At 69.9% G+C, this 41,271-nt stretch carries 41 protein-coding genes and 1 tRNA gene; 26 read left to right on the forward strand and 16 right to left on the reverse strand.

Going from position 1 to position 41,271, the window contains the following annotated elements:
• Positions 1 to 104: 104 nt before the first annotated feature.
• Genes A5713_RS04215 through A5713_RS04235 form a run of 5 tightly spaced genes read right to left on the reverse strand, consistent with a single transcriptional unit; the run spans position 105 to position 5,858 of the window.
• Positions 105 to 1,121 carry an SDR family oxidoreductase gene (locus tag A5713_RS04215; protein ID WP_082972777.1) on the reverse strand — a complete coding sequence of 339 codons (1,017 nt, stop codon included), beginning with the start codon at positions 1,119 to 1,121 and terminating at the stop codon, positions 105 to 107.
• Between the two features lie 19 nt (positions 1,122 to 1,140).
• Positions 1,141 to 2,931, reverse strand: a complete 1,791-nt coding sequence (locus A5713_RS04220; protein ID WP_068092843.1) for a glycoside hydrolase family 15 protein — start codon at positions 2,929 to 2,931, stop codon at positions 1,141 to 1,143.
• Positions 2,924 to 4,627: a GMC family oxidoreductase gene (locus tag A5713_RS04225; protein ID WP_068092929.1), complete on the reverse strand. Its 1,704-nt coding sequence runs from the start codon at positions 4,625 to 4,627 to the stop codon at positions 2,924 to 2,926. The genes A5713_RS04220 and A5713_RS04225 overlap by 8 nt, the downstream gene beginning before the upstream one ends.
• Positions 4,627 to 5,373, reverse strand: a complete 747-nt coding sequence (locus A5713_RS04230) for a gluconate 2-dehydrogenase subunit 3 family protein (RefSeq protein WP_068092847.1) — start codon at positions 5,371 to 5,373, stop codon at positions 4,627 to 4,629. Before A5713_RS04230 ends, A5713_RS04225 begins: the two co-directional genes overlap by 1 nt.
• Positions 5,374 to 5,378: 5 nt before the next feature.
• Positions 5,379 to 5,858: a hypothetical protein gene (locus tag A5713_RS04235; protein WP_067927524.1), complete on the reverse strand. Its 480-nt coding sequence runs from the start codon at positions 5,856 to 5,858 to the stop codon at positions 5,379 to 5,381.
• 431 nt (positions 5,859 to 6,289) lie between these two features.
• Between A5713_RS04235 and A5713_RS04240 the strand changes: the two genes are divergently transcribed.
• Positions 6,290 to 7,729 (forward strand): HNH endonuclease signature motif containing protein, encoded by a 1,440-nt coding sequence (locus A5713_RS04240; protein ID WP_068092850.1) that lies wholly within the window; start codon positions 6,290 to 6,292, stop codon positions 7,727 to 7,729.
• Here the strand turns inward: A5713_RS04240 and A5713_RS04245 are convergent, their stop codons facing one another.
• The gene (locus tag A5713_RS04245; protein ID WP_068092933.1) at positions 7,730 to 8,416 is read right to left on the reverse strand and encodes an MspA family porin; all 687 of its coding nucleotides are present in this window, start codon (positions 8,414 to 8,416) and stop codon (positions 7,730 to 7,732) included. It lies immediately after the preceding gene.
• A gap of 210 nt (positions 8,417 to 8,626) precedes the next feature.
• Here A5713_RS04245 and A5713_RS04250 point away from each other — a divergent pair, with 210 nt between their 5' ends.
• From A5713_RS04250 to A5713_RS04260, 3 genes are all read left to right on the forward strand, one after another.
• The gene (locus tag A5713_RS04250) at positions 8,627 to 8,872 is read left to right on the forward strand and encodes a hypothetical protein (RefSeq protein ID WP_156751738.1); all 246 of its coding nucleotides are present in this window, start codon (positions 8,627 to 8,629) and stop codon (positions 8,870 to 8,872) included.
• 99 nt (positions 8,873 to 8,971) lie between these two features.
• A complete protein-coding gene (locus A5713_RS04255) occupies positions 8,972 to 11,959 on the forward strand; it encodes an acyl-CoA synthetase (RefSeq protein ID WP_068092857.1) in 2,988 nt (995 codons plus the stop codon).
• Positions 11,952 to 12,167 carry a Trm112 family protein gene (locus tag A5713_RS04260; protein ID WP_067927535.1) on the forward strand — a complete coding sequence of 72 codons (216 nt, stop codon included), beginning with the start codon at positions 11,952 to 11,954 and terminating at the stop codon, positions 12,165 to 12,167. Before A5713_RS04255 ends, A5713_RS04260 begins: the two co-directional genes overlap by 8 nt.
• Here A5713_RS04260 and A5713_RS04265 read toward each other — a convergent pair.
• The 4 genes from A5713_RS04265 to A5713_RS04280 are packed head-to-tail and all read right to left on the reverse strand — an operon-like array spanning position 12,133 to position 15,610.
• Complete coding sequence (locus A5713_RS04265) at positions 12,133 to 12,768, reverse strand: TetR/AcrR family transcriptional regulator (protein ID WP_068092936.1); 636 nt, start codon at positions 12,766 to 12,768, stop codon at positions 12,133 to 12,135. The two genes, A5713_RS04260 and A5713_RS04265, sit on opposite strands and share 35 nt — an antisense overlap.
• A gap of 16 nt (positions 12,769 to 12,784) precedes the next feature.
• On the reverse strand, positions 12,785 to 13,603 hold the full coding sequence (locus A5713_RS04270; protein ID WP_156751739.1) for an ABC transporter permease: 819 nt from the start codon (positions 13,601 to 13,603) through the stop codon (positions 12,785 to 12,787).
• Complete coding sequence (locus A5713_RS04275; protein ID WP_068092861.1) at positions 13,537 to 14,292, reverse strand: ABC transporter ATP-binding protein; 756 nt, start codon at positions 14,290 to 14,292, stop codon at positions 13,537 to 13,539. The genes A5713_RS04270 and A5713_RS04275 overlap by 67 nt, the downstream gene beginning before the upstream one ends.
• Positions 14,293 to 14,332: 40 nt before the next feature.
• Positions 14,333 to 15,610: an ammonium transporter gene (locus tag A5713_RS04280; RefSeq protein ID WP_068092864.1), complete on the reverse strand. Its 1,278-nt coding sequence runs from the start codon at positions 15,608 to 15,610 to the stop codon at positions 14,333 to 14,335.
• 71 nt (positions 15,611 to 15,681) lie between these two features.
• Here A5713_RS04280 and A5713_RS04285 point away from each other — a divergent pair, with 71 nt between their 5' ends.
• The gene (locus tag A5713_RS04285; RefSeq protein WP_068092866.1) at positions 15,682 to 16,293 is read left to right on the forward strand and encodes a DNA-3-methyladenine glycosylase; all 612 of its coding nucleotides are present in this window, start codon (positions 15,682 to 15,684) and stop codon (positions 16,291 to 16,293) included.
• Here the strand turns inward: A5713_RS04285 and A5713_RS04290 are convergent.
• The gene (locus A5713_RS04290) at positions 16,290 to 17,243 is read right to left on the reverse strand and encodes a bile acid:sodium symporter family protein (RefSeq protein WP_231980248.1); all 954 of its coding nucleotides are present in this window, start codon (positions 17,241 to 17,243) and stop codon (positions 16,290 to 16,292) included. The genes A5713_RS04285 and A5713_RS04290 overlap by 4 nt on opposite strands.
• A 52-nt stretch (positions 17,244 to 17,295) precedes the next feature.
• Between A5713_RS04290 and tyrS the strand changes: the two genes are divergently transcribed.
• Positions 17,296 to 18,567: a tyrosine--tRNA ligase gene (tyrS, locus tag A5713_RS04295; RefSeq protein ID WP_068092874.1), complete on the forward strand. Its 1,272-nt coding sequence runs from the start codon at positions 17,296 to 17,298 to the stop codon at positions 18,565 to 18,567.
• A 71-nt stretch (positions 18,568 to 18,638) separates the two neighbouring features.
• Here the strand turns inward: tyrS and A5713_RS04300 are convergent, their stop codons facing one another.
• Positions 18,639 to 19,049, reverse strand: coding sequence for a PaaI family thioesterase (locus A5713_RS04300; RefSeq protein ID WP_068092875.1), 411 nt, complete (start codon positions 19,047 to 19,049; stop codon positions 18,639 to 18,641).
• A 54-nt stretch (positions 19,050 to 19,103) separates the two neighbouring features.
• Positions 19,104 to 20,054 carry an LLM class flavin-dependent oxidoreductase gene (locus A5713_RS04305; RefSeq protein ID WP_082972778.1) on the reverse strand — a complete coding sequence of 317 codons (951 nt, stop codon included), beginning with the start codon at positions 20,052 to 20,054 and terminating at the stop codon, positions 19,104 to 19,106.
• A gap of 84 nt (positions 20,055 to 20,138) precedes the next feature.
• Between A5713_RS04305 and A5713_RS04310 the strand changes: the two genes are divergently transcribed.
• The 13 genes from A5713_RS04310 (at position 20,139) to xerD (ending at position 32,683) form a co-directional block, all read left to right on the forward strand.
• Positions 20,139 to 20,969, forward strand: coding sequence for a helix-turn-helix domain-containing protein (locus A5713_RS04310; RefSeq protein WP_068092881.1), 831 nt, complete (start codon positions 20,139 to 20,141; stop codon positions 20,967 to 20,969).
• A 75-nt stretch (positions 20,970 to 21,044) separates the two neighbouring features.
• Entirely contained in the window at positions 21,045 to 21,419 is a 375-nt protein-coding gene (locus A5713_RS04315) for a DUF732 domain-containing protein (protein ID WP_304442219.1), read from the forward strand.
• A gap of 28 nt (positions 21,420 to 21,447) precedes the next feature.
• Positions 21,448 to 22,230 carry a tetratricopeptide repeat protein gene (locus A5713_RS04320; protein ID WP_082972779.1) on the forward strand — a complete coding sequence of 261 codons (783 nt, stop codon included), beginning with the start codon at positions 21,448 to 21,450 and terminating at the stop codon, positions 22,228 to 22,230.
• A gap of 1 nt (position 22,231) precedes the next feature.
• Positions 22,232 to 23,233 (forward strand): HAD-IIA family hydrolase, encoded by a 1,002-nt coding sequence (locus tag A5713_RS04325; RefSeq protein WP_068092883.1) that lies wholly within the window; start codon positions 22,232 to 22,234, stop codon positions 23,231 to 23,233.
• 12 nt (positions 23,234 to 23,245) lie between these two features.
• Complete coding sequence (locus A5713_RS04330; protein WP_068092887.1) at positions 23,246 to 23,431, forward strand: hypothetical protein; 186 nt, start codon at positions 23,246 to 23,248, stop codon at positions 23,429 to 23,431.
• Positions 23,432 to 23,439: 8 nt separating this feature from the next.
• Positions 23,440 to 24,249 (forward strand): TlyA family RNA methyltransferase, encoded by an 810-nt coding sequence (locus A5713_RS04335; RefSeq protein ID WP_067925681.1) that lies wholly within the window; start codon positions 23,440 to 23,442, stop codon positions 24,247 to 24,249.
• Positions 24,246 to 25,169, forward strand: coding sequence for an NAD kinase (locus A5713_RS04340; protein ID WP_068092889.1), 924 nt, complete (start codon positions 24,246 to 24,248; stop codon positions 25,167 to 25,169). Before A5713_RS04335 ends, A5713_RS04340 begins: the two co-directional genes overlap by 4 nt.
• 7 nt (positions 25,170 to 25,176) lie before the next feature.
• Positions 25,177 to 26,934 carry a DNA repair protein RecN gene (gene recN / locus A5713_RS04345; protein WP_068092892.1) on the forward strand — a complete coding sequence of 586 codons (1,758 nt, stop codon included), beginning with the start codon at positions 25,177 to 25,179 and terminating at the stop codon, positions 26,932 to 26,934.
• 183 nt (positions 26,935 to 27,117) lie between these two features.
• Positions 27,118 to 28,299: a putative cytokinetic ring protein SteA gene (gene steA, locus A5713_RS04350; RefSeq protein ID WP_067924739.1), complete on the forward strand. Its 1,182-nt coding sequence runs from the start codon at positions 27,118 to 27,120 to the stop codon at positions 28,297 to 28,299.
• A gap of 8 nt (positions 28,300 to 28,307) precedes the next feature.
• The gene (locus A5713_RS04355; RefSeq protein WP_068092896.1) at positions 28,308 to 29,252 is read left to right on the forward strand and encodes a copper transporter; all 945 of its coding nucleotides are present in this window, start codon (positions 28,308 to 28,310) and stop codon (positions 29,250 to 29,252) included.
• A 122-nt stretch (positions 29,253 to 29,374) separates the two neighbouring features.
• Positions 29,375 to 31,126: a CTP synthase gene (locus A5713_RS04360; protein WP_068092897.1), complete on the forward strand. Its 1,752-nt coding sequence runs from the start codon at positions 29,375 to 29,377 to the stop codon at positions 31,124 to 31,126.
• Positions 31,119 to 31,742, forward strand: coding sequence for an NUDIX hydrolase (locus A5713_RS04365; RefSeq protein WP_068092899.1), 624 nt, complete (start codon positions 31,119 to 31,121; stop codon positions 31,740 to 31,742). Before A5713_RS04360 ends, A5713_RS04365 begins: the two co-directional genes overlap by 8 nt.
• Complete coding sequence (gene xerD / locus A5713_RS04370) at positions 31,739 to 32,683, forward strand: site-specific tyrosine recombinase XerD (RefSeq protein WP_067924727.1); 945 nt, start codon at positions 31,739 to 31,741, stop codon at positions 32,681 to 32,683. Before A5713_RS04365 ends, xerD begins: the two co-directional genes overlap by 4 nt.
• Positions 32,684 to 32,696: 13 nt before the next feature.
• Here xerD and A5713_RS04375 read toward each other — a convergent pair whose 3' ends face one another.
• The gene (locus tag A5713_RS04375; RefSeq protein ID WP_068092941.1) at positions 32,697 to 33,449 is read right to left on the reverse strand and encodes an O-methyltransferase; all 753 of its coding nucleotides are present in this window, start codon (positions 33,447 to 33,449) and stop codon (positions 32,697 to 32,699) included.
• A gap of 323 nt (positions 33,450 to 33,772) precedes the next feature.
• Here A5713_RS04375 and A5713_RS04380 point away from each other — a divergent pair, with 323 nt between their 5' ends.
• From A5713_RS04380 to der, 6 genes are read left to right on the forward strand one after another with little or no spacing between them, the layout of a single operon-like run.
• Positions 33,773 to 34,636 (forward strand): ParA family protein, encoded by an 864-nt coding sequence (locus A5713_RS04380; RefSeq protein ID WP_067924742.1) that lies wholly within the window; start codon positions 33,773 to 33,775, stop codon positions 34,634 to 34,636.
• Positions 34,633 to 35,448, forward strand: a complete 816-nt coding sequence (locus A5713_RS04385; RefSeq protein ID WP_068092901.1) for a segregation/condensation protein A — start codon at positions 34,633 to 34,635, stop codon at positions 35,446 to 35,448. The genes A5713_RS04380 and A5713_RS04385 overlap by 4 nt, the downstream gene beginning before the upstream one ends.
• Positions 35,448 to 36,143, forward strand: a complete 696-nt coding sequence (gene scpB, locus A5713_RS04390; protein WP_068092904.1) for an SMC-Scp complex subunit ScpB — start codon at positions 35,448 to 35,450, stop codon at positions 36,141 to 36,143. Before A5713_RS04385 ends, scpB begins: the two co-directional genes overlap by 1 nt.
• Entirely contained in the window at positions 36,143 to 36,886 is a 744-nt protein-coding gene (locus A5713_RS04395; RefSeq protein ID WP_068092906.1) for a pseudouridine synthase, read from the forward strand. The genes scpB and A5713_RS04395 overlap by 1 nt, the downstream gene beginning before the upstream one ends.
• Positions 36,883 to 37,563, forward strand: coding sequence for a (d)CMP kinase (gene cmk, locus A5713_RS04400; RefSeq protein WP_068092910.1), 681 nt, complete (start codon positions 36,883 to 36,885; stop codon positions 37,561 to 37,563). Before A5713_RS04395 ends, cmk begins: the two co-directional genes overlap by 4 nt.
• The gene (gene der, locus A5713_RS04405; protein WP_068092912.1) at positions 37,560 to 38,960 is read left to right on the forward strand and encodes a ribosome biogenesis GTPase Der; all 1,401 of its coding nucleotides are present in this window, start codon (positions 37,560 to 37,562) and stop codon (positions 38,958 to 38,960) included. Before cmk ends, der begins: the two co-directional genes overlap by 4 nt.
• A gap of 167 nt (positions 38,961 to 39,127) precedes the next feature.
• Here der and A5713_RS04410 read toward each other — a convergent pair whose 3' ends face one another.
• Positions 39,128 to 40,027 (reverse strand): sensor domain-containing protein, encoded by a 900-nt coding sequence (locus A5713_RS04410; RefSeq protein WP_156751740.1) that lies wholly within the window; start codon positions 40,025 to 40,027, stop codon positions 39,128 to 39,130.
• Between the two features lie 19 nt (positions 40,028 to 40,046).
• Positions 40,047 to 40,751 (reverse strand): sensor domain-containing protein, encoded by a 705-nt coding sequence (locus A5713_RS04415; protein ID WP_068092923.1) that lies wholly within the window; start codon positions 40,749 to 40,751, stop codon positions 40,047 to 40,049.
• A gap of 423 nt (positions 40,752 to 41,174) precedes the next feature.
• Between A5713_RS04415 and A5713_RS04420 the strand changes: the two genes are divergently transcribed.
• Positions 41,175 to 41,251, forward strand: a tRNA-Pro gene (locus A5713_RS04420).
• Positions 41,252 to 41,271: the final 20 nt, after the last annotated feature.

The following is a 41,271-nucleotide window of genomic DNA, read 5'->3' on the forward strand; positions in this document are numbered from 1 at the left end:
CACCAGCGTGGTCGACGACCAGGGCAGGGTGCCGTCGGCTTCCGGTGCGTCGGTAGGGATTTCGTAGGACTGGGCGGTGACGTCGTCGATGCGGGCGTCGACGCTCATCGGGCCCACCGGCGCGCGGCGAGCCACCCGCCCAGTCCCGCCGCGCCCAGCGCGCCGGCCCCGCTGATCATCGCGTGCTGCGACGCCCACAGTTGCGGGCTCAGCGTGTGCGATTTGTCGTCGAACCCGCCGTGGGCGCCGTGGTCGCTGCCCGGCTCCTCGTCGAGCGGCTGCCACAGGTTGTGCGGGCGCCCGGCGCGCACGGGCTCCTCGGTCTGCTGCGAGTCGTACCCGGTGCGGCCCAGGTAACGGTCCAGCAGCGGCGCCACGAATTTCTGCGCCAGCAGCGTCACCGCGGTACTGTCACCGACCCAATATTGTTTGCGCCCAGGGTGATCCGCGGCATACAGGACGCCGCGGGCGGCCACCTCGGGCTGGTAGATCGGCGGCACCGGTTGCGGATGGCGGGGCAGCCGGGACAGCACCCAGGAGAACTGCGGGGTGTTGACCGCGGGCATCTGGGCCACCGTGACCCGCACGTTCGAGCGCTCGTGCAGCAGCTCGCAGCGCAGCGATTCGGTGAACCCGTTGATGGCGTGCTTGGCGCCGCAGTACGCCGACTGCAGCGGGATGGATCGCTGGCTGAGCGCGGAACCGACCTGCACGATGGTGCCGCGGTCGCGGGGCCGCATCTTGGCCAGGGCCGCCATCGTGCCGTGCACGTACCCGAGGTAGGACACCTCGGTCACGCGTTTGAACTCCTCGGAGCTGATCTCGTGGAACGGCGCGAACACGGAGGTGAATGCGACGTTGACCCAGACGTCGATGGGTCCGAAGGCCGCCTCGGTCTCGTCGGCGGCGACGACGACGGCCGCGTGGTCGGCCACGTCGGTGGGGATGGTCAGCGCCTTGCCGCCCCCGGATTCGACGTCGCGGGCGGCGCCGTCCAGCCCGGCGGACCCGCGGGCGAGCAGGGCGACGTTCGCCCCGCGCTGCCCGAACAGTTTGGCGGTGGCCCGGCCGATGCCGGCGCTGGCCCCGGTGATCACGATCGTTTGTGTGGTCGGTGTCATCGCCTGATCTCCCTTCGTGTCAGTCATGGTGGGCGTCGTCGGCGAGGGTGGCCGTGCATTCGAGCATCAGCGCGTGCGCGAAGGCCTGGGGGAGGTTGCCGCGCAGCTGGCGCTGCCTGACGTCGTATTCCTCGCAGAACAATCCGGGGGGCCCGCAGGCGGCGCGGTTGCGTTCGAACCAGCGCATCGCGCAATGGGCATGGCCCATTTGGTGTTCGGCGAGCGCCATCATGAATCCGCAGAGCAGGAAGGCGCCCTCGGCGTCGCCGAGGTCGCGCTCGTCGTGCCGGAAGCGGTAGACGAACCCGTCGTGGCTGAGCTGCCTGCGGACGGCGTCGAGTGTGGCGCGGGTGCGCGGGTCGTCGACGGGCAGGGCCCCGCGCACGGGAGGCAGCAGCAGCGACGCGTCCACTCCGGGCAGCCGCGGGCTGCGTTGCCAGTAGCCGCCCTGCGGGTGCAGGCTGCCGGCGGCGGTGTCGGCCAGGATGGCGTCGGCCAGCGACGCGCTGGCAGCCACCTCGGTGCCGCCGCCCGCCACCTTGGCGATGGCGCGCAGCCCGGCGACACAGGCCAGCCTGGACTGCGTCCAGTGCTCGTTGTCGATCTCCCAGATCCCCGCGTCCGGCTCCCGCCAACGCTTTTCGATCGCGCCGATGGCGGCCTGCGCGGCGCGCCAGCCCTCGACATCGAGCCGGCCGGCGTGGCCCGCGCAGGCCAGCAGCTGCAGCGCCTCGCCGAAGACGTCGAGCTGGAATTGCTGGTTGACCCAGTTGCCCACCTTGTCGGTGCCGCCGGGGTAGCCGGGCAGGTCGAGGGTTTGCTCGCTGGGCACGCTGCCGCCCGTGACGGTGTAGGCCGGCTTGAGGTCGGGTCCGTGTTCCAGCAGCCGGCCGCCGACGAATTCGACCGCGCGGTCCAGCAATTCGGTCGCCCCGACGCTGGCGGCGGCGATGCCGGCGTACACCTGGTCCCGGATCCACGCGTAGCGGTAGTCGTAGTTCTGGTTGGTGTGTGCGCGCTCGGGCAGGCTCATCGTGGCGGCGGCGACCATGCCGCCGCCGCTGCTGGTCAGCCCGCGCAGCACCGCGTAGGAGTGCCGCGCGTCGCGCGGGGCGACGGTGCCGGTCAGCTCGGGCATGCTGCGGTGCCACGCGGCCTCCGTTGCGTCCCAGGCGACGTCGGGGTCGGGCGGCCGGTCGGGGAGCGCGCGTTCGGAGAGCTCCAGGACGAAGTCGTGCTGACCGCCCTCGTCGACGGTCACCTCACAGGCGAGCACGTCCCCGTGGCCGCGCGCCCCGGTGACGGCGCGCGCGTCGCAGCCGCCGAGCCAGCGCCACCGTAACCGCCCCGACTTTCCGCTCCACACCCCGTCGTCGACGCTCAGGTCGCCGGAGCCGTGCCGGCCGAACGCGGCGCTCGGCTGCAGCAACAGCCGCACCCGCGCGGTCCCGCGGCAGCCCATCAGCCGGCGCAGCAGCACCACCCGGTCGGGATCGCCCGGGAAGGCCAGCGCCTCGCGGCATTCCACGATGCCGTCGCGGGTGATCCACCGGTTGCGCCAGATCAGGGTGCCCGGCTCGTAATAGCCGCCCCACACGTGCCGGACGTCGGTCGGGGTGATCGCGTAAACCCCATCGCCGCCAATGAGATTCGAGAACACGGCGTCGGAATCCCACCGCGGGGCGCACATCCACGCGACGTCGCCCTGCGGACCGATCAGGGCGCCCCGTTCGCCGTCGGCGAGCAGCGCGTACTCGCGCAGCACCCGCGGGGAAAAGGTCACCTCGACATCGATCGTGCGGTCAGACACGGACCCCCGCCTTCGCCGGCCGGCTTGCCGGGGCGTCCCTGCCGATCTTGCCGGTCGCCATCCGTTCGGCCAGCCGCGAAGCCAACGCCATGATCGTCAGCGCCGGGTTCGCCGAGCCCTGCGTCGGGCAGACCGAGCCGTCGGTGAGGAACAGGTTCGGCACGCCCCACACCCGGTGGTCGGAATCGACCACCGAGTTGTCCGGGCGGGTGCCCATGCGCGCACCCCCGATCAGGTGGGCGAACCGTTCGATGGTCAGCACGTCCTGGGCGCCCGACGCGTGCAGGATGTCGTCGATCACCTTGGTGGAGTAGGCCATGTTGGCCTTGTCGTTGTCGCACAGCGTGTAGTCGAACCTGGCGACCGGGATGCCGTACGCGTCCGTCTCCTGGGCGAGGGTGACCCGATTGTCCGGCAGCGGCAACAGCTCGTTGAGCACGCCGATGGTCGCCCAGTGGTTGTAGTCGCGCATGTACTCCCGCAACGCCCGCCCCCAATGCCCGTCGGCGAGCACGTGTTCGGCCCAGCCGATCGGCATGGGGGACACGGTCTGGATGGCGAAGCCGCGGGCGAACCCGCGGGACGGGTCCGTCTCGTAGAACTGCTCCGAGGACACCTCCGGGGGTGGCGCCTTGTACATCCGGACCTCTTCCGACCACCGGCCCGCCGACTGCGTGGCGCCCTGCACCATCACGTAGCGACCGACCTGGTCGTCGTTGTTGCCCAACCCGTTCGGGAAGCGCTCGCTGGCCGAGTTCAGCAGCAACCGCGGCGTCTCGATGGAGTACCCGGCGATCGCGACGACCTTGGCCCGCTGCAGCCGTTCGTTCCCGCCCACTTCGTCGTAATAGACCACCCCCCGTGCGGCGCCGCTGTCGTCGAGTTCGACGCGCGCCGCCATGCAATTGGCGCGCACCTCCACGGCGTGGGCCAGCGCGTCGGGCAGGTGCGTGACGTACGGGCTGGCTTTGGCGTTGACCTTGCAGCCCTGCAGGCAGTAACCGCGGTAGATGCAGTGCGGGCGGTTACCGAAGGTCCCGTTGACGATGCCGACGGGCCCCACCCGCATCTCGATGCCTAGCTGCATGGCGCCCCGCCACAGCTTGGCGGCCGCGCCCGAAATCGGGTGCGGGGAAAAGGAATAACGATGCGGGTAGCCCCAGGGCCAGTTCTGCCCGGCCACCGGCAGCTCCAGCTCGATCCGCTCGTAATGCGGGCGGACGTCCTCGTAGCGGATCGGCCAGTCCGCCCCTACACCGTCGAGGGTGTAGGTGTGGAAGTCGCTGGGATGGAACCGCGGCGTGTAGCCGGCGTAGTGGACCATCGAGCCGCCCACCCCACGCCCGGAGTTGTTCTTGCCCAGCTCGATCGGGTCCTCACCGCCGATGATGCGCTTCTGCGTCCAGTACAGGGCGTGCGAACCCGCCTCGTCGGACACCCAGTCCTCGTCGGGGTGCCAGAACGGGCCCGCCTCGAGGATGACGACCCGCCAGCCGGCCCGCGCGAGGCGCTGGGCGAGCACCGATCCGCCGGCGCCGGCGCCGACGACCACCAGGTCGACCTCGTCGTCGTCGCGGTAGCGCTGCATGGTCTTCTCGCCGGGCAGGTCGCGCGAGTGCACGTCGAGCAGGAACCGCGATTCGTTGTCCTTGGGCCCGACGGCTCCCCTGAGCAGTCCGCGGAGTCGGTCACCCATCACAGTTCACCGTGTTGCACCACGCGGACCGGGTCCTCGTCCGTGGCGCCCCTCGTCTCGAATGGTTCGCGGGCCGCGGCATCCCCGGTGGCGCCGCCCAGGCGCATGAACCCGCGCGGGTAGGCCGGGCCGCCGAATCCGATCTCGTTCCATGCCCAGGGGTGAGAGTAGAACCCGGACAACACCATTCGCATGCACACCGACCACGCGCGCTTGACGTTCAGGCGCTCCCAGGTGCCACCGTCCAGGGCGCCGTCGGAGAACTGGTCGATGATCGCCTCGCGGGTGTCGGGCTCGGCGTCGGCGAACGAGGCCTTCCCGTAGCGGCGGGACGCGGTCTCGTCCAGCGCCCGTAGCACCAGCCGCCAGGTGTCGCGGTCGTCGGGCATGTCGGCGTACTGGTAGCCGTCGAGCCGGCCGTCGGCGAGCTTGGAGTCGACCGACTCGGGCACGGGCACCCGCGGCTCGGTGTCCTGGGCGAGCACGGTGTCGCAGAACGCGCGCAGGCACGGCTCCTCGTCGGCGGTGAAGAACCGCAGCGGCCCGGGCGGCTCCAGCCGGGCCAGCACCACCTTCTTGGTGGCCTCGTCCCAGGTGTCGGCCGTCTCCAGCACGTCGAAATCCGGGTAGCGCCCGATCATTTGGGGCGTGGTCCCGCGGCGTTGTCTGGGCAGCCAGGACGGGTGGGGGGGTTTGCGATCCGGTCGCAGGTTGGGCAGGTGGTCGGGGCGGGCGGTGTCTGCCATCGCGCTCAGCCCCGGAACCGCTCGCGCCGCAGGATCGAGGCCAACAGCCCCATCCCGCCGACCATGCACATCAGCCCCGGCGCCGCGATCGGCGGGCCCATGGGCACGTTGTAGGACGCGTTCTTCCATCCACCGGGCTTGCGGGCCACCCCGCGTGCGTGCAGGTATTCGCCCATGAGGCCGTTGGCCGTGTAGATGCCGGCCGTGATCGGCAGCCAGAGTTTGGCCCAGCGCCGGGAGAACACCCCGCCGATTCCGGCGACCACCACCGGCGGGGTGACCACGATCGGGCTCCACATCCACTTGTTGCCGAAGCTCGCCTTGTAGTGCTCGAAATAGATCTCGGCCGTGGTCACGAGGGCCGCCATGGCCGTCAGCCCGGACAGCGAGCGTTCGAAGCGGCCGTGCGCGACGTCGTACAACGCCCGCTCGCCCAGCTGAATCGCCTCGTGCTTGCGCCGTCCGCCGTTGCCTAACAACAACATTTGATTGCCTTCCTTTAGCTCGTGGATCGCTGGTCATCCGAGTTACTGGCCGGGGTGGCGCCCGTGGGGCATGACGCGAGCGGGCGGTGGTCCGCACACCGAGAACGACGCCATGCCGTGACGGTCCGGGGCGGTTTGCCCATGCGTCACCTCACTTTTGAACCGAAACACGCTCAGGCAGCCAGCGCGCGATGAAGACTCGCGATGGCTGCCCAGAGAACTGGTAAGCGCCCAGCTGTGTGTTTCAACCGAGGTGGCCCCGACGGCGCGTCGTGACCGAAGCGCATTCGGTGCGTACCCGGTTTGGTTAGGCGCAAACCGTCCGCGTTCGGTGTGCGGATGGGCCGGCCTTGCGGCTGCGCAAAGTCCCGACTCGGGGACCCGGCCGCCGCTCCGGCGACTTGTCACACCCACCCGCTACTATCGAAACTATGTTCGAATATGCCGACGCTTCGCGGTCGACGCCGGAGTCGGCCGCGCTGCTGGCCCGGGTGCGCGACGCGGGCCGCGCGGAGGCGCGGGCCGCCGCGGAACGCCTTGCGGCAGTGGGTGACTTGCTTGTCTTGCGCTGCCGGGATTCGGGGGAGCGGCCGGACTGGGCCGCCGATGCGTGGGACGCGGTCGCCGCCCAAGTCGGTGCGGCGCTGGGATGCAGCCTGGCGATGGCGCATAGCTACCTGCACTATGCGATGGCGATGCGCGAGCGGCTACCCGAGGTCGGCAAGGCGTTCCAGGCCGGGGATATCGACTATCGCGCATTTCAGACGATCGTGTACCGCACCGATCTGATCACCGACCCCGACGGCATGGCGCGCGTGGACGCGCGGTTGGCCGCGTTGGTGTCGCGGCGCCCGTCGTTGACCCGGAGCGGGTTGAGCGCGGCCGTGGATCGGGTCGTGGCGCTGGTGGACGCCGACGCGGTGCGCCGGGCCAAGGAGGCGGTCGCCGATCGGTTTGTGGATGTGCAAGACAACGAGTCGGGGACGGCGTGGGTGACCGGCAGCCTGTTCGGCGCCGACGGACGTGCGCTGGATCGACGCCTCGAGGAAATGGCGCGCAGCGTGTGTGGCGCCGACCCACGCACCCCTCGACAGCGGCGGGCCGATGCGCTGGGCGCGCTGGCCGCCGGGGCGCAGCGGTTGGGCTGTCAGTGTGGGACGCCGGAGTGTGCCGGTAGTGGGCGAAATCCGAGCGCGGTGGTGATCCATGTGGTGGCCGAGGCGGCCACGGTCGCCGGACGCGGCGCGGCGCCGGGGGTGTTGCCAGGCGTCGAGGGCCTAGTGCCGGCCGAGGTGGTCGCCGAGCTTGCCGGCTCGGCGAGGCTGGTGCCGGTGAGCGTCCCGACGCAGGCCGAACCGCGCTATACCCCCTCGACCCGGCTGGCGGACTTCGTCCGCTGCCGGGACCTGACGTGCCGGGCGCCGGGGTGCGACCGGCCGGCCGTCGACTGCGACATCGACCATACGATCCCGTACAACGACGGCGGGCCCACTCACGCGTCGAACCTGAAAGCCCTTTGCCGCCAACATCATTTGCTCAAAACGTTTTGGGGCTGGCGCGACGAGCAGTTGCCCGACGGCACCCTCATCTGGCGGCTGCCCGACGGACACACCTACGTCACCGCCCCGGGCAGCGCGCTGCTGTTTCCCAGCCTGTGCGCGCCCACCGGCGACCTGCCGGCCCCCGCCGCCGGCGCCGAGCGCTGCGGCGAGCGCACCGCGATGATGCCGCTGCGTAACAGGACTCGTGCGCAGAACCGGGCCCAGCGCGTCGCCACCGAACGCCACCACAACCGCCGAACCCGCCTGGCGAATCAAACCGCCCAGACCGGCCCGGCGCCACCCGCCGACGACGAACCCCCGCCCTTCTGATCACACGGTTTTGGTGACGCCGACGTAGGACAGCACCACGTCGGATTCGTCGGTCACTTGGGTCAGCGTTGCGTAGGACCGGATGAACGACTGACCCACGCACCCATCGATCTTGACGTGGAATCCGGTGACGATGACCCGCGGATTCGGGCCAGTGAACTCCTTCTTGGCCACCGGTACTTCGACTACGACACCGGGCTTGAGGCCCACGGTGATCAAGCCGTTCATCGGGGTGGTGACCAACGGCACCGGCGTCGGCGCACCGGTAAACACGCCCGCCAAGCCCAAGCCGGGGGTCACGCCGGCGTTGCCCCCGAGGGTGACGCCGTTGGATGTGCTCATGTCGATTCCGCAGCCGATCTCGTAACCCACCTCGAGGACGCCGCGAGGCTGTTCGAGCCCTTCCAGCGAACCGAAGAACGTTCCGCGGGCGAGGTATTCGCGAGACGAGAGCGCCGTCGTCAGCGGCGCTATCGGGACTTGCGACTCGTCCTTCGCGCCCAGGGTCAAATCCCAGCCCTCGGGCGTCGTGTAGGTCACCGGATCGGACGACGGCACCCGCCCCTCGTCGGAGGGTCCCGCGGTGGCCGCGGCGTTCTCGGCGTCCGGATCGGCGGCCGCCGGGGGCGCCGAGGTCACCGACAAGGCGACGCACAACGCGACGATCGCACCGCGACGGACGACCACGGATACCGGCCACACGTGCGACACCGTACGTACCGCCCGATCGCCGACGCGAAATTTGCTGGACGACTCGTCAAAGTCGTTGTGCGTTCGTAACCGTTATGGGATGCGGGGCTGGTCTGTGGGGCCGGAAATCAGGTACTCAATTCGTTTGCCGGAGCGGTAGAATCGTTGCCCTGGCCAACCCTTCCGGGAGCGACAGTGGGGAAGACGATGAGTAGCCGGACGCGTGTTCGCGGACTGCTCGCCGCAGCGGCGGCCGGCATGGCGCTCACGGGCGGCGCCGGCATAGCGCATGCGGATTCCGACCCTGCGCTGCCACCGGGGCCGGGCATCATCAATCAACTCATCACGTCGACTCCGGCCCTGGCTCCCGATCCGGCCGACGAAGACGGTCCGTCGATGGGCTCGAACGCCGTCGGCATGTATTGCGAAAACCGATTCGCCCGGTGTCACTAGCCGCACGGTTGACCACCCGCGAGCAAATCACCTGGCCAGGCCCACCGACCCCGCTGGTGTGCCATGATGTCGGAGCTGTCAAGACATAGGGGAGCGGCCGTGGATCTCAACTTGTCGATCGTCACGCGACCGGTGGAGCGCCTGATAGCTACGGCGCAGAACGGGCTGGAAGTCGTCCGGCTGGGGGGCTTGGAGACGGGTAGCGTCCCGTCGCCATCGCAGATCGTCGAGAGCGTGACGATGTACAAGCTGCGGCGTTATTTCCCGCCCGACAACCGGCCGGACAAGCCGCCGGTGGGCCCGCCGGTGCTGATGGTGCACCCGATGATGATGTCGGCGGACATGTGGGACGTCACCCGCGAGGACGGCGCCGTCGGCATCCTGCACGCCAACGGGCTGGACCCCTGGGTCATCGACTTCGGCGAACCGGACAAGGTGGAAGGCGGCATGCGCCGCACCCTGGCCGATCACATCGTCGCGCTCAGCCAGGCCATCGACACCGTCAAGGGCGTCACCGGCAGCGACATCCATCTGGTCGGTTACTCCCAGGGCGGCATGTGGTGCTACCAGGTCGCCGCCTACCGGCGGTCGAAGAGCCTGGCCAGCATCGTCACCTTCGGCTCGCCGGTGGACACCCTGGCCGCCTTGCCGATGGGCATCCCGCCCAACTTCGCCGCGCCGGCCGCCAACTTCATGGCCGACCACGTCTTCAGCCGGCTGGCCATCCCCAGCTGGATGGCGCGCACCGGCTTTCAAATGCTCGATCCGCTCAAGACCGCCAAGGCGCGCGTCGACTTCGTCCGCCAGCTGCACGACCGCGAGGCGCTGCTGCCGCGCGAACAGCAGCGCAGGTTCCTTGAACGCGAGGGCTGGATCGCCTGGTCGGGCCCGGCGATCTCCGAACTGCTCAAGCAGTTCATCGCCCACAACCGCATGATGACGGGCGGCTTCGCCGTCAACGGGCAGATGGTCACGCTCACCGATATCACCTGCCCGGTGCTGGCCTTCGTCGGCGAGGTGGACGACATCGGGCAGCCGGCGTCGGTGCGCGGCATCAGACGCGCGGCGCCGGATGCCGAGGTCTACGAAAAGCGCATCCGCACAGGCCATTTCGGTTTGGTCGTCGGATCCAAGGCCGCGCAGCAGAGCTGGCCGACCGTCGCCGAATGGGTGAAGTGGCTGTCCACCGGCGGCGACAAACCGGACGGCATCGACCTGATGGCCGACCAGCCCGAGAAGCACACCGACAGCGGTGTCGCGTTGAGTTCCCGTCTGGCACACGGTATCGGCGAGGTTTCCGAGGCGGCGCTGGGCGTGGTGCGCGGTGCCGCCAACACGGTGGTCGCGGCCAACAAGTCGATGCGCACCCTGGCCGTCGAAACGGCCCGCACGCTGCCGCGCCTGGTCCGGCTGGGGCAGATCAACGACCACACGCGCATCTCGTTGGGCCGCATCATCGACGAGCAGGCGCACGACGCCCCGCAGGGCGAATTCCTGCTCTTCGACGGGCGCGTGCACACCTACGAGGCCGTCAACCGGCGCATCAACAACGTCGTCCGCGGCCTGATCGAGGTCGGGGTGCGCCAGGGCGACAGGGTCGGTGTCCTGATGGAGACGCGGCCCAGCGCGCTGGTCGCGATCGCCGCGCTGTCCCGGCTCGGTGCCGTCGCCGTGGTGATGCGACCGGACACCGACCTGGCCGCGTCGGTCCGGCTCGGGGGAGTGACCGAACTGCTGACCGACCCCACCAACCTGGAGGCGGTGCTGGCGTCGGACCGCCAGGGGTTGCGGCAGGTGCTGGTGCTGGGCGGCGGCGAGGCGCGGGATCTGCACCTGCCCGACGACAGCGACGTCATCGACATGGAACAGATCGACCCGGACGCCGTCGAGCTGCCCGGCTGGTACCGGCCCAACCCGGGACTGGCCCGCGACCTGGCGTTCATCGCGTTCAGCGCGGCCGGCGGCGAACTGGTGGCCAAGCAGATCACCAACTACCGCTGGGCGGTGTCGGCCTTCGGCACCGCCTCGACGGCCGCCCTGGACCGCCGGGACACCGTCTACTGCCTCACCCCGCTGCACCACGAGTCGGCGCTGCTGGTGAGCCTGGGCGGCGCGGTCGTCGGCGGCACCCGCATCGCGCTGTCCCGCGGCCTGGACCGCGACCGGTTCGTCCAAGAGGTGCGCCAGTACGGCGTCACGGTGGTGTCCTACACCTGGGCCATGCTCCGCGAGATCGTCGACGATCCCGCCTTCGTGCTGCACGGCAATCACCCGGTGCGGCTGTTCATCGGTTCGGGCATGCCGACCGGGCTGTGGGGCCGCGTCGTCGACGCCTTCGCGCCCGCCCACGTCGTCGAGTTCTTCGCCACCACCGACGGACAGGCGGTGCTGGCCAACGTGTCCGGCGCCAAGGTCGGCAGCAAGGGCCGCCCGCTGCCGGGCGCCGGGCGCATCGAGCTGGCCGCCTACGACGTCGAACACGACCTGATCCTGGAGAACGACCGCGGCTTCGTCCAGATCGCCGAGCCGAAACAAGTCGGGGTGCTGCTCGCCGCGTCCAACGGTCCGATCGACCCGACCGCGTCGGTCAAACGGGGCGTCTTCGCCGCCGGCGACACCTGGATCTCGACCGAGTACCTGTTCTACCGCGACGACGACGGCGACTACTGGCTGGCGGGCCGGCGCGGCTCGGTGGTCCACACCGCGCGCGGTCCCGTCTTCGACGAGCCGGTGAACAACGTGCTCGGCTGCGTCACCGGCGTCGATCTCGCGGTGACCTACAACGTGCCCGTGGGCGACCGCCAGGTCGCGGTCTCGGCGGTCACGCTGCTGCCGGGGGCCGGCATCACCGCGGCCGACCTGACCGACGCCGTGGCGAAGATCCCCATCGGCGTCGGCCCCGACATCGTCCAGGTGTGTCCGGAGATGACGTTGAGCGCGACCTATCGTCCGACCGTCAGCGCCCTGCGCGCGGCCGGAATTCCCAAGCCGGGCCGCCAGGTCTGGTACTTCGACGCCGAGGGCAACTTCTTCCGGAAGCTGACCCCGAGCGTGCGGTCCGAGCTGAGCGGGCGCGACCATGATTGACGATTCGCTGCTGGAAATCCTGGTGTGCCCGGCCGACCGTGGCCCGCTGCTGCTCGTGGATGACGAGTTCCTGTACAACCCGCGGCTGCGGCGCGCCTACCGGATCGAGGACGGCATCCCGGTGCTGCTGGTCGACGAGGCCCGCGACGTCGACGACGACGAGCACGCCCGGCTCATGGCACGAGCCCGTCCGGCAGATCCCCGGTGAGGTAGCGCTGCAGGTTGGGCGCGATGGTCTGCGCGACCTGCTGGGCCGGCAGCGACGCGAACGGCTCCAGCTGCAGGATGTAGCGCGCCATCACGACGCCGACCAGCTGGGACGCGACGAACTGGACGCGGATGACCCCGCTGCCGGACGGATTGTCAACGCGCGGGCCGACTTCCACCGCGATCACGTCCTCGATGAACGTGCGGAACAGGTTGACCTCTGAGCCGGCCAGGATGGACCGCAGCGTGGCGATGAACCCCGTGCCCAGGTCGGAATCCCACAGCGGCAACAACATCGACGGCAGCCGGTAACCGACTTCCTCGATCGGCACGTCGCGCAGCGGGCCGATGATGTCCATCGGGTCGATCGGGATGTGGACGGCCGCGGCGAACAGCTTCTCCTTGGTGCCGAAGTAGTGATGCACCAGCGCCGAGTCGACGCCCGCGGCCGCCGCCACCGCGCGGATCGAGGTATTGCCGATTCCATTGGTGGCGAACAATTCTCGGGCGCTGGCCAGGATGCGGTTGCGGGTGTCGGAGCTGCCGGCCGGCCGCCCGGGCCGCCTGCGGCCCTCATTGGCGGGCTCCGCCGCGCTTGCGATCGCCACTAGATCGCCACTACGGGGTCCGTCGCCGCAGCGTCGCGGCCGCCAGGCACAGCGACGCGAGCGCGAAACCCAGCACGACGACGATGTCGCGCACCGCGACGTAGGTCAGCTGCGGGTGCACCCCCACCTGTTGGAGTGCCTCCAGCGCGTAGCTGGCCGGCATCACGTCGCTGACCCACTGCAGCCAGTGCGCCATCAACGCCCGCGGCACGATGATGCCGGCGAGCAACAACTGCGGCACCATCACCAGCGGGATGAACTGTACCGCCTGAAACTCGGTGCGCGCGAAGGCACTACACAGCAGGCCGAGGCCCACGCCGAGGACGGCGTTGACGATCGCGATCACGAACACCCACGCGGGGCTGCCGGCGGTGTCGAAGCCGAGCAGCCAGAACGACACGATGCACGCCAGGACGGCCTGTGCTGCGGCGGCCGTCGAGAAGGCGGTGCCGTAGGCCATCAGCAGATCGAACCGGCGCAGGGGAGTGGTCAGGATGCGCTCCAGCGTGCCGGAGGCCCGTTCGCGCTGCATGGTGATCGCCGTGATGATGAACATCACGAACAGCGGGAACAGGCCCAGCAGGATCAGGCAGGCGTTGTTGAAGGGCGTCGGCGTGCCCGGCCGGTGCGGCTCGTTCTGCAGCATGTAATACATCAGCGTGATCACCAGGACCGGCACGAACAGGATCATCGCGACGCTGCGGTGGTCGGCCGCCAGCTGGCGCAGGATCCTTGTCGTGGTGGCGGTATATCCCTTGAGCCCTAACCGGCCTGGCGCATGATGTTGCGCTTGATGATGGACAGAAACGCGTCCTCCAGTGACGTGCATCCGGTGTCCTCTCGTAGTCGGTCCGGAGTGGTGTGCGCGAGCAGGTGACCGTCCCGCATCAGCAGCAGGTCACCGCAGTGGTCGGCCTCGTCCATGACGTGGCTGGACACCAGCAGCGTGGTTCCGCCGCGGGCGAGGTCGGCGAACTGCTCCCAGAGATCCGCGCGCAGCACGGGGTCCAGGCCCACCGTCGGCTCGTCGAGCACGAGCAGCGCCGGCCGGCAGACCAGCGCGCACGCCAGCGAAACCCGGGTGCGCTGACCGCCGGAAAGGTTGGCGCAGAAGGCGGTTCGGTGATCGGCCAGCCCCACCCGCTCGATCGCCGCGTCGGCGGCCTGGCGGTCGAAACCGTACAGCGCGGCGAAATACCGGACGTTGTCGACCACGCGCAGGTCGTTGTAGATGGTCGGATCCTGCGGCAGGTACCCGACCCGGCGGTGCAGCGACGCCGACCCGGCCGGGTGGCCGAGCACGGTGACGGTTCCCGAGGTGACGATCTGGGTGCCGACGATAGACCGCATCAGGGTGGTCTTGCCGCAGCCGGACGGGCCGAGCAGGCCGGTGACGCTGCCGCGCGCGATCTGGACCGAGAAGTCGTGCAGGGCGGGGCGCTTACCGCGGATCACCCGCAGGTGATCGATGCGGACGGCCGGTTCGCTGATTAATTCATCACGTGATGAAGTCATCATGTGATGAATATTCGTCCTCTACCGAGGGCCTGTCAAGGGGTTACGGGGAGCGACCTTCGGAACCGGGGCGCCGCAGCGGCAGGTGGCCGTGGACGCCCTCGGCGTAGGCGGTCTCGGCGTGCTGTGTGAGGTCCACGCCGGTGGTCTCGTCCTCCGGACTGAGCCGGAATCCCATCACCCGGTCGATCACCTTCGCGAGCACGAACGACACCGTGAACGCATAGAGCGCGACGACGACGATCGCGAGCGCCTGCTTGCCCAGCTGGGAAAAGCCGCCCCCGTAGAACAGGCCCCGCGGGCCCGACGTCATGACCGCCGTGGCGAGCAGCCCGATCAACGACACCCCGACGACGCCGCCGACGAAGTGCACGCCGACCACGTCGAGCGAATCGTCATAGTTGAGGCGGAATTTCGCGCTGACCGCGAACGAGCACACGACGCCCGCCGCCAGCCCGACCACCGCCGCACCCAGCGTGTTGACGGTCCCGCACGACGGCGTGATCGCGACCAGCCCGGCCACCACGCCGGAGGCCGCACCGAACGTCGTGGGCCGGCCGTCGCGGATCTGTTCCACCGACAGCCAGCCCAGCATGCCCAGGCAGCCGGCGACGAGCGTGTTCAGGAAGATGGCCGCGGCGGTGCCGTTGGCCGCCAGGGCCGAGCCGGCGTTGAACCCGAACCAGCCGAACCACAGCAGCCCGACGCCGAGCAACACCAGCGGCAGGTTGTGCGGCCGCATGGCGTCCTTCTTGAAGCCGATGCGGGGCCCGAGCACCAGCGCCAGGGCCAGGGCCGAGGAACCGGACACGATCTCGACGACCAGGCCGCCCGCGTAGTCGAGCACGCCCAGCTTGGCCAGCCAGCCGCCGGGCCCCCACACCCAGTGCGCGACAACCGAATACACGACCACCGTCCACACCGGGACGAACACCATCCACGCGGCGAACTTCGCGCGGTCGGCGATCGCCCCGCTGACCAGGGCGGCCGTGATGATCGCGAACGTGACCTGGAACGTGGCGTACAGCAGCTCGGGAACCGCCCCGTGCGCGGTGTCCGGGGTGATGCCCAGCATCCCGATGTGCCTGAGGTTGCCGAGGAATCCGCTCGCCCCGTCCTCGGAGAACGCGATGGTGTAGCCGACCAGCAGCCACGCCACCGTGACCAGCGGGATGGAGATGAAGCTCATCATGATCATGTTGAGCACCCCGGTGGTGCGGACCATGCCGCCGTAGAAGACGGCCAGACCGGGAGTCATCAGCAGCACCAGCGCGGTGCTGGCCAGCAGCCAGGCGGTGGCGGCGGGGTCGATCGGATGCATGACGTGTGCTCCTTCGCAGGTCCCGGGACACCGGGATACTGCCATGGCGGCGCGGTCGGTAGGTTCGGTGGGTGGCCGCACGTCAGCTGCTCGTCGACCCCGTCGCTGCTGCCCAACGGCTACTCGGCGCCACCCTCACCGGGCGGGGCGTCAGCGCCGTCATCGTCGAAGTGGAGGCCTACGGCGGCGTTCCCGACGGTCCCTGGCCGGACGCCGCGGCGCACTCCTATCGCGGCATCAGCGGACGCAACGCGGTGATGTTCGGTCCGCCCGGGCGGCTCTACACCTACCGCAGCCACGGGATCCACGTGTGCGCCAACGTCTCCTGCGGGCCGGACGGCACGGCCGCGGCGGTGTTGCTGCGCGCCGCGGCCCTCGAGGAGGGCACCGAGACCGCGCGCGCCCGGCGCGGCGAGCTGGTGCGCGGGGCCGCGCTCGCGCGGGGGCCGGGGAACCTGTGTTCGGCCCTGGGAATCACCATGGACGACAACGGCATAGACCTGTTCAGCCCGGCCAGCCTGGTGACCCTCGAACTCAACGAGCCGCTGACCGCCGCGTCGGGTCCGCGCGTCGGGGTCAGCCAAGCCGCCGACCGACCGTGGCGATTCTGGCTCGCGGGCCGGCCGGAAGTCTCGGCGTACCGGCGCAGCCCGCGGGCACCCGCCCCCGGGACCAGCGACTAGACCGCGACGCGGACAGCCGTGCGGAAGGCGGGGTCCGCCCGCCGCGCGAGGAACACGAACGTCACGGCCAGCAGGGGCGCGACGGCGCTGTACAACGCGGCCGGCATGGCCATTTCGGTGCTGTTCAGCAACTGTGGGCTCAACGCGATGCCCATCGCCACGACGGCGTTGTGCATCCCGACCTCCAGGCTGACCGCCACGGCCTGGCGGGGAGCCAGCCGCATGAAGCGCGGCGCCAGGTAGCCGACCGTCAGGCTCACGGCGCAGAAGGTCACGACGGCCCCGCTCAGCGCGCCGAAGTGATGCCACAACGTCGTCCGCCCCCCGGCGACCGCGCCGAGCACGGCGACGACCAGCAACGCCAGCGCGATGATGCGGACCGGCCGCTGCAGCCGTTGGGCGAGTTCGGGGAAGCGGTGACGGAAGGCGACCCCGATCGCGATCGGGACGAGCACCAGGCCGAACACCGTGAAGAACTTGTCCACCTGGAGCGGGAGGAACCGGCCTTCGCCGAGGAACCAGGTCATCGACACCGCCAGAATCGCGGGCAGCGCGACGATCGACAGCACGGCGTTGATCGCGGTCAGCGTGAGGTTGAGCGCCAGGTCGCCGTTGAACAGGTGGCTCAGGATGCTCGACATCGTCCCGCCGGGGGTCGCGGCCATCAGCATGAGACCCACGGCCAGATGGGGCTCGAGGTGGAAGGCCTCGGCGATCGCCAGGCACAGGGCCGGCAGCAGCAGCGACTGGCAGATGAGCGCCACCGCGAGCGGTTTGCGCATCGTGGCGGCCCGTTTGAAGTCGGCGACCGTGAGCGTCAGCCCGAGGGCCAGCATCACCACCACGACGACCAGCGGCCAGTATCGGTTGTCCATCACGCTCCACGTCGTCGGTGCGCTCAGCGGGCAGGCGGTGACGCGGCGGTGCGCCGCTCGGTTAGCTTGCCTCATCCCGGTGCGCGTGGGCGAATCGTGGCCGCGGGACCGACTAAAGTCGGCGGCGATGTCTTCCGGGATCCTTGACGAGCTGGGCTGGCGCGGGCTGATCGCGCAGTCCACCGACCTCGACGCGCTGGCGGCCGAGGCGCAGCGCGGGCCGATGACGGTGTACGCCGGCTTCGACCCCACGGCGGCCAGCCTGCATGCGGGGCACCTGGTGCCGTTGCTGGCGCTGCGCCGGTTTCAGCGCGCCGGCCACCGCCCGATCGTGCTGGCCGGCGGGGCCACCGGCATGATCGGTGACCCGCGCGACGTCGGGGAGCGCACCCTCAACGAGGCGGACACCGTCGCCGAATGGACCGAGCGCATCCGGGGCCAGCTGGAGCGTTTCGTCGACTTCGACACGTCGCCGACGGGGGCCGTCGTCGTCAACAACCTGGACTGGACGGCCCCGTTGTCGGCCATCGAGTTCCTGCGCGACCTGGGCAAGCACTTCTCGGTCAACGTCATGCTGGACCGCGACACGATCCGGCGGCGGCTGGAGGGCGATGGCATCTCCTACACGGAGTTCAGCTACATGCTGCTGCAGGCCAACGACTACGTCGAACTGCATCGCCGCTACGACTGCGCGCTGCAGATCGGCGGCTCCGACCAGTGGGGCAACATCATCGCCGGGGTCCGGCTGGTGCGCCAGAAGCTGGGCGCGACGGTGCACGCGCTCACCGTGCCGCTGGTGACGGCGTCCGACGGCACCAAGTTCGGCAAGTCGACCGGCGGCGGCAGCCTGTGGCTCGACCCGGCGATGACCACCCCGTACGCCTGGTACCAGTACTTCTTCAACACCGCCGACGCCGACGTGATCCGCTACCTGCGGTGGTTCACCTTCCTGTCGGCCGAAGAGTTGGCCGAGCTGGAACAGGCGACGGCCGAGCGCCCGCAGCAGCGGGCCGCGCAGCGACGGCTGGCCCGCGAACTGACCGTCCTGGTCCACGGCGAGGCGGCCACCGAGGCGGTCGAGCACGCCAGCCGGGCGCTGTTCGGGCAGGGTGAACTGGACCGGCTGGACGAGGCGACGCTGGCGGCGGCGCTGCGCGAGGCGTCGGTCGCCGAGCTCAAACCCGGCGGCCCGGACGGGATCGTCGACCTGTTGGTGGCCAGCGGCCTGTCCGAGAGCCGCAAAGCCGCGCGCCGCACCCTGGGCGAGGGCGGCGTATCGGTCAACAACGTCCGCATCGACAGCGAGGAATGGGCTCCGCAGCCCTCGGATTTCCTGTACGGCCGGTGGCTGGTGTTGCGCCGCGGAAAGCGCACCGTCGCAGGGATCGAAAAGGCCTGACGCCGCAACGGCGACCGTGTCGTGCCCTCGACGTGATGGGTTGGCCAGGGTGGTCACGGTGACTTCCGCGGTCAAGCCTCTTGATTGCCCAACACGGCCTGGGTCTGGGTGACTTGAGCGACTCGTTTGCCGCGATCGTCGCTCAAATCGGTCTGGACGACGATGGTGCTGCGGCCGACGTGCAGCGGGTTGCATGTCGCGTGCACGATGCCGCCGCGTACCGCGCGGAAGAAGTTGGTCTTGGATTCGATGGTGGAGGTGCCCGCGCCTCGCGGCAGATTGGCGACCGCGCACAGGGCGCCCACTGTGTCGGCGAAGGCCATGAGCGCCCCGCCGTGCAGAATGCCACCCGCGGTACACAAATGCTCGGCCCAGGCCATCGTGGCGGTGACTTCCTCGGCGGTCACCTTGCCAATGCCGATCTGAAGGGTGTCAGCGAACGGGAGCTGCGGTATGTCGACAGTTCGATCCGAAGTGTTCATCCAGTCAGCTTTCACCCGGGCGTGAATGGTGGTCCAGGCGTGCCGGTGTCGCGGTCATCGGAGCGCCTCCTTCACGAACCGCAGCTGCTGCAGCTGCTCGACGAACCCGTCAGGACCGGGGACACCCGGGCGGCAGACGATGTGCCGAGCCCCGGCGTCGATGAAGCTCGCCAGCCGAGCGATGACGGCGTCGGGTGTACCCGCGGCGAAGGTCTGGATCTGCTCGACGATGTCGATGCCGAATCCATATGTGCTGGTGGCGAAGTGGTCCAGCGCGGCCCGACCACCATCGGCATCCTCCGTCACCAGGACGGTGACAAACAGCGCGGGCGTGACGGCGTCGGCCCCGCGGCCGGTGTCTTCGGCGGCGGCGCGCACCTCGCCCAGACCTGACCGATAGCTCTCGGACACCGGCGGATAGGGGAGCCACCCGTCGTACATCCTGCCGGCACGGGCCCGGGCGCCCGATGTGTCGCCGGCCAGCCACACGGGCGGGCCGGACCCATCGAACGGCGTGATGCCGGCCGGGATTTCTTCGAGGTGCAGCACGGCACCGTGAAACGAGCTGGGCTCCTTGGTGTTCCAGAGCTGACGCCACAGCGCGACCGTGTCATCGAGGCGTGCGAACCGTCGACTCCACGGCACCTCCGAGGCGGCGTATTCGACCTCTGACAACCCCGGAAAGCCAGCGCCGACCGCCACGGTCAACCGTCCGCCCGACAACCGGTCGATAGAGGCGAGCACCTGCGCGGTCTGCACGGGCCGCCGGAGCGCTGGCTGCAAGGCCGCGGTGCCCAGGGTTATGCGATCGGTGACCGCGGCCGTGGCCGACAGAAACGTCAGCGCTTCGATGCGGGGCCGCACCAACGAGTCGTTTGCCCACACCGAGTCGAACCCCAGATCCTCGATTGCGCGGGCGAAGTCGAGGAGTCGGCGCAGGTCGGCACCTGCCCAGGGCTCGGCGGCCAGGGGTGGCATGACACCGAACTGGAGTGGCTGATTCATACCGCGATCGTGTCGCCCGTAGGGATGGGCGGCAATTCCCTGCAAGGAATAGCGCCCAGAATCGTTCGCGGGTTGACTGTGTGCATGTCCACTGCGACGCCGGCGGACTTCGGCACGGTGCTCCGCGAATGGCGCAATCGGCGCCGGCTCAGCCAGGTCGACCTGGCGAACGACGCCGGCACCACCCAGCGGCACCTGAGCTTTCTGGAGCAGGGCCGATCGGCGCCCGGGCGCGACATCGTCAGCCGACTGGCCGACTCACTAAAGCTGACGCTGCGGCAACGCAACGCGCTGCTGTCGGCGGCGGGCTTCGCTCCGGCGTACCCGGAGTCACGCCCGGACGCGCCGCTCCTGCGGCCCGTGCGTGAGGCGCTGCAACATGTTCTCGACGGCCACCTGCCGTATCCGGCGTTGGTGATGGACGGCTTCGGCGAGCTGGTTGCCGCCAACGCTGCTTTGGGGGTGCTGACCGACGGGGTGGCCGGGTCGCTGCTGGAGCCACCGGTCAACGTGCTGCGTGTCGCGTTGCACCCGGAGGGTATGGCGCCGCGCATCGTGAATCTCGACGACTGGCGGCGCCACATTCTGCACGGCTTGCGCGAACGCGGCCCGCACCCGCGCATCGATGCGCTGACGGAGGAACTCGAGGGTTACGGCCTGCCGGCGCCGGGCGGGCGGCCGGTCGAATCGCTGGGCTTCGCGGTGCCGCTGCACCTGCGCTGCCCCGACGGTGACGTGCGGCTGGTCGCGACGATCGCGACCTTCGTCACGGCCCTCGACGTCAGCGTGTCGGAGCTGCGTCTGGAAGCGTTTCTGCCCGCCGACCCGCGGACCGCCGCGTCCCTCGCCCGCCGCCACGGCGGCCGTGTCAATCCGACAGCGTGGTCAACCATCGCGGGGATCGAAAAGGTTTAGGAACGCACCCGCAAAACGCGTTGGTGCGCAAATCTTTACCGCACCGTGTTGCGGCTGTGACCCGCATTGGCCAGGGTGGTCACGGTGATGTCCCTCAGGCGTGTGGAACGGGTCCTGCTGCGTGTCCTGGGGGTGGGTGCCTGCGTGGCCGGGATCGCCGCGCCCTTGGCCGCGCCCGTCCGTGCCGACATGCGGGGGAACGCGTTTCTGATGGCCCTGTCCAACGCCGGTATCACCTACCCGCACCCGGAGAGCGCCCTCGCGCTGGGTCAGTCGGTGTGCCCGATGCTGGTCATGCCGGGTCAGTCCTTCGACTCGGTCGCCGATCAGATGGCCAGCCGCAGCGGCCTGGGCTACGAGTCGGCCGGCCTGTTCACCATCGTTGCCGTCGCCAACTACTGCCCGGCGGTGATAGCGCCGTTGCTGCAGAACCGGCTCACGGCGTACTAGCGGTCGGCGCCCCCGTATCCTCGGCTGCGTGGTCGACGACAGGCAGCGGCAGCGGGGCGAAGGGCGCCCGCGCCCATCCGGCGCGTGGTCGGGCCCGGGCCGCGCGCGCCCGGCCCAGCCGCAGAAGCCGGACGGCCCTCGCACGCCCGAGCCCGGGCCGCCGATACCGCCCGGCGTGGACGCCCGGCAGCTGGCGCCCGAGATCCGCGGTGAACTGAGCACCCTGGACCGCGCCACGGCCGACGCGGTGGCACGCCACCTGGTTGCCGCCGGCGAGCTCCTCGACGAAGACCCTGAGGCGGCGCTGAGCCACGCCCGCGCCGCCCGCGCCCGCTCCAGCAGGATCGCCGCGATTCGCGAGGCCGTCGGGATCGCCGCTTATCACTGCGGCGACTGGGCGCAGGCGCTGGCCGAATTGCGCGCCGCCCGCAGGATGGGCAGCAAGTCCAACCTGCTCGCGCTGATCGCGGATTGCGAACGCGGACTTGGCCGCCCGGAACGGGCGATCGAACTCGCCCGCGGGCCGGAGGCGGCCCGGCTGGAAGGCGACGACGCCGACGAGTTGCGCATCGTCGCCGCGGGCGCCCGCGCGGACCTCGGCCAGCTGGAGCAGGCGCTGACCGTGCTGTCCACGCCGCAACTGGACCCCACCCGCACGGGCTCGACGGCGGCGCGGCTGTTCTACGCCTACGCCGACACGCTGCTGGCGCTGGGCCGCAACGACGAAGCGCTGCAATGGTTCCTGCGCTCGGCGGCCGCCGATGTCGAAGGCGTCACCGACGCCGAAGACCGGGTCAGCGAGCTGGGCTGAGATGACAAGCGTTGCGCGCCAATACGATTGCCTGCTGCTGGACCTGGATGGGACGTTGTTCCGCGGCCGCCGGCCCACCGAAGGCGCGGTGCAGGCGCTGGCCGAGGTGCCAAGCCGCGCGTTCTTCGTCACCAACAACGCCTCGCGCAGCGCCGCCGAGGTCGCCGCGCACCTGACCGACCTCGGCTTCACCGCCACCGCCGACGACGTCGCCACCAGCGCCCAGAGCGCGGCCCGGCTGCTGGCCGAGCAGCTGCCGGCCGGTGCGCCGGTGCTCATCGTGGGCACCGACGCCCTGGCCGACGAGGTCGCGGCCGTCGGCCTGCGCCCGGTGCGCCGGTTCGACGACGAGCCCGTCGCGGTCGTGCAGGGACTGTCGATGACCATCGGCTGGCCGGACCTGGCCGAGGCCGCGCTGGCCATCCGGTCCGGAGCGCTGTGGGTCGCCGCCAATGTCGACCCCACGCTGCCCACCGAACGTGGCCTGCTACCCGGCAACGGATCCATGGTCGCCGCGCTGCGGGCGGCCACCGGTGCCGAACCCCAAGTCGCGGGCAAGCCCGCGCCCGGATTGCTCACCGACGCGGCGGCCAGGGGCGACTTCCGCGCGCCGTTGGTGGTCGGCGACCGGTTGGACACCGACATCGAGGGCGCCAACGCGGCCAAGCTGCCCAGCCTGATGGTCCTCACCGGGGTCAGCTCCGCGCGCGACGCCGTATACGCCAAACCCGCCCACCGGCCCACCTACATCGGCCACGACCTGCGGGCGTTGCATCAGGACGGCGCGCGGCTGGCGGTCGGGCCCCAGCCGGGCTGGCGCGTCGACGTCGGCGAACGGGCGGTGACCGTCAGCGGCGACGGGGCCGACGACGGCGACGACCTGGCGGTCGTGCGCGCGGTCGCCGCCGCGGTATGGGCAGCCCCGTCGGACGGGCGGCCGATCGGCGTCGAGGCGGGCGACGCGCGCGCCCGCGAGGCGCTGCAGCGCTGGTCTCTGGACTAGCGTAGGAGCGCAATGACTATCGACCCTGAACAGATTCGCGCGGAGATCGACGCCCTGCTCGCCCGGCTGCCCGAGCCCGGGGGGCCGGAAAACCCCGGCAACGATCCGTCGCTCACCGAGCTCGAAGACATAGCGCGCCGCCTGTCCGAGGCGCACGACGTGCTGCTGGCCGCGCTGGAGTCGGCGGAGAAGGGCTGAGTGCGCGCATGTCTCGCCGCGCCCGCGTCGACGCCGAACTGGTTCGGCGTGGCCTTGCGCGATCGCGGCAACAGGCCGCGGAGTTGATCGGCGCCGGCCGGGTCTGCATCGACGGGCTGCCGGCCCGTAAGCCGGGCACCGCCGTCGCCCTCACCGCGGCCCTGACCGTCACCGACGACGGCGAACGGGGCTGGGTATCCCGCGGCGCGCACAAGCTGATCGGCGCGCTGGACGCCTTCGGGATCGACGTGACCGGCCGCCGCTGCCTGGACGCCGGGGCGTCGACGGGCGGGTTCACCGAGGTCCTGCTGGACCGGGGTGCCGCGGAAGTGGTCGCCGTGGACGTCGGCTACGGCCAGCTGGCGTGGTCGCTGCGGTGCGACCCGCGGGTCGTCGTCGTCGAGCGGACGAACGCCCGTGACCTGTCCCCGGAGGCGATCGGCGGGCCGGTCGACGTGGTCGTGGCCGACCTGTCGTTCATTTCGCTCGCCACCGTGTTGCCCGCGCTGGCTGGATGTGCTTCGGCCACTGCGGATATCGTTCCCATGGTGAAGCCGCAGTTCGAGGTTGGCCGGGGCCAGGTCGGCGCCGGCGGAGTGGTGCACGACGCCAACCTGCGCGCCGACGCCGTCGTGGGCGTGGCGCGGCGTGCCGGCGAGCTGGGCTGGCACACCGTCGGCGTCACCGCGAGCCCGCTGCCCGGCCCGTCGGGCAACGTCGAATACTTCCTGTGGCTGCGCGCCCAGGCCGATCGGGGATTGGCGGATGACGAGTTGGTGGCAGCGGTGCGGCGCGCGGTAGACGAGGGGCCGCAATGACCGAGCAGCGCACGGTGCTGATGGTTGTCCACACCGGCCGCGAGGAAGCCACCGAGACCGCAGCGCGGGTGCAGAAAGTGCTGAGCGACAACGACATTGCTCTTCGCGTCTTGTCCGCCGAGGCGGTCGACCGCGGCTCGCTGCAGGTGGCCCCCGACGACATCCGCGCGATGGGCGTCGAGATCCAGGTGGTCGACGCGGATCCGCACGCCGCCGACGGCTGCGAGCTGGTGCTGGTGCTCGGCGGCGACGGCACGTTCCTGCGCGCGGCCGAACTGGCCCGCAACGCCGGGATCCCGGTGCTGGGCGTCAACCTCGGCCGCATCGGCTTTCTGGCCGAGGCCGAGGCCGAGCACATCGACAGGGTGCTGGACCACGTCGTCGCCAAGGACTACCGGGTGGAGGACCGCCTGACGCTGGACGTGCTCGTGCGCTCGGGCGGTCGCGAGATCGAACACGGCTGGGCGCTCAACGAGGTCAGCCTGGAGAAGGGCCCGCGACTGGGCGTGCTGGGAGTGGTCGTCGAGATCGACGGGCGGCCGGTGTCGGCGTTCGGGTGCGACGGGGTGCTGGTGTCGACGCCCACCGGGTCCACCGCCTACGCCTTCTCCGCGGGCGGCCCGGTGCTATGGCCGGACCTGGAGGCAATCCTGGTGGTACCCAACAACGCTCACGCGCTGTTCGGCCGGCCGATGGTCACCAGTCCCAACGCCACCATCGCCATCGAGATCGAGGCGGACGGGCACGACGCCCTGGTGTTCTGCGACGGCCGCCGGGAGATGCTGATCCCGGCGGGCAGCCGCATCGAGGTGAGACGCTGCGACACGCCGGTGAAATGGGCACGGCTGGACAGCGCCCCGTTCACCGACCGGCTGGTGCGCAAATTCCGGTTGCCGGTGACGGGTTGGCGCGGGAAGTAAACAGCGGGTGCTCACCGAAATACGCATCGAGTCGCTGGGCGCGATCAGCGCGGCGGTCGGCGAGTTCGACCGTGGCCTGACGGTGCTGACCGGCGAAACGGGCACCGGCAAGACCATGGTGGTGACCGGGCTGCACCTGCTCGGCGGTGCCCGCGCCGACGCCACCCGGGTGCGGTCGGGCGCCGACCGCGCGGTGGTCGAAGGCCGCTTCACCACAATGGATCTCGAGGATGCCGTGGTGGCGCAGCTGGACGAGATGCTGGACGCGTCGGGCGCGGAGCGCGACGAGGACGGCAGCGTGATCGCGCTGCGCTCGGTCAGCCGCGACGGGCCGTCGCGGGCCTATCTCGGCGGCCGCAGCGTGCCCGCCAAGTCGCTGGGCGACTTCACCACCGAGCTGCTCACCCTGCACGGGCAGAACGACCAGCTGCGCCTGATGCGGCCCGAGGAGCAGCGCGGCGCCCTGGACCGGTTCGCGAAGGCCGCCCCCGCGCTCGAGCGCTACCGCAAATTGCGCGACGCCTGGCTCACCGCGCGGAACGACCTCGCCGACCGCCGCAACCGCATGCGCGAACTCGCGCTGGAGTCCGACCGGCTCACCTTCGCGCTCAACGAGATTGACGCCGTCGACCCGCAACCGGGCGAGGACGACGCGCTGGTCGCCGACATCGTGCGGCTCTCCGAACTGGACACCCTGCGGGAGGCGGCGATCACCGCGCACGCCGCGCTCTCCGGGGCGCCCGACGACGCGGAGGCGTCCGGGCACAGCGCCGCCGACGGCCTGGGGCGCGCGAAGGCCGCCCTGGAGTCCACCGACGACGCAAAGCTGCGGGCGCTGGCCGGGCAGGTCGGCGAGGCGCTGACGGTGGTCGCCGACGCGGCCGGCGAACTGAGCGGCTTTCTGGACGAGCTGCCGGTCGACGCCAGCGCGCTGGAGGCCAAGCTGACCCGGCAAGCGGAACTGCGCACGCTGACCCGCAAGTACGCCGCGGACGTCGACGGGGTGCTCCAGTGGGCCCAGGAATCAAGGCAACGGCTGGCCCAACTCGACGTCTCCGAGGAGGGGCTGACGGCGCTGGCCGCCCGGGTCGACGAGCTCGCGCGTGAATTGGCCCAGGCCGCAGTCGATCTCAGCGGTATCCGGCGCAAGGCGGCCAAGCGACTGGCCAAGGAGGTCACCGCCGAGCTGTCCGGGCTGGCGATGGCCGACGCGCAGTTCAGCATCGACGTGCGCGACGACGTGGTCACCGACAAAGAGGATCCGGCGGCGCTCGCGCTGCCGACCGGCGAGTTGGCCCGGGCCGGCGCGGACGGCGTCGACCAGGTCGAATTCGGTTTCGCCGCGCACCGCGGGATGGACCAGCTGCCGCTGGCCAAGAGCGCCTCCGGCGGCGAGCTGTCCCGGGTGATGCTGGCGCTGGAGGTGGTGCTGGCGGCCTCGGCAGCGGGCACCACCATGGTGTTCGACGAGGTCGACGCCGGCGTCGGTGGCCGGGCCGCGGTGCAGATCGGGCGGCGGCTGGCGCGGTTGGCGCGCACGCATCAGGTCATCGTGGTCACGCACCTGCCGCAGGTCGCGGCGTACGCCGATGTGCATCTGGTGGTGCACGGCGCCGGCCCGAAGGGGACCAGCGTGGTGCGCCGGGTCATCGACGACGAGCGGGTCGCCGAATTGGCGCGCATGATGGCCGGCCTGGGCGAGTCCGACAGCGGTCGCGCCCATGCCCGCGAACTGCTCGACGCGGCCCAGCGCGACGAGATCTGATTCGAAGCGCCCGGGCCGAGCGTCGACTTGTCGTGGGCAGAACGGCTCATTTCGCACAACAAGTCGACATTCGAGACCATCTCGGCATCAGCTTGTGACTAATGGGACTCTAGATAACTTCTGAGGCTGATGTTACGGCGCGCCTCCACGCCTCATCCGGGCATCCCCGACAGAATCGCCCCCATGAAGATGTCAGGGCTGCTTACCCGTAACACCGCCCGGCCGGGCCTCGTCGGCACCGCGCGGGTGGACCGGAACATCGACCGTCTGCTGCGCAGGGTGTGCCCCGGCGACATCGTGGTGCTCGACGTCCTGGATCTGGACCGCATCACGGCGGACGCCCTGGTGGAGGCCGACATCGCCGCTGTCGTCAACGCTTCGCCCTCGGTGTCGGGCCGCTATCCCAACATGGGGCCGGAGGTGCTGGTCAACAACGGGGTCACCCTGATCGACGAGACCGGGCCCGACATCTTCAAGAAGGTCAAGGACGGCGCCAAGATCCGGCTCTACGAAGGCGGGGTGTACTCCGGCGACCGCAGGCTGGTCCGCGGCACCGAGCGCACCGACCACGACATCGCCGACTTGATGCGGGAAGCCAAGAGCGGGCTGTCCGCCCACCTGGAGGCCTTCGCGGGCAACACGATTGAGTTCATCAAGAGCGAGAGCCCGTTGTTGATCGACGGCATCGGCATCCCCGACATCGACGTCGACCTGCGCCGCCGGCACGTGGTCATTGTCGCCGACGAGCCGAGCGCCGAAGAGGACCTGAAGTCGCTCAAGCCGTTCATCAAGGAGTACCAACCGGTGCTGATCGGCGTCGACACCGGCGCGGATGTGTTGCGCAAGGCCGGGTATCGGCCCCAGATCATCGTCGGCGATCCCGACCAGATCAGTGCCGACGCCCTCAAGTGCGGCGCCCAGGTCGTGCTGCCCGCCGACGCCGACGGCCACGCACCCGGTTTGGAACGCATCCAGGACCTCGGCGTCGGGGCCATGACGTTCCCGGCCGCGGGCTCGGCGATCGACCTGGCCCTGCTGCTGGCCGATCATCACGGCGCCGCGTTGCTGGTGACCGCGGGCCACACCGCCAACATCGAGACGTTCTTCGACCGGACCCGCGCGCACAGCAACCCCTCGACGTTCTTGACCAGGCTTCGGGTGGGGGAGAAGGTGGTGGACGCCAAGGCCGTGGCCACCCTGTACCGCAACCACATCTCGGCGGGGGCCATCGCCCTGCTGGCGCTGACGATGCTGATCGCCGTCATCGTCGCGCTGTGGGTGTCACGCACCGATGGCGTGGTGCTGCACTGGATCACCGAGTACTGGAACCACTTTTCCCTCTGGGTCGCCCACCTGGTGTCCTAGGGTCGAAGATGATCTCGCTTCGCCAACACGCGTTATCGCTGGCCGCCGTCTTCCTGGCGCTGGCCGTGGGAGTCGTGCTCGGTTCCGGCTTCCTGTCCGACACCCTGCTGTCCAGCCTGCGTGACGAGAAGCGGGACCTGCACACCCAGATCAACGGGCTCAACGACCAGAAGAACGTGCTGAACGAAAAGCTCAGTGCCGCAAATAACTTCGACACACAACTGGTTGGCCGGATCGTGCATGACACGCTCGGCGGCAAGTCGGTGGTGCTGTTTCGCACCCCGGACGCCAAGGACGACGACGTGGCCGCGGTGTCGAAGTTCATCGGCCAGGCCGGCGGCGCGGTGACCGGAACCGTGTCGTTGACGAGTGAATTCGTCGAGGCCAATTCCGCGGAGAAGCTGCAGACCGTGGTGAACTCGTCGATCCTGCCGGCCGGCCAGCAGCTGAGCACCAAGCTCGTCGACCAGGGCTCGCAGGCCGGTGACCTGATGGGCATCGCCCTGCTCATCAACGCCAACCCCGCGGTCCCCCCCGTCGAGGAGGCCCAGCGCGACACCGTGCTGGCGGCGCTGCGCGACACGGGGTTCATCACGTATCAGCCGAGCGAGCACATGGGCGCGGCGAACGCCGCGCTGCTCGTCACCGGCGGCGCTCTGCCGCAGGACGCCGGTAATCGGGGTGTGAGCGTCGCCCGGTTCGCCGCCGCGTTGGCGCCGCACGGGTCGGGCACCCTGCTCGCCGGGCGGGACGGGTCGGCGACCGGCGGCGCGGCCGTCGCCGTGACGCGCGCCGACGCTCAGATGAACTCCGCGGTCAGCACCGTCGACAACGTCGACACCGCGCCGGGCCGCATCACCGCGGTGCTCGGCCTGCACGACCTGATCAACGGCGGTCATGCCGGGCAGTACGGCACCGGTCACGGCGCGACGTCGATCACGGTGCCCCAGTAGCGGGCGTGTTCGACGCGACACTCCGGTCGTGGGTGTTAGGGTGGGTTTCCGTGGGTCGGCAGGCCCTACTAGTTATTCGCTAGCAAAATTCGACGCCCTGCCCGTCTTCACGGAGGTCGCCTGTGCGAAAGCACCCGCAATCCGCCACCAAGCACCTCTTCGTCAGCGGGGGCGTCGCATCCTCGCTGGGCAAGGGTCTTACCGCGAGCAGCCTCGGTCAGCTGCTGACGGCCCGCGGGTTGTACGTGACGATGCAAAAGCTCGATCCGTACCTCAATGTGGACCCGGGCACGATGAACCCGTTCCAGCACGGCGAGGTGTTCGTCACCGAGGACGGTGCCGAGACCGACCTCGATGTCGGTCACTACGAACGGTTCCTGGATCGCGACCTGTCCGGCTCGGCGAATGTCACGACGGGACAAGTGTATTCGACCGTCATCGCCAAGGAGCGGCGCGGAGAATACCTCGGCGACACCGTGCAGGTGATCCCGCACATCACCGATGAGATCAAGCGCCGGATCATGGCGATGGCGCAGCCGGACGCCCAGGGCAACCGTCCCGACGTGGTGATCACCGAAATCGGCGGCACGGTCGGCGATATCGAGTCGCAGCCGTTCCTGGAGGCCGCGCGCCAGGTCCGCCACGACCTGGGGCGCGAGAACGTCTTCTTCCTGCACGTCTCGCTGGTGCCGTACCTGGCGCCCTCGGGTGAACTCAAGACCAAGCCCACCCAGCACTCGGTGGCTGCGCTGCGCAGCATCGGTATCACGCCGGACGCGCTGATCCTGCGCTGCGACCGGGACGTCCCCGAGGCGCTGAAGAACAAGATCGCACTGATGTGTGACGTGGACATCGACGGCGTCATCTCCACGCCGGACGCGCCGTCGATCTACGACATCCCGAAGCGGCTGCACCGCGAGGAACTCGACGCGTTCGTGGTGCGCCGGCTCAACCTGCCGTTCCGCGACGTCGACTGGACCGAGTGGGACGACCTGCTGCGCAGGGTGCACGAGCCGCACGAGACCGTGCGAATCGCCTTGGTGGGCAAGTATGTCGAGCTTTCCGACGCCTACCTTTCGGTCACCGAGGCGTTGCGCGCCGGCGGCTTCAAACACCACGCCAAAGTGGAGATGCAGTGGGTGGCGTCCGACGACTGCGAGACCGGGGCGGGCGCGGCGGCGGCGCTGGGCGACGTGCACGGGGTGCTGATCCCGGGCGGCTTCGGCATCCGCGGGATCGAGGGCAAGATCGGCGCCATCCGGTACGCGCGGGCGCGCGGGCTGCCGGTGCTGGGTCTATGCCTCGGACTGCAATGCATCGTGATCGAGGCGGCGCGTTCGGCCGGGCTCACGCAGGCCAACTCCGCCGAATTCGACCCCGACACACCGGATCCCGTCATCTCCACGATGGCCGACCAGGTCGAGGCCGTGTCCGGTCAGGCAGACCTGGGTGGCACCATGCGGCTGGGCGCGTATCCCGCCGTGTTGCAAACGGATTCGATCGTCGCCCAGGCCTACGGCACCACCCAGGTGTCCGAGCGCCACCGGCACCGCTACGAGGTCAACAACAGCTATCGCGACAAGATCGCCGAGAGCGGCCTGCGGTTCTCTGGCACCTCGCCCGACGGGCATCTGGTGGAGTTCGTCGAATATCCGCCGGAGGTACACCCGTTCATCGTCGGCACCCAGGCCCACCCCGAACTGAAGAGCCGGCCCACCCGGCCGCACCCGCTGTTCGTCGCGTTCGTCGGGGCGGCCATCGACTACCAGTCGGGCGAGCTGCTGCCGGTGGAGATCCCCGAGCACACCTCCAACGGCAACCCGCAGCGGGACGGCGTCAGCCAGTCGCTACCCGAACCCGCGACCCGTGGCTGAGCACGTCTTCGAGACGGCGTCATCCGAAACGCTGTACACCGGAAAGATTTTCGCGCTGCGCAGTGATCGGGTGCGGATGCCCGGCGGTGCCACCGCGATTCGCGAAGTAGTCGAGCACTACGGGGCCGTTGCCATCGTGGCGTTGAACGAGGACAACGAAATCGCGATGGTCTACCAATACCGCCACGCCTTCGGCCGGCGGTTGTGGGAGCTTCCGGCCGGGCTGCTCGATGTGGTGGGGGAGCCGCCGCAGGAGACCGCGGTCCGTGAGCTCCAAGAGGAGGTCGGCCTGCAGGCCGGAACCTGGCAGGTGCTGGTCGACCTGAATTCCGCGCCGGGCTTCAGCGACGAGTCGGTACGGGTGTACCTGGCGACCGAGCTGACGGAGGCGCCCCGGCCCGAGGCGCATCACGAGGAAGCGGACATGACGATGGGCTGGTTCTCTCTCGCCGACGCGGTGTGCGGGGTATTCAGTGGCGAGATCGTGAATTCCATTGCCATTGCCGGGATTCTGGCCGCCCATGCGGTGACCGAAGGCGTCGCCGAGCCACGGCCGGTGGACAGCCCGTGGCCCGACAAACCGACGGCGTTCGTCGCGCGAAAGGCCGCCCGATGACAACGGCGTTGACGCTCGACACCCAGCTGCAGGGCTACCTCGACCACCTCACCATCGAGCGGGGTGTCGCCGCCAACACGCTCAGCTCGTATCGCCGCGACCTGCGCCGCTACAGCAAGCACCTGTCGGACCGTGGAATTCACGACCTGGCCAAGGTCGGCGAGGACGACGTCAGCGAGTTCCTGGTCGCGTTGCGCCGCGGCGACCCGGACTCGGGGACCGCGGCGCTCTCGGCGGTGTCGGCGGCGCGGGCCTTGATCGCGGTGCGCGGCCTGCACCGGTTCGCCGCCGCCGAAGGGCTCGCCGAGCTGGACGTGGCGCGGGCGGTGCGCCCGCCGACGCCGGGCCGCCGGCTCCCCAAGAGCCTGACCATCGACCAGGTGCTGGCGCTGCTGGAGGGCGCGGGCGGCGACAGCGCGTCCGACGGCCCGCTCACGCTGCGCAACCGGGCGCTGCTGGAGCTGCTGTACTCGACCGGGGCGCGCATCTCGGAGGCCGTCGGACTCGACGTGGACGACATCGACACCCGGGCCAGGTCGGTGCTGTTGCGCGGCAAGGGCGGCAAGCAGCGGCTGGTGCCCATCGGGCGGCCGGCCGTGCAGGCGCTGGACGCCTATCTGGTGCGCGGCCGCCCGGAGCTGGCCCGCCGCGGACGCGGGACGCCGGCCATCTTTCTCAACGTGCGCGGCGGGCGGTTGTCGCGGCAAAGCGCGTGGCAGGTGCTGCAGGACGCCGCCGAGCGCGCCGGGATCACGTCGGGGGTGTCGCCGCACATGCTGCGGCACTCGTTCGCGACGCACCTGCTCGAGGGCGGTGCCGACGTGCGGGTGGTGCAGGAGTTGCTGGGACACGCCTCGGTGACGACGACGCAGATCTACACGATGGTCACCGTGCACGCGCTGCGCGAGGTGTGGGCCGGCGCCCACCCGCGGGCCCAGTAGGGCGCGGCGGCCGTCAGCCCAGGTACTCGGACTCCAGCACCAGGTCGGACACCAGCGACTGGTACTCGAGGTGCGTCTTGTACTCGACGGTGTTCCATTGCTTGCCCTGCTCGCGGCGCATGTACTCGCGGTACTTCGGGGCGCCGGGCACCCGCACGTTGTCGGCGACCACGATCGCGCCCGGGCGCAGCCAGCCGCGCGCCATGATGCTGTGCAGGTCGTCCAGGTACGCGTCCTTGTCGTGGTCGAGGAACGCGAAGTCGAGGGCATTGGAGGCGAATCCGTGCTCGTCGGCCAGCGCGTCGAGCGTGCGCCCGCCGTCACCGACCGTGCCGACCACGCAGGTCACGCGGTCGGCTACGCCAGCGTGCGCCCAGATCCGTCGCGCGTTGGCGGCGTTGGCCTCGGCGAGTTCGACCGAATACACCTTCGCGTTCGGGGCCGCCCGCGCGATGCGCAACGCGCCGTATCCCACGTAGGTGCCCAGCTCCAGCGCCACCGCCGGATTGGCGCGCCGCACCGCCGCGTCGAGGATCTGGCCCTTCTCGTCGCCGACGTTGATCAGCATCGACTTCTGGTAGGCGAACTTGTCGATGATGGCCAACACGTCGTCGATGTCGCCGGCCCTGGCGTTGCGCAGGACGTAGTCCACCGCGGCGGCCTCGCGCCCGTCGCCGATCTGGCCCGTCGTGGTGATGTTGCGCGCGCCCGTCGCCATCCGCCAGACCGACCATCGCAGCAGGGGAATCCGTCGCTTGAGGTCCATGACGACACAGTAGTTCGGACGGCCGTCGGGTGGCGGCGCCGAGATTGCCACCACGGTCGTCGCGGCGCCGGAATCGCAACCCTCGCGGCAATCTCGCTGCCACACCGCCGCCGCGATATCGCCCGCGATATCAAGTTTGAAACCCGCCCACCACCTCCCCGGTGATGCTGGTGTGACTGCTGTTAACGATCATCGTCGCCAAGCGCGCTACCAGCGCAAATCCGGCGAAATTGGCTGGTGAATTGCCTGCGGGTCGCCCGGCTTACGCCCGCGAACCCGTTAGACTTTCGGTCGATGTTCACCTCCCGAACACCCCCGCCATGATGACCGAGCAGCCGGATAGCGGCGTCGAGCTCGGTCTGACCGGGCGGCCGCCGCGGGCGATCCCGGAACCGCAGCCGCGCACCTCGCACGGCCCGGCCAAGGTCGTCGCGATGTGCAACCAGAAGGGTGGTGTCGGGAAGACCACGTCGACCATCAACCTGGGCGCCGCGCTCGCCGAATACGGCCGGCGGGTGCTGCTGGTGGACATGGATCCGCAGGGTGCGCTGTCCGCCGGGCTCGGCGTCCCGCACTACGAGCTGGAGAAGACCATCCACAACGTGCTGGTCGAGCCGCGGGTGTCGATCGACGACGTGCTGCTGCAGACCCGGGTCAAGTACATGGACCTGGTGCCCAGCAACATCGACCTGTCCGCCGCCGAAATCCAGCTGGTCAACGAGGTGGGCCGCGAACAGACTCTGGGCCGGGCGCTGCATCCCGTGCTGGATCGCTACGACTACGTCCTGATCGACTGCCAGCCGTCGCTCGGGTTGCTCACCGTGAACGGGCTGGCCTGCGCGGACGGCGTGGTCATCCCCACCGAATGCGAGTTCTTCTCGCTGCGTGGCCTGGCGCTGCTCACCGACACCGTCGACAAGGTGCGCGACCGGCTCAATCCGAAGCTGGAGATCAGCGGCATCCTGCTCACCCGGTACGACCCGCGCACGGTCAACTCCCGTGAGGTGATGGCCCGGGTGGTGGAACGGTTCGGCGACCTGGTGTTCGACACCGTGATCACCCGAACGGTCCGGTTCCCGGAGACCAGCGTGGCCGGCGAACCCATCACGACCTGGGCCCCGCGCTCGACGGGCGCCATCGCCTACCGTGCCCTGGCCCGCGAGTTCATCGACCGATTCGGCGCGTGACGGCCAGCGCAAACGGTGAGGCGCCACCCAAGAACGGTTTTCAAGTCCGCCTGACCAATTTCGAGGGTCCGTTCGATCTGCTGCTGCAGCTGATCTTCGCCCACCGCCTCGACGTCACCGAAGTCGCGCTGCATCAGGTCACCGACGACTTCATCGCCTACACCCGTGAGATCGGCTCCCAGCTGGACCTCGAGGAGACCACCGCGTTCCTGGTGGTCGCCGCGACCCTGCTCGACCTCAAGGCCGCCCGGCTGCTGCCGGCCGGACAGATCGACGACGAAGAGGACCTGGCGCTGCTGGAGGTGCGCGACCTGCTGTTCGCCCGGCTGCTGCAGTACCGCGCGTTCAAGCACGTCGCGGAGATGTTCGCCGAGCTGGAGGCCACCGCGCTGCGCAGCTACCCGCGCTCAGTGTCGCTGGAGGACCGGTTCACCGAACTGCTGCCGGAGGTGATGCTGGGCGTCGACGCCGACCGGTTCGCCCAGATCGCCGCGATCGCGTTCAGCCCGCGCCCCGTGCCGACGGTGGCCCTCGGGCACCTGCACGAGGTGGCCGTCTCGGTGCCCGAGCAGGCCAAGAAGCTGCTGGCGATCCTCGAGGCGCGCGGCAGCGGCCGGTGGGCCACGTTCTCCGAGCTGGTCGCCGACTGCGAGGCGCCGATGGAGGTGGTCGGGCGCTTCCTGGCGTTGCTCGAGCTGTACCGGAGCAGGGCGGTAGCATTCGACCAGTCGGAGCCGCTTGGTGTGCTCCAGATTTCATGGACCGGGGAACGTCCGGCCAGCGAAGCCTTGCTAGAAGTGCGGGACGAATGATGAGCGAATCTGAGGCCGACGTCGATCTCGACGTGGGCATTCCGGACATCGCCGAGGCGGCGCCCATGGACGCCGCGGAACTCGGCTCCGTGCTGGAGGCCCTGCTGCTGGTGGTCGACAGCCCCGTCACCGCCGAGGCGCTGGGCGCGGCCACCGGGCAACCCGTCTACCGGGTCGCCTCCCGGCTGCAGCAGATGGCCGACGAACTCACCGAGCGCGACAGCGGGATCGACCTGCGCCAGACCAGCGAGGGCTGGCGGATGTACACCCGGGCGCGGTTCGCGCCGTACGTGGAGAAGCTGCTGCTGGACGGCGCGCGATCCAAGCTGACCCGCGCCGCGCTGGAGACCCTGGCCGTGGTGGCCTACCGCCAGCCGGTGACCCGGGCGCGGGTGAGCGCGGTCCGCGGCGTCAACGTGGACGCCGTGATGCGGACGCTGTTGGCCCGCGGCCTGATCACCGAGGCCGGGGTGGACGACGACACCGGCGCCGTGACCTTCGCGACCACCGACCTGTTCCTGGAGCGGTTGGGGCTGACGTCGCTGGCCGACCTGCCCGACATCGCCCCGCTGCTTCCCGACGTCGACACGATCGAGGACCTCAGCGAATCCCTGGACAGCGAGCCGCGTTTCATCAAACTCGCCGGCGGTCAGACGCCCGACCAGGCGCTGACGTTCGACGTGGACCACGATTGATGGTCGAGACCGAGGGGATCCGCCTGCAAAAGGTGTTGTCGCAGGCCGGAATTGCGTCGCGGCGCGCCGCCGAGAAGATGATCATCGACGGCCGCGTCGAGGTCGACGGGCAGGTGGTGACCGAGTTGGGCACCCGCGTGGACCCCGATGCGTCGGAGATCCGGGTCGACGGCGCCCGGGTGGTGCTCGACGAGTCGCTGGTGTACCTGGCGCTGAACAAGCCGCGGGGCATGCACTCCACCATGTCGGACGACCGGGGCCGCCCGTGCATCGGCGACCTGGTGGAACGCAAGGTGCGCGGCAACAAGAACCTGTTCCATGTCGGGCGGCTGGACGCCGACACCGAGGGGCTCATCCTGCTGACCAACGATGGCGAACTGGCGCACCGGTTGATGCATCCCTCCCACGAGGTGCCCAAGACATACCTGGCAACGGTGACCGGGACGGTGCCGCGCGGCGTGGGAAAGACACTGAAGGCGGGAATCGAATTGGACGACGGCCCGGCGCGCGTCGACGAATTCGCCGTGGTGGACGCCATTCCGGGCAAGACGCTGGTGCGGGTGGTGTTGCACGAAGGGCGCAACCGCATCGTGCGCCGGCTGCTTGGCGCCGCCGGCTTCCCCGTGGAGTCGCTGGTGCGCACGGACATCGGGCCCGTGTCGCTCGGCAAGCAGCGGCCGGGCAGCATCCGCGCGCTGAGCCAGGGCGAGGTCGGGCAGCTCTACCGGGCGGTGGGCCTGTGAACGTCGTCGTCGCCATCGACGGGCCCGCTGGGACCGGGAAGTCCTCGGTGTCAAGGGGATTGGCGCGCGCGCTGGGCGCTCGCTACCTGGACACCGGGGCGATGTACCGGATGGTGACCCTGGCGGTGCTGCGCGCGGGCATCAGCCCGACAGACGACGAGGCCGTCGGCCGCATCGGGTCGACGGCGCAGCTGTCGGTGGACTATCACACCGATGGCGACCGTTACTTCCTTGCGGGGGAGGATGTTTCGGCCGAGATCCGCGGCGACGAAGTGACCCGTGCGGTCTCGGCGGTGTCGTCGGTCCCCGCCGTGCGCGCCCGCCTGGTCGGGCTGCAGCGCGAGATGGCCGAGGGGCCCGGCAGCGTCGTCGTCGAGGGTCGGGACATCGGCACCGTCGTCTTGCCCGACGCCCCCGTGAAGATCTTCCTGACCGCGTCGGCCGAAACCCGCGCGCGGCGCCGCAACGATCAGAACGTCGCGGCCGGCCTGACCGACGACTACGACGCGGTGCTGGCCGACGTCCGGCGCCGCGATCATCTGGACTCCACCCGGGCGGTGTCGCCGCTGCGCGCCGCCGACGACGCGGTGGTTGTCGACACCAGCGAGATGACCGAGCCGCAGGTGATCGATCACCTGCTGGAACTGGTCGAGCAGCGAAGCGGGGCGGTGCGGTGACATCCGACGGCACCTGGATCGACGAAAGCGATTGGGAATCGGTCGAATCCGAGCTCGACGAGCAGGCCGAGGCCGGCCCCGCGCCCGTCGTGGCGATCGTCGGTCGGCCCAACGTCGGCAAGTCGACGTTGGTGAACCGGATCCTGGGCCGCCGCGAGGCGGTGGTGCAGGACATTCCCGGCGTGACCCGCGACCGCGTGTCCTACGACGCGCTGTGGACCGGCCGCCGGTTCGTCGTGCAGGACACCGGGGGATGGGAGCCCGACGCCAAGGGCCTGCAGCAGCTGGTGGCCGAGCAGGCGTCGGTGGCCATGCGCACCGCCGACGCGGTGATCCTGGTGGTCGACGCCACGGTCGGCGCCACCGCGGCCGACGAGGCCGCCGCCCGGATCCTGTTGCGCTCGGGCAAGCCGGTCTTCTTGGCCGCCAACAAGGTTGACAGCGAGAAGGGTGAGGCGGACGCGGCGGCGTTGTGGTCGCTGGGGCTCGGCGAGCCGCACGCCATCAGCGCGATCCACGGCCGCGGCGTCGCCGACCTGCTCGACGAGGTGCTGGCGGCGCTGCCGGAGGTGTCCGAAGCCGCGCCCGCGCCGGGCGGCCCCCGGCGGGTGGCGCTGGTGGGCAAGCCGAATGTGGGCAAGAGCTCGCTGCTGAACAAGCTGGCCGGGGACGAGCGCTCGGTGGTGCACGACGTCGCCGGCACCACCGTGGACCCGGTGGACTCGCTCATCGAACTCGGCGGGAAGGTATGGCGGTTCGTCGATACCGCGGGTCTGCGCCGCAAGGTCGGTCAGGCCAGCGGGCACGAGTTCTATGCCTCGGTGCGCACGCACTCGGCGATCGACGCGGCCGAGGTGGTGGTGGTGCTGATCGACGCCTCCGAGCCGCTGACCGAACAGGACCAGCGCGTGCTGTCGATGGTCATCGAGGCTGGGCGGGCGCTGGTGCTGGCCTTCAACAAGTGGGATCTGGTGGACGAGGACCGGCGCGAGCTGCTGGAGCGCGAGATCGACCGCGAGCTGGTGCAGTTGCGCTGGGCGCAACGGGTCAACATCTCCGCCCGAACCGGTCGCGCTGTGCAGAAGCTGGTGCCCGCGATGGAGACTGCGTTGGCGTCGTGGGACACACGCATCCCGACGGGCCCGCTCAACGCGTGGCTGAAAGAGGTGGTGGCCGCGACGCCGCCGCCGGTGCGCGGGGGCAAGCAGCCGCGCATCCTGTTCGCCACCCAGGCCACCGCCCGGCCGCCGACGTTCGTGCTGTTCACCACCGGGTTCCTGGAGGCCGGCTACCGGCGCTTTCTGGAGCGGCGGCTGCGGGAGGCCTTCGGTTTCGAGGGTTCGCCGATCCGCATCAACGTGCGGGTGCGCGAAAAGCGTGGGGCCAAGCGGCGCTGAGCCTCCTGGCTTGGGCCTCCTCGGAACCAATCGGCGATTCACAAACTTGATAGCGCCGGCGATATCACTTCACCTCGGGCACGAGATCCCTAAGCGTGGGCGCCGCCGCTCGCTGCTCGGTGTTGGCACACCCGCGACCGCCGGTGCGGTCAATGCCGCTACGACGCCTATGAGGCCCGGGCGTCGATTTTCTTGTCGACTGCGTTCACGAACTGTGGAACCGCCGACCCCGACACGCTTCGTCCGCAGAGATCAAGGTCGATGACGACGTTGTTCCGAGCGCTGAGGGCGCGCTGGCAGTTCCAGCCCTGAGCCTCTTGAACCCCGTCCATCGCGAGGATGCCGCCGGCCCGCGACACCGATCCCGTCTTCCAAAACACGTTGCGGGGATCATCCTCGTTGACGTTTCGGGTGTTGAGCTCGCGATCGGCGCACCTCTGCCAGTCCGTCGCGGCGTTGCCGACGAAGTTGTTCGCAGAGTCCGCGTCCGGGAAGGACACGACCGCTTGAATTAACCGCCATCCCTTGGCGGGAGCGTCGCCAAGCTCCTGCGTCCGAACCGCAGTCCAACCGGTCTTCCCGTACGCCTTCTGCTCGGCCGCTTTCAACACACCCACGCAGTCCTCGTCAACGATGGGTGTGTCGGCCAGCTTGTCTTGAACCGGTTCGCCCGACAACGTTTCGGCGCCGACAGCGTGGGCGGCTTCCTCCGCAGTCAGCAGCACATCCGGGAGTGCGGAGGCGGCCACGGTGCCGCCGCCCGGGTGGGCCGGCTGGTACACGATGACCGCGACCAATAGCCCGACCGTCAGCATCGCGGCGGCGCTCGTCAGCCACCACCACCGGGCGACCGGCTCACCGAAACGGCGCGGGGTCGCCGCCTGGTTCGGCCAGACGGCGCCGGGGCCGGGCGGAGGCAGGTGTCCGGGCGCGCCCTGGTAACCGAATGGTGGCGCATATCCCGGGCTTCCCGGTGGCGACGGTGGGGGACCGGCATAGGCCGGGGCGCCGGAAGTGCCTTCTTGCCTGCCTCCGGGGCCGCTGCCCCGTTCGCCCGGAACGCTCACGCCTTACCTCCTGGGCTGTTCACGAGGTGGGGATCCGGGAGGCGACTTTGTTGACGAGTTCGGGAGCTTGATCGCTGCCGCCGTAGTCGCACACCCTCATGTCGATCACCACGTTGCTGCGCGGCATCAAGGCACGCTGGCAGCCCCACCCCGTTCCTCCGGTCTTCTCCCAGGAGACCATCAGCGTGTTGTCGACGACTCTGGGGTCGGCGACGGCGATGGTGCCACCCTCGTGGCGGTTCACCAAAACCTCGGTTCGGGCGCAGTGATCCCACTTCCTCGTGAGGTCCTCGAAGACGGCGCCGGCGTCTTTCGCGGTCGGAAAGGCCACCAGCGACTGCAGGGTCAGCTTCACGTACACGTCACCCGGTCCGTGAAGTTCGGCCGACTGCGCGTCGATGAAGCGGGTGTCGCGATAGACCTGAGCCATGCCCGGGGCCCAGATGCCGGCACAGTCGGGCGGGTCGGCGGTATCCATGAACAGGCCGTTGTTGCTCTGGTAGAGCGTCATTCCCTGCACGTGCAGGATGTCGCCGGCCTCGGCGGGACTCAACAGAAGGTTCTTCAGATCTTCCGGGTGGACCAGCGCCGGTGTCGTGGGCACCGAGAGCCCGGGCGGCTCGCGGTGTGATGCCGCCGCCGATGCACCCGAGGTCATCACACGGCTGATGAGGATGACGCCCAACACGGCCGAGGTGACCGTGAGAATGACCGTCGTGAGCATCAACCAGCGTTTGGCGCCAGGGGGCGGGGCTGGCCGCGGGCTTGGAGGCCACGGAGGCGGTGTGCCGGCCGCGCCCGGCTGGAAGCCGCTCCATGCGATCGGCTGTCCCGGCGCATAGGGAGCAAGGGGTGGGCCGGCGTGGTAGCCGCCAGGCGGCGGGAGCGGGGCATTGCCCTGATTCGCCGGCGGTTCACTCCCAGCCACGCGCCGGACCGTTCGCCATCATTGCGGTCGTCCCCCGAAAGTTTGTGGCGAGCACAGCCGCCCGCCTGCGTTCGTGAGCAGGATTCTAGATGGCGACGGGGATTGGCGTTTGCGGTTTCCTGCCCGGCAGGTATCGCCGGGTTGGTCGGAGGCCGCTTCGCTGTGTTCCGGGCTGTCTGCGGTAGGCTGTCGACCTGCTGCCGCCGATTCGGGCGGCACCGGGCTGTGGCGCAGTTTGGTAGCGCACTTGACTGGGGGTCAAGTGGTCGCAGGTTCAAATCCTGTCAGCCCGACCATTGTGATGTCCCGAGACACC

This window comes from Mycobacterium sp. E2497 (assembly GCF_001668695.1).
Lineage (GTDB): Bacteria > Actinomycetota > Actinomycetes > Mycobacteriales > Mycobacteriaceae > Mycobacterium.

Coding starts and splice junctions, on each gene's coding strand:
- A5713_RS04330 (WP_068092887.1), top strand. CDS start 23,246: ATGACTATCGACCCTGAACAGATTCGCGCGGAGATCGACGCCCTGCTC.
- A5713_RS04415 (WP_068092923.1), bottom strand. CDS start 40,751: ATGCTCACGACGGTCATTCTCACGGTCACCTCGGCCGTGTTGGGCGTC.
- A5713_RS04305 (WP_082972778.1), bottom strand. CDS start 20,054: ATGAATCAGCCACTCCAGTTCGGTGTCATGCCACCCCTGGCCGCCGAG.
- A5713_RS04310 (WP_068092881.1), top strand. CDS start 20,139: ATGTCCACTGCGACGCCGGCGGACTTCGGCACGGTGCTCCGCGAATGG.
- A5713_RS04280 (WP_068092864.1), bottom strand. CDS start 15,610: ATGCATCCGATCGACCCCGCCGCCACCGCCTGGCTGCTGGCCAGCACC.
- A5713_RS04335 (WP_067925681.1), top strand. CDS start 23,440: ATGTCTCGCCGCGCCCGCGTCGACGCCGAACTGGTTCGGCGTGGCCTT.
- A5713_RS04325 (WP_068092883.1), top strand. CDS start 22,232: ATGACAAGCGTTGCGCGCCAATACGATTGCCTGCTGCTGGACCTGGAT.
- A5713_RS04380 (WP_067924742.1), top strand. CDS start 33,773: ATGACCGAGCAGCCGGATAGCGGCGTCGAGCTCGGTCTGACCGGGCGG.
- A5713_RS04375 (WP_068092941.1), bottom strand. CDS start 33,449: ATGGACCTCAAGCGACGGATTCCCCTGCTGCGATGGTCGGTCTGGCGG.
- A5713_RS04340 (WP_068092889.1), top strand. CDS start 24,246: ATGACCGAGCAGCGCACGGTGCTGATGGTTGTCCACACCGGCCGCGAG.
- A5713_RS04355 (WP_068092896.1), top strand. CDS start 28,308: ATGATCTCGCTTCGCCAACACGCGTTATCGCTGGCCGCCGTCTTCCTG.
- A5713_RS04395 (WP_068092906.1), top strand. CDS start 36,143: ATGGTCGAGACCGAGGGGATCCGCCTGCAAAAGGTGTTGTCGCAGGCC.
- A5713_RS04225 (WP_068092929.1), bottom strand. CDS start 4,627: ATGGGTGACCGACTCCGCGGACTGCTCAGGGGAGCCGTCGGGCCCAAG.
- A5713_RS04260 (WP_067927535.1), top strand. CDS start 11,952: ATGATTGACGATTCGCTGCTGGAAATCCTGGTGTGCCCGGCCGACCGT.
- A5713_RS04270 (WP_156751739.1), bottom strand. CDS start 13,603: ATGCACGTCACTGGAGGACGCGTTTCTGTCCATCATCAAGCGCAACAT.
- xerD (WP_067924727.1), top strand. CDS start 31,739: ATGACAACGGCGTTGACGCTCGACACCCAGCTGCAGGGCTACCTCGAC.
- A5713_RS04240 (WP_068092850.1), top strand. CDS start 6,290: ATGTTCGAATATGCCGACGCTTCGCGGTCGACGCCGGAGTCGGCCGCG.
- A5713_RS04215 (WP_082972777.1), bottom strand. CDS start 1,121: ATGACACCGACCACACAAACGATCGTGATCACCGGGGCCAGCGCCGGC.
- A5713_RS04300 (WP_068092875.1), bottom strand. CDS start 19,049: ATGAACACTTCGGATCGAACTGTCGACATACCGCAGCTCCCGTTCGCT.
- steA (WP_067924739.1), top strand. CDS start 27,118: ATGAAGATGTCAGGGCTGCTTACCCGTAACACCGCCCGGCCGGGCCTC.
- tyrS (WP_068092874.1), top strand. CDS start 17,296: ATGTCTTCCGGGATCCTTGACGAGCTGGGCTGGCGCGGGCTGATCGCG.
- A5713_RS04235 (WP_067927524.1), bottom strand. CDS start 5,858: ATGTTGTTGTTAGGCAACGGCGGACGGCGCAAGCACGAGGCGATTCAG.
- A5713_RS04250 (WP_156751738.1), top strand. CDS start 8,627: ATGAGTAGCCGGACGCGTGTTCGCGGACTGCTCGCCGCAGCGGCGGCC.
- A5713_RS04230 (WP_068092847.1), bottom strand. CDS start 5,373: ATGGCAGACACCGCCCGCCCCGACCACCTGCCCAACCTGCGACCGGAT.
- A5713_RS04275 (WP_068092861.1), bottom strand. CDS start 14,292: ATGATGACTTCATCACGTGATGAATTAATCAGCGAACCGGCCGTCCGC.
- A5713_RS04290 (WP_231980248.1), bottom strand. CDS start 17,243: ATGAGGCAAGCTAACCGAGCGGCGCACCGCCGCGTCACCGCCTGCCCG.
- scpB (WP_068092904.1), top strand. CDS start 35,448: ATGAGCGAATCTGAGGCCGACGTCGATCTCGACGTGGGCATTCCGGAC.